A 56,053-nucleotide genomic window follows, 5' to 3' on the forward strand; every position below is an offset into this window, starting at 1 on the left:
ATGCAGCCGAGTCTTGCTCTTCAAGACGATCAAGAGCATCTCCCGTCGCTTCTGGCAACAGATGCGAAGGAGTTGTCCTATCAACTTCAGCAGCATCAGGCAAAAATCTTCCCGCCGCTTTCCCAGAAGACGATCCGGACCTTCTCGCCGGCGGAAGCCGCAGCCTTCATCGGCATCGGCGAAGGCTATCTCAGGCAGGTCGCTGCGGATGGCCACGGCCCTGATCCGCTCGCAAACGGACGCCGGCTCTACAGCGCAACCGACATGGACCGGATCCGCCGGGTACTCGACGAGCGAAACGGAACGCCGAAATACGTGCCGGCCCGCAGGCCTGGAGAAAAGCTCCAGATTGTCTCCGTCATGAATTTCAAGGGCGGCTCGGGCAAGACCACCACAGCGGCACATCTGGCGCAGTTCATGGCGCTGCGCGGCTATCGCGTGCTTGCGGTCGATCTCGATCCGCAGGCCTCCTTATCCGCCTTGTTCGGCCATCAGCCGGAGTTCGACGTCGGCGAAGGCGAGACGATCTACGGATCGATCCGATACGAGGAACCACGCCCGATCGCCGATATCGTCCGCGCCACCTATACGCCCAATCTGCATCTTATTCCGGGAAATCTCGAATTGATGGAATTCGAGCACGAGACGCCGAAGGCGATGGCGTCCGGAACGGCGGAGACGATGTTCTTTGCCCGTATCGGCGAGGTGCTGACCGAGATCGAAAGCCTTTATGACGTCGTCGTCATCGATTGCCCGCCGCAGTTGGGATTCCTGACGATGTCGGCGCTCTGCGCCGCGACCTCCGTCCTGATCACCGTCCATCCGCAGATGCTCGATGTCATGTCGATGTCGCAGTTTCTGACGATGACGAGCGAACTGATGTCGGTCGTCGAGAAGGCCGGCGGGCGCACCAGCTATGACTGGATGCGTTATCTCGTGACGCGCTTCGAGCCGAATGACGGGCCGCAGAGCCAGATGACAGGCTTCATGCGGGCGATCTTCGGCAATCGAATGCTTCGCAACGCGATGGTGAAATCGACCGCGGTCGCCGACGCCGGCGTCACCAAGCAGACGCTGTACGAGGTCGAGCGGTCGCAATTCACCCGTGGAACCTACGACCGGGCGCTGGAGTCCCTCAATCTCGTGAACAGCGAGATCGAGGCGCATATTCGCTCCATCTGGGGAAGGAAATAGATAGATGGCGCGCAAGAACCTCATCGAGATTTCTGCTCCGAGTCCGGCAAGGGTGGAAGCGGTCGCACCGCGCGACAATCGTCCGATTGCAGGCTTCGTGCCACAGGAGCGTAGCGCTGCACCCGTCGGCGGCATCACCAAGACGCTCGGCAATATTACCGAAAAAATGGAGCGCGCAAGCGAGCTCGAACGGCAGCTTGCCGCCGGCCAGACCATAGTCGAACTCGATACCGGCCTGATCGACGCGTCCTTCGTCAGCGACCGGTTGGCGATCGACGCGGCTGAACTCGCGCAGCTTGTCGAGCAGATCCGTGAGCACGGACAGCAGGTTCCGATCCTCGTCCGTCCGCATCCGGAAACCAGGGGACGCTACCAGGTCGCTTACGGCCATCGCCGCCTTGCCGCCACCAAAGAGCTCGGCATCAGGGTGCGCGCGGTCGTCCGCGACCTCACCGACGGTCAGTTGGTCGTTAGCCAGGGACAGGAAAACAGCGCCCGAACCAATCTTTCCTATATCGAGCGCGCGCTCTTTGCCTCGAGGCTCGAGGAGCGCAGCTTCGGCCGCGATGTGATCATGGCGGCGCTCGGCATCGACAAGGCGGCGCTGTCGAGAATGCTGATCGTCATCCGGCAGGTTCCCCTCGATCTCATCAACGTCATCGGCGCGGCGCCTGATATCGGCCGCCGGCGATGGCTGGAGCTCGGCGAGAGGCTTGAGAAAGCCGACGTCGGGAAGATCCTCGCAGAGTTGTCCGCGGACGACGCGCGCAGAATGTCGAGCGATGAACGGTTTCAGCGGGCGCTCGTCCTGGCAACGAAGAAGACGGCGGAGCAAAGGCCGGCGGTAGCCAAAACCGAAGTCAGCGGCGTTCCCGTCATGATCAAGAAGACAGCCGCCGGTGCGACCTTCGTCTTCGACGGCAAGACGGCGCCGGGCTTCGATCAATTCGTCCAGGAACGGCTGCAAGGCCTGTTCCAGGAGTTCAAAAAGCACAGAGGAGCGTAGCGCGCAAAAGAAAAAGGCCCCCAACGACGCCGTCGTGGAAGCCCTTCTCAGATCTTAAGCACATCGAGAATCGCATTTCCACGAATCACAGTCAAGCGTCTTAGGCACCAAATTGGTGGATGGTTTTCTTTTGCCTGAACGAAGGTGAAGGCAATGGAGAGTGGATATGTGACGACGCCCTTTGGGCGGCGGCCGATGTCGCTTGGCATGCTGGCAAGCCAGCAACTGGCCGAGACCATCGAGCCGGGGATGAAGCGCAGCAAGTGGAAATTGTTTAGAGCAATCTGCGAGGCGCGGCCGGCGCTCGGCGTGACCGATCGAGCATTGACGGTGCTCGACGCGCTGCTGACCTTCTATCCCGATGACGAGATTTCCGAGGAGAAGGGCCTGATCGTCTTTCCCTCGAATGCGCAGCTATCGCTGCGCGCCCGCGGCATGACGCCGGCGACGTTGCGGCGTCATCTTGCCGTCCTGGTCGATGCCGGTCTGATCCTGCGCAAGGACAGTCCGAACGGAAAGCGCTACGCCCGCCGCGACAGGGCAGGGGCGATCGGTGAGGCCTTCGGCTTCAGCGTCGCGCCGCTTCTGGCCCGCGCAGTGGAAATTGAAAACCTAGCGGCTCAGGCGATTGCCGACCGGGAACTGCTCCGGGCGACCAGGGAGCGCCTGACGGTCTGCCGGCGCGATATCTCCAAGCTGATTTCGGCGGCTATCGACGAAGCCGTTCCCGGGAACTGGGAGCAGATGACGATGATGTTTCGCGATCTTGTCGCGAGGATTCCGCGCGTGGCGGGCATCGAAGATCTCGTCTCGTTGCTCGACGAGATGGGCCTGCTGCGCGACGAAGCAATCAACCTGCTGGAAAGGCACATTAAAAGAGGAAAAATGGACGCCAATGAGTCTCAAATTGAGCGTCACAAACAGAATTCAAACCCCGACTCCAACTATGAACTTGAACCAAGCTTCGAAACGAAGCAGGACGAAAAGGCAGTAACAACCAACGACGGGATGGCCGGGCAGCCGTATGCGCAGAAACCGCCGAGGTCTTCCGCCGGACTAGGTGGCGAGATGCCGGGTGCGGCCAATCCGGCCGCCGGCCACAGCCTGAAATCCTTCCCGCTGGGCCTTGTCCTGCAGGCCTGCCCTGCCATTCTCGATTATGGGCCGGGTGGAGCGATCGGCAATTGGCGCGATCTGATGTCGGCCGCCGTCGTCGTGCGCTCGATGCTCGGCGTCAGCCCTTCGGCCTATGAGGAGGCCTGCGCCGGCATGGGGCCGGAAAACGCCGCGACCGTGATCGCCTGCATCCTGGAAAAGGGAGGGCACATCAATTCGCCCGGCGGTTATCTCCGCGATCTCACCCGCAGGACCGAAAGAGGCGAATTTGCGATCGGCCCGATGCTGATGGCGCTCGTGCGGGCCAATGGCGGGGTAAGACGATATGCCGGGTGATGGATTTCAGCTGCAACGCGGCTGTGCCGTTGCCTCATCCGGTAAACTCACCTGCTTCCAGTTCGATTGACGGGCGGGACGAAAGGTTTTTGGCGAGAGGCGCCGCCCAGTCAGCGCGGCGGCGCAGTACTTTCTCGCAGGATCAGCTCGACCGGCCACAATTCGTGGATCTCCTCGGCGGCGCGCCCCGCGATTAGCTGCAGTGTTAGCTCGGCGCAGCGCGTGCCCGCCGCACGCATGGAGGATCGGGTTGTCGAGAGTGACGGCACCATGTTTTCGGCCGTCAGATAAGGGAAGACGTCGTCATGGGCGATGACGGAAACATCCTGTCCTATCGTCATCCCAAGCGAGCGGACGGCGCGGTAAACCCCAAGCGCCGTCATCGTGGAACCGGCGACGATAGCGGTCGGCGCATTGGCTCTCTCGAGGAAGGAGCGGGCATGGCGAAAACCGCTCTCGTCGGAAAATTTATCGCAGACCATCATGTTGGGATCGGCGATGAGCCCACGCTCCTGATGGGCGATCCGAAAACCCTGCTCGCGATGGATCGAATAGGTCTTGCCCCTGAGGCCATTGATCATGCCGATGCGCCGATGCCCGAGATCGAGCAGATGTTCGGTCACCCTGCGCACGGCATTTTCATTGTCGATATCGAGCCATGCGTGAACGTGCTCGGTCTCCGAGCGGCCGTGGACCAGAAACGGCACGCCCAAGCTGTTCAGCATCTCGATCCGCGGGTCCCTAGGGCGAGGCGAATGGATGATCACGGCGTCCACCCGGCGGCTTTCGACCAGGCGCCGGTAGGCCTGTATCTCGTCCTCGTCATTATGCGCGGTAATAGGTGTGATGAGAATATCCGTTTCGGTCGTTTCCAGGCGCTGCGCCATCCCCGACACGAATTCAGCGAAATGAATTTCTCCCGAACGCCCCATCATGACGCCGATCGCTCCGGCTCGCCCGGTCTTCAGGCGCACGGCATTGATATCGGGGCGATAGCCAAGCCGCATTGCTTCGCTTGCAACCCGGGCACGCGTGGTTTCGCTCACCTCCGGATAGCCGCTGAGTGCGCGGCTGACCGTCGTCGGAGAGAGCCCAAGCTGCTTTGCAAATTCACGAAGTTTCATCGGTGTCTTCTTTGTCCCGGAAATCAATGAACGATGCGTGGACGATGCGCAACGGGCAAGTGCCAGTTCGAAAGAAATTGAAAACGTTTTCAATTATGTGGTTTTCAGATAACAACTGCCGAAGCCAAATTTGCGTCTCTGACCCTCATCGTGGTCGTTTTAATCATACAAATACAACCGTCAGAAGGTATTTTTGATGTCTTGACGTGGCCGATGCCTTCTGCGATGGTCCATCCGCCAAATCGATTTCAATTTCTGGGAGGAGATTATGAAAAAGTTTACTCTGGCTTTGTCTGCGCTCGGCATCGCTATCGCTGCCGGTCAGCTCCATGCCGCCGAAATTTCGTTTGCCGCGAACACCACCGGGAAAAACGTCGAATTCCTTCACAAGCAACTTGCGATTTTTGAGAAGGAGACCGGCAATCAGGTGAAGCTCGTCACCATGCCGTCATCGAGCAGCGAGCAGTTCTCGCAATACCGCCTGTGGCTTGCGGCCGGAAACAAGGACATCGACGTCTATCAGACCGACGTCATCTGGGCGCCGCAGCTTGCCGACCAATTCATCGATCTGAAGGAGGCGACCAAGGACGTGGCCGGCCAGTTCTTCCCGTCGATCATCGCCTCGCAGACGGTCAATGGCCGGCTCGTGGCGCTGCCGCTGTTTACCGATGCTCCGGCGCTGTTTTATCGAAAGGACCTGCTCGAGAAATATGGCAAGCAGCCGCCGAAGACCTGGGACGAGATGGCCGCAACCGCCAAGGAGATTCAGGACAAGGAACGTCAGGCTGGCCAGAAGGACCTCTGGGGCTACGTCTTCCAGGGCAATTCCTACGAAGGGCTAACCTGCAACGCGCTGGAATGGGTGAAGTCGTCGGGCGGCGGCCAGATCGTCGAGCCGGACGGGACGATCTCGATCAACAACGATAAGGCGGCAGCAGCGCTCGAACGCGCCAATGGCTGGATCGGGACGATCTCGCCGCCCGGCGTGCTCGCCTATCAGGAAGAAGAATCGCGCGGCGTCTGGCAGACCGGCAATGCCGTCTTCATGCGCAACTGGCCCTATGCCTATTCCCTCGGCAATGGCGCCGACAGCGCCGTGAAAGGCAAGTTCGATGTCATGACGCTGCCTGTCGCGGCGGCCGGCGACAAGCCGTCCTCGACGCTTGGCGGCTGGAATCTGGCGGTTTCGAAATATTCCGAAAAGCAGGAGGCAGCCATTGCGCTGGTAAAATTCCTGGCGTCGAAGGACGTTCAGAAGGCGCGCGCCATCGAGCTGTCCAACTTGCCCACACTGGCCGACCTTTATGACGACAAGGATGTTGCCGCCGCACAGCCCTTCATGCCGAACTGGAAACCAATCTTCCAGGACGCCGTGCCGCGTCCTTCGGCGACCGCCAAGGTGAAGTACAACGAGGTGTCCTCGAAGTTCTGGACCGCGGTGCACAATACGCTGTCCGGCAGCGGCTCGGCTGCCGAGAATCTCGAGCTTCTCGAAGCCGACCTCACGACCCTCAAGGGCGACGCCTGGTAAGATTCCGGCCGGCGGCTGTGAAGCCGCCGGCCCGGTTTCGGACGAGCGAACGGGGAGAGGCGTTTCATGACTGAAGTCGTAGTTTCGCAAGCAGTTGAACCAAGGATTTCCAATCTTAGAACCTCCACCGAGCTACGATCCGAGCGCGTTCGGTCCGCCTGGATGTTTCTGGCGCCGACGCTGCTGATCCTGGCGATCGTCGCCGGATGGCCGCTGTTCAGAACGATCTATTTCAGCTTTACGAATGCGTCGCTCAACGACCTCGGCAATGCGCAATTCGTCGGCTTTTCCAATTATCTGTCGTGGGTGACGCTGAAGAGCGGCAGGACTGTCTATCGCGGGCTGCTTGTCGATCCGGTCTGGTGGAAAGCCGTTTGGAACACTGCCAAATTCACTCTCCTTTCGGTCACGGTCGAGACCGCGCTCGGGTTGATCGTCGCGCTGGTGCTGAACGCACAGTTCGTCGGCCGTGGCATCGTTCGGGCCGCAATCCTCATTCCCTGGGCGATTCCGACGATCGTCTCGGCTAAGATGTGGGCCTGGATGCTCAACGACCAGTTCGGCATTCTGAACGACATCCTGCTCGGCTTCGGCCTTATCACTGAGAAGATTGCCTGGACTGCCAATCCCGAGACAGCGATGGTCGCGGTGCTGATCGTCGACGTCTGGAAAACGACGCCCTTCATGGCGCTTCTGATCCTTGCCGGGCTGCAGATGGTTCCGGGCGACATCTATGAAGCCGCGAAGATCGATGGCGTCAATCCGATCAAAGTCTTCTGGCGCCTGACGCTGCCGCTGATCCGGCCGGCGATCATGGTTGCCGTGATCTTCCGCATGCTCGACGCGATGCGTATCTTCGATCTGATCTATGTGCTGACGCCCAACAATGCGCAGACGAAGACCATGTCGGTCATGGCGCGCGAGAACCTGTTCGACTTTGACAAATTCGCCTACGGCGCCACGGCGTCAACGGTGCTTTTCCTCATCATTGCCTCGGTCACCGTCCTTTATATCTGGCTCGGCCGCGTCAGGCTCGGCGGGGAGGAACGCTGATGGTGCTGTCAGTCACCAAAAATACGCTCTTCTACCTGCTCGTCACGGTTATCGTCATCATTGCGGTCTTTCCGTTCTACTATGCGATCCTCACGAGCCTGAAGACCGGGACGGCCCTTTTCCAAGTCGATTACTGGCCGACCTCGATCTCGTTCGGCAACTATACCTCCGTGATGGGGCAGGGCGGTTTCGTCCGCAGTCTCGCAAATTCCGCGGTGATCGCCTGCGTCGTGGTTTCAGCGTCGCTGCTGCTTTCGATCACCGCTTCCTTTGCTCTGGCCCGGGTGCATTTTCGCGGAAGGGCACTGTTGATGCTGACCATCCTTTCGGTGTCGATGTTTCCGCAGATCGCCGTCCTTGCCGGACTCTTCGAGCTCATTCGCTGGATCGGCATCTTCAACACGCCCTTCGCGCTGATCTTCTCCTACATGATCTTCACGCTGCCCTTCACCGTCTGGGTGCTGACGACCTTCATGCGTGACTTGCCGATCGAGATCGAGGAGGCGGCGATCGTCGATGGCGCCTCGCCATGGGTCATTGTCACCCAGGTGTTCATGCCGCTGATGTGGCCGGCGCTGGTGACGACGGGACTGCTCGCCTTCATCACGGCGTGGAATGAGTTCCTTTTCGCGCTGACCTTCACATCGTCGGATACGCAGCGAACCGTCCCGGTCGCGATCGCCTTGCTGTCAGGCAACAGCGAATTCGAAATTCCTTGGGGTAACATCATGGCGGCCTCGGTGATCGTCACCGTGCCGGTCGTCGTACTCGTTTTGATATTCCAGCGCCGGATCATTTCGGGGCTGACCGCCGGCGGCGTCAAGGGTTGAGGAGTAGAACATGGCAGAGATCCGACTGGAGAATATCCGCAAGAGCTTCGGCGCCTTCGAGGTGATCAAGGGCGTAACGATGGACATCCGCCGCGGGGAGTTCATGGTTTTCGTGGGGCCGTCGGGTTGCGGCAAGTCCACGCTTCTGCGGCTTATTTCCGGCCTCGAGGACATCACGTCGGGGACGCTTTCCTTCGATAAGGAGACGGTGAACCGGCATGAGCCGTCGAAGAGAGGGATCGCCATGGTGTTTCAGTCCTACGCGCTCTACCCGCATATGACTGTGTTCGACAATATGGCGTTCGGCATGAAGCTTTCCGGGAGCGGCAGAGATGAATGCCGCCAGCGCGTCGAGCAGGCGGCCGGCATGCTGCAGCTCTCACCTTACTTGGACCGCCTGCCGCGGCAGCTTTCCGGCGGACAGCGCCAGCGCGTTGCAATTGGCCGGGCGATCGTCCGCGATCCGAAGGTCTTTCTCTTCGACGAGCCGCTGTCCAATCTCGATGCGGCGCTGCGTGTGGCGACGAGGCTGGAAATCGCCAAGCTTCATCGCAGCATGCACAATACGACGATGATCTATGTGACGCATGATCAGGTCGAGGCCATGACGCTCGCCGATCGGATCTGTGTGCTGCGGGACGGCGTCGTCGAGCAGATCGGCACGCCGTTGGAACTTTACGAAAGCCCGAATTCCCTCTTCGTTGCAGGCTTCATCGGTTCGCCGAAGATGAACTTCCTGTCGGGTGACCTTGCGGACCCCTATGACAGCCATACGATCGGTGTGCGCGCAGAGCATATTCGCGTCGCATCCGAGGCACCGGTCTGGAGCGGCACGGTCGTCCATTCGGAGGTCCTCGGTTCCGATAGCTTCGTCTATCTGGATATCGGCGCGGATGAACCGCTCATCGTGCGGGAGGCCGGCGTCTCCCGCCACGAACCGGGCCAGGTGCTTGGCCTTGCCCCGCTTGCTGGCCACGTTCACCGTTTCGACCGGTCGGGCCGAGCGCTCGAGCGACAAGCCATGCAAGCGGCCTGATCTTCAGGGATCGATGTCCTCCCAAGGCTCGATCCGTTTTAATGACAAGGAGAAAACATCATGACCATACGCACCGTTGTGTGGGGTGAAAACATCCACGAAACTACCAATGCAATCGTCCGCGGCATCTATCCGGAGGGCATGCATACGACGATCGCCAATGCGTTGAATGCCGATCCCGCCATCTCGGCGACGACGGCGACGCTGCAGGAACCGGAGCATGGGCTGAGCGAAGCCCGGCTTGCCGAAACCGATGTGCTGACCTGGTGGGGCCATAAGGATCATGGCGCGGTCTCCGACGTCGTCGTCGAGCGCGTCGCCAAGCGCGTCTGGGAAGGCATGGGCCTGCTGGTGCTGCATTCCGGGCATTTCTCGAAAATCTTCAAGCGGCTGATGGGCACGCCCTGCGCGCTGAAGTGGCGCGAGGCCGGCGAACGCGAGCGGCTGTGGACGATCAACCCGCGGCATCCGATCGCCGCCGGCATCGGCGAACATTTCGAACTGGAAAACGAGGAAATGTATGGCGAGCAGTTCTCGGTGCCGGAGCCGCTTGAGACGGTGTTCATCTCCTGGTTCCAGGGTGGAGAAGTGTTCCGTTCGGGCCTGACCTGGCGGCGCGGCGCCGGCAACATCTTCTATTTCCGCCCCGGCCATGAGACCTATCCGACCTATCACGACGCCACCGTCCAGAAGGTGCTGATCAATGGCGTCAAGTGGGCCTATAACCCCGAGGGCGCGTTGACGAGCATTACCGACGCTCCAAATGTGCCGGTAGAAAAGGCCCTGGAGCCGATCGTCGAACGCGGCCCGAAACTGCACCAGGCCGGCGAAGCCGGTTACCGATAAAAGATGAGACGCCGTGGGCGCGGGTGCCCCGGTCGGACCCGCAAGATGCCGCGATGATCTCGCGGCCGCTCACGCTTCGATGGACAACAATGAGGACAAAAGAATGCGCTTGATCATTCTCGGTACCGGAGGATGGGCAAATACCCATGCGATGCATTTTGCGGAAATCGCCGGCGTCAAAATTGTCGCCGCCGTCGATACGGACGAGGTCCGTCTGCGGGCCTTCGCGCTCAGGCATGCTATCCCGCTGACGTTCACGTCGCTCGATGACGCCCTTGCCTGGGGAGAATTTGACGCCGTCACCAATGTCACGCCGGATCGCGCGCACTATTCCACGACGATGAAATTACTTGGTGCGGGCAAGCATGTCCTCTGCGAGAAGCCGCTGGCGGTCAACTACCGCGAAGCCAAAGAGATGGCCGATGCGGCCGCGGCGTCCGGCAAGGTCACCATGGTAAATCTTACCTATCGCAATGTGGCGCCGCTGCAGGCAGCGCGAACAATGGTGCTGGACGGGCGTCTCGGCGCTATCCGCCATTTCGAAGCGTCCTATCTGCAGAGCTGGCTGGTCTCGAAGGCCTGGGGCGATTGGACCAAGGAATCGCAGTGGCTCTGGCGGCTCTCGACAAAACACGGCTCGAACGGCGTGCTGGGCGATGTCGGTATCCACATTCTCGACTTCGCGGTTTTTGCCGCCGGAAGCGACGTCAAGGCGGCGGCATCGCATCTCAAGGTGTTCGACAAAAGCCCCGGAAACCGTATCGGCGAGTATGATCTCGATGCCAATGACAGCTTCCTGATGATGGCCGAACTCGAAAACGGTGCCGCTGGCGTCATCCATGCGACTCGCTGGGCGACCGGTCATTTGAACGAACTGCGGCTGCGCCTGCACGGAGACAGGGGCGCCCTGGAGGTAGTTCACACGCCTGAAGGTTCCACCCTCAGGGCTTGCGAAGGCGCCGATGCCGACAAGGCGATCTGGCGCAAGATCGAGGTTGAACCAGTCCCCACGAATTTCCAGCGATTTGCAAATGCCGTGCAAAAGGGTCAGCCGGACGAGCCGGGCTTTGGCCACGCGGCCAAGCTGCAATATGTTCTTGATCACGCAGTCAAGACGGCCGGCGCTTTGGCGGCACTTTAGCGGGCAGCGAAAGCCCCGCGCAGGTCCTTCGGCAAGGAGAATCGCAGCGGAAACGAACAGCTTCGTCAAATGCGCGAGCGAAGCTCGTCTTCGCTGACGCCGAAGTGATCGAGGATGATGGCGACATTCCTGCGATGCGACTTGAAGTAGACGTCGAAGAGATCACCGACCAGAGGAACCGTGCCGCAGGCGGCGTCGACGCCGAGATTGACCGCCATGCGGGCGAGCTTGTGGGCGGGAAGGCCGAGTCGCCTTGCCTCATCGATGATGAAAAGGCCGATGAGGGACCCGGCGACATCGCCGACGGCCGGAATCAACCCCAGGACCGAGTCCGCGCCGATCCGGACGCCAATGAACGGCAATCTGACTGCGGTGTCCATCAGGCGCGCTATGCCGACAGCGCGCTGAATCCTGCCGAGTTCGGCAGAGGTGAGGTATGTCGTCCGGTCCGCTGGCATCAGCGACCGCCGGGCACGAACTGGATCTTCCGATGCAGCGAAGGCTTGATGTGACCGCAATACTTTTCCATGGCCGTGAAACGCGACAGATCCGATAAGGTTCGGCGGCGTTGCGGATCTGAATCTTATCTTCCATCCGGTACCACGACCAATTTGCCGACGAAGTTCTTCGCCATGAAATCGGTCTGGGCCCGATGAAATTCCGACAGCGGATAAACACCGCCGACGAGAGGTCGGATCTTGCGGCTTTCGATATAGCCGACAAGCCGGCGGAAGTCGGCGCGGCTTCCCTGGCTCGATCCATGCAGTTCCAGCTGCTTCAGATACATGGTCCTGAGGTCGAGCTGGACGACCGGTCCGGCGATGGCGCCGGCCGTCGTGTAACGGCCCTCCGGGCGCAGGATCTTCAGGAGATCGTTGAACAGCGGTCCGCCAACGAGATCGGCGACCACATCGATCGCTTGTCCGCGGCTTGCCGAATGAACGGCTTCGACTAGATCGCCCTTGCCGCGGGTGACGACTGCTTCGGCGCCGATCTCTAGCATCGCCGCCTCCTTGCCGGGACCGGCGACGGCGATCGGGATGGCGCCGCGGGCGCGGGCGAGTTGGATGATCGCTGAGCCGACGCCGCCGGAGGCGCCGGTCACCAGGACGCGTTCGCCGGCGGCAAGCCTCGCCCGTTCCAGCATGCGCTCGCCGGTCAGATAGGCGCAGCAGAAGGTGGCGAGCTCGACATCGGTCAGATCGGTTGCAACGACATGGGCATTTTCGGCTGGCAGCGTCATATATTCGGCGTAGCCACCGTCGCGGCCATGACCCATGTAGTCGATGTCGGCGAGGCTGTCGTCGTCGCGGTTGTAGATCGAGAAGTCGACCATGACGCGTTCGCCGACGCGCCTCGGATCGACGCCTGCGCCGACTCTGACGATATGACCAACCGTATCGGTGCCCTGGATGCGCGGAAAGGTCAGCGTATTGCCCTGCCTGCGCCAGGTGGAAACCGCGGACGGATCGTCCTCGGTGCCGTAGGCGCCCTGGCGCACCCAGACGTCGGTATTGTTCATGCCGCAGGCAGTGACGCGGATCAGCACTTCGCCCTCCGCCGGCGTGGGGACGGATACCTCCCTGTCATAGACGAGCTTGTCCAGTCCGCCGTGGCCGGTCAGCAATACGGCGGCCATCTTTTCCGGGATCGTCATGCGGCTTCTCCTCAGATCGCCTTGAAAACGTCTTCGATCGCGTCCGCTGCCGCCCTGACGACGACATCCGCCTCTTCGCGCGTCAGGCAAAGCGGGGGAGCGAAGCCGAGAATATCGCCCTGCGGCATGGCGCGGCCGATGACGCCGCGTTCGAGAAGAGCGGCGGCGACCTGCGGCCCGATCTTGCGGGCGGCATCGAAAAAGCGGCGGTCGTCCTTATCTTCGACGAATTCGATTGCCGCCATCAGACCGTCGCCGCGGACGTCACCGACGTTTCGATGGCCGCCCACCGCCTTCTCCAGCTCCGAGCGGAAATAGGCGCCGGTCGCGCCGGCATTTTCGACGATGCCGAGTTCGTCGATCAGTTCGAGATTGGCAATGCCGGCGGCAGCACAGATCGGGTGGGCGGAATAGGTCCAGCCGTGGCCAATTGCGCCCAATTCATCGGAGCCCTGCACCAGCACCTGCCACATCTTGTCCGAAACGATACTGCCGGAGAGCGGGGCATAGGCCGAGGTCAGGCCTTTGGCGATGGTGATCAGATCCGGCTTCATGCCGTAATGATCCGAGCCGAACATCGTGCCGAGACGGCCGAAGCCGGTGACAACCTCGTCGGCGACGAGCAGGATGTCGTACTTGTCGAGCACCGCCTGGATCTTCTGCCAATAGCCTTGCGGCGGCGGCACGATGCCGCCGGTGCCGAGGATCGGTTCGCCGATGAAGGCAGCGATGGTCTCGGGACCTTCGGCGAGGATCATCTCTTCCAGCCTGTCGGCGCAATATTGCGAAAACTGCTCCTCGTCCATCGAACGGTCGGGCCGGCGGAAATAATAGGGTGCTTCGGTGTGAAGGATCGGCGCGCGCGGCAGGTCGAAGGCATTGTGGAAGAGTGCCAAGCCCGTGAGGCTGCCGGTCATGACGCCGGAGCCGTGATAACCACGCCAGCGCGAGATGATCTTCTTCTTGTCGGGCCGGCCGAGGATGTTGTTGTAGTACCAGATGAGCTTGATGTTGGTCTCGTTGGCATCCGAGCCCGAAAGACCGAAATAGACGCGGCTCATCCCAACAGGCGCACGATCGATGATCATCTTCGAAAGCGCAATCGAGGCTTCCGTGCCGTGGCCGACATAGGCGTGATAATAGGCGAGGTTTTTCGCCTGTTCGGCGATGGCGTCGGCGATCTTCTGGCGGCCGTAGCCGACATTGACGCAATAAAGCCCGGCAAAGGCATCGAGACTTTTGCGGCCGCTCGTGTCGGTGATGTAGACCCCTTCGCCGCCGGCGACGACGCGCGTCGGCGTTTCGCCGCGCGCATGCATGCCCATGTGGGTAGAGGGATGAAAGAAGTGGTCGCGATCCCAGGCGGTGAGTTCGTTGCTTTTGTCGAGCATGTCCTATCCTCTTCTTGAAATGGGGCTCAGGCGGCGATGTCGATGCAGAGATATTTGAGCTCGGTGAAGGCTTCGAGCCCGTGGCGCGAGCCTTCGCGGCCAAGGCCCGATTGTTTCCAGCCGCCGAAGGGGATGGGGCCGCCGGTGATTTTTACACGGTTGACCGCGACCATGCCGTATTCCAGAGCGCGGCCAAGGCGCATCTGGCGGGCGCCGTTCTCGGTGACGATATAGGCGACGAGCCCGTATTCGGTGTCATTGGCGCGGGCAACGACCTCTTCTTCCGTATCGAAGGTCGCAAGTGCCGCCACGGGCCCGAAAGTCTCCTCGCGCATGATTAGCGCATCCGTCGGCACATCCGTCAGAAGCGTCGGCTCATAGAACAGCCGGCCGGCCTTGTGGCGCCTGCCGCCGATAACGAGCCGGGCGCCCTGCGCCAGAGCGTCGGCGACCTGTTCCTCGATCTTGACGACGGCGCGTTCATGCATCAGCGGCCCGACCTCGCTTCCATTGTCAAGCCCAGCCCCGACCTTCAGTTCGCCGATGCGGGCGGCAAAGGCCTTGACAAAGTCGTCGGCGATCCGTCGCTGGACGAAGATGCGGTTGGCGGCAAGGCAATCCTGGCCGGATGTGGCGAACTTGGCGTTGACGGCGATCTCGACCGCCTTCTCGATATCGGCATCGTCGAAGACGATCAGCGGCGCGTGGCCGCCGAGTTCCATCACCAGCCGTTTCATGGTCGGCGCGCATTGCGCGGCGATCAGGCGGCCGACCTCGGTGGAGCCGGTGAAGCTCATAGCCCGCAGGCGGACATCGCTGCACATCTGTCCAACGATCGTTGCTGCAGGACCGGTGACGACGTTGAAGACCCCGGCCGGAATACCGGCCCGCTCGCCGAGCTCGGCAAGCGCGAGGGCTGAAAGCGGCGTTTCCGAGGAGGGGTGGGCGACGACCGTACAGCCGGCAGCGAGCGCCGCGGCCGCCTTCCGGGTGACCATGGCGGCAGGAAAATTCCAAGGCGTGACGATGCCGACGACGCCGAGCGCCTCGCGCCGGACGAGCATTTCCGCGCCGGGCAGATGGCTGGTAATGCTTTCGGCATTCACCCGCCTGCCTTCTTCGGCATACCATTCGATGAAGGAGGCGGCGTAGTCGATCTCACCGCGCGCTTCCGCAAGCGGCTTGCCCTGTTCCAGCGTCATGATCAGTGCCAGATCTTCTTTGGCTGCAAGCATCAGCGCATGCCATTTACGCAGGATCGCCGCGCGGTTCTGCGGCAGCAGCGCGCGCCATACAGCGAGCGCCTCCGACGCCGCATCGATCGCAATTGCCGTCTCTTCGGCCCCGAGGCTCGCAACCCAGCCCAGCGTCGCCGAAGAGGCCGGATCGGTGACGGAGAAGCTCTGTCCCGTTGCGGCGGCGATCCATCGGCCGCCGACATAGGCGAGATCGCGCAGGAGATGACGATCGGCAAGCCGCGACAGCGCGTCATGATAGGCGGGGCGGGCAAAAACGGCGGTCATGTCCAGTCTCCTTGTTCAGTAAAACAAGTCTTCCACAGGAGCGGACGAGAGATTGTCCTTTGGTGATGGCAAAAACAGACAAACGGTCTGAAGCACAGCCGCCGGATAGAGAGATTGTCTAGCCGGTGCTTTGCTCGTCATTGGATGCGGCGAAGGAAGAGACTGGAAGGAGTGTTTCCTCCTTCACCGTCTTGGTGACGATGTAGGTGAAGTAGCGGTCGATGCCGAGTTCGCGGTCGAGAAGCCCGTCGACCAGCCGCTGATAGGCGTCGATATCGGGCGTCATGATCTTCAGGATATAGTCGACCCCGCCGCCGACCGACCAGCAGGCGACGATCTCGGGGATTGCCGCAACGGCGCGTTCGAAGCGCTCGAAGTCGGCCTGACGGTGGTTGGCGAGCGTCACCTCCATCATCACGCTGGCGACCGGCGCTATGCGCCGCGGGGCGAGGCGGGCGTGGTAGCCGGTGATGACGCCTGCCTTTTCGAGCTTGCGCAGCCGCATCCAGCATGGCGTCGGCGACAGCCCGGCCTTTTCGGCCAGCGCCAGCTTGGTGATGCGGCCGTCGCGCTGGACGGCGTCGAGAATGCGCAGGTCGATGGCGTCGAGTTTCATGGTGCTTTAAAAGAAATCATTCCAGACACAGGGAAAAGACAATGGGGGCGCATTTTGGCATTGTCAATTGAACTGATTTTCAGCAGTGTAAAATCATGACAAAGTGGCGCCCCGATCCTTCGCAACTCCGCCGGCCGGCCTACCTCTCGCTCGCCGAGCAGATCGCCAACGCGATCACCGACGGCAAGCTCTCCGACGGGGCGCAATTGCCGCCGCACCGCAAGCTGGCGGATGATCTGCAACTGTCCGTGCAGACGGTCAGCCGCGCCTATGATGAGCTGAGCCGCCGCGGGTTGATATCGGGCGAGATTGGCCGCGGCAGCTTCGTCCAGACCAGGCCGCGCGAGCCGGAGCCCCCTTATCTGCCGGAGCGGCTGGGCGAGGTAATTGATCTCTCGATCCTCAAGCCGGTCTGTGAGCAGATTCATCTGGAAAAACTCCGCCAGGCCTTCGGCTGGCTTTCGGAAAACCTGCCCTCCAGCTCGGCCCTGTCGTTCCGACCGAACATGGTATTTCCACGCCACCGCACCGTCGCCACGGAATGGCTGGCGCGCTGCGGGCTCGACGCATCGCCGCTGAACATCAGCCTGACGAATGGTGCGACGTCGGGCATGACGGTCGCGCTGATGAGCGTCGCCCCGCCCGGCTCGACGATTGCGACCGAGGCGATCAGCCACCATACGCTCGTGCCGCTCTGCGGCTACCTCGGCCTCCACCTCGAAGGGCTAGCGATCGACAACGAAGGCGTGATGCCGGAAGCGCTGGATGAAGCCTGCCGGACGGGGCCGATCCGGGCGATTTTCCTGCAGCCATCGGTGATCAATCCGATGGCGGCGCTGATGAGCACCGAGCGCCGGCAGGCGCTCGCCGCCGTTGCCGCCAAACACGACATCGCGATCATAGAGAACGATATTCTCGGTCCGCTGGTCGAGAACAGGCCGCCGCCGATGGCGGCCTTCGCGCCGGAGCGTACGCTCTACGTCACCAGCTTCACCAAGATCACCGTTCCCGGCCTCCGGATCGGCTATCTCGTCGCGCCCGACCGTTATGTCGCCGCTGTCGCCAACCGACATCTCGTGTCCAGCTGGATGGCGACGCCCGCCATGGCCGAGATCGCCACCCGCTGGGTCAGTGACGGCACGGCGATGGACCTCGTCAACTGGCAGCGCCGCGCCCTTGCCGGCCGCCACGCGATCGCGGCGGAGATGCTGGCCGGTCTCAGCTACCGGGCGCATCCGCAAAGCCTGCATGTATGGCTGCCGCTTTCCGGCAGCCATACTGAGGAGGGTTTCGTGTCGCAGGCGAGGCTGCGCGGCGTGGCGATCGCGCCGGGCAAGTCCTTCCACACCGCCGATCACGGCTGGACGCCGGCGGTGCGTATCTCGCTCGGTTCGACGACGGAGGGCGAGTTGCGAACCGGACTCGGGATCGTCGCCTCGCTGGCGCAGGGAAATCCGGAAGAGCTGCTGCTCGCGATTTGAGGTTGTCGCCGCATTTTCCAGCAAGCGCAGAATAATTGTCATGATATTATTTTACGAATTGACATGATTTTGATGCGCCGTCATCGTTAGGTCATTGCTTGTCTCAACAAGGAGAGACATGAATGCCCGCGCCCATCATCCGCATCGCCAACATCGTCAAGAAATACGGTCCGCTGACCGTGCTCGACGGCCTGTCGATGAATGTCATGCCGGGCGAGAAGCTGGCGCTGATCGGGCCGTCCGGCTCCGGCAAGACGACGATCCTGCGCATCCTGATGACGCTGGAGACGATCAGCGGCGGTCATATCGAGGTCGACGGCGAACAACTCTATCATATGCCGAACGGCGGCGGACTTGTGCCGGCCGATGAGCGGCACCTGCATCGGATGCGCGAAAAGATCGGCATGGTCTTTCAGCACTTCAACCTGTTTCCGCATAAATGCGTGCTCGACAACGTGACGCTGGCGCCGATGCTGACCAAGGGCATCAAGAGGCCGGAAGCCGAGAAGCGGGCGATGGAGCTTCTTGAGATGGTCGGCCTGGCCGACAAGGCGAGAAGCGTCCCAGCGCAGCTTTCCGGCGGGCAGAAGCAGCGTGTCGCCATCGCACGGGCGCTGGCGCTGTCGCCGAAGATCATGCTGTTCGACGAGGTGACTTCGGCACTCGACCCGGAACTGGTCGAGGAGGTGCTGAACGTCATGCGCCGGCTCGCTTCCGAGACCGATATGACGATGCTTCTCGTCACCCATGAAATGGGCTTTGCCCACGACTTCGCCGACCGCGTGCTGTTTTTCGACCGCGGCAGGATCGTCGAGGAAGGCAAGCCCGGCGACATATTCCGCAATCCGACGCAGGAGCGGACGCAGACCTTCCTGCGCAAGATCATCGCGGCAGGGCACCGCGTCTGAACCTCCGACATTGCCCGAGAACAACAGAACTCAAAGAGAAAAGCAGAGGAGTTGGGAACGATGAAAGCAGGATATGTTTTGAGCGCCGTCAGCCTGTCGGTGCTTCTGGTGATGGCGGTCGCTCCGGTATGCGTCGCCGATGACAAGCTCGAACAGCTGAAGGAACAGGGCTTTGCCCGCATCGCCATCGCCAATGAGCCGCCATTCACCGCCGTCGGCGCCGACGGCAAGGTTTCGGGCGCCGCCCCCGATGTCGCCCGCGTGATCTTCGAAAAGCTCGGTGTCAAGGAAGTGGTCGCCTCGATCTCGGAATACGGCGCGATGATCCCCGGCCTGCAGGCCGGCCGCCATGACGCAATCACGGCGGGCCTTTTCATGAAACCCGAACGTTGCAACGCCGTTGCCTATTCCGAACCGATCCTGTGCGATGCCGAAGCCTTCGCTCTCAAGAAGGGCAATCCGCTGAAGCTGACGAGCTACAAGGACATCGCCGACAATCCCAACGCCAAGATCGGTGCGCCGGGCGGCGGCACTGAGGAAAAGCTGGCGCTGGAAGCCGGCGTGCCGCGGGACCGCGTCATTGTGGTTCCGGATGGGCAAAGCGGCATCAAGATGCTACAGGACGGTCGCATCGACGTCTATTCGCTGCCGGTCCTGTCGATCCACGATCTGATGGCCAAGGCGAAGGATCCCAACCTCGAAACCGTCGCCCCCGTCGTCAATGCACCAGTCTATTGCGATGGCGCCGCCTTCCGCAAGCAGGACGTCGCGCTGCGCGATGCCTTCGACGTCGAGCTGAAGAAGCTGAAGGAATCGGGTGAATTCGCCAAGATCATCGAACCCTACGGCTTCTCGGCCAAGGCGGCGATGTCGACGAGCCGCGAAAAGCTCTGCGCCGCGGCCAAGTAACCTGATGTGAGCGGCTGGCCATGCGCGCTGCCATGGCCAGTCTGATTCGCAGTATCTCCAAAGAAGCGAGTTGCCGATGTCGGTATGGTCCGGCTATCTGACACTGATCCTTGAGGGCGCCCTGGTGACGATCCAGCTGACGGTCATGGGCTCGGCGCTGGCGCTTGTCATGGCCTTCCTGGGCGGTCTTGGCCGTCTATCGCGCTTCTTCGCCGTCCGCGCTCTGGCGACCGCCTATATCGAATTCTTCCGCGGCACTTCAATCTTCGTCCAGCTCTTCTGGGTCTATTTCGTGCTGCCCTTCGCAGGCCTAACCCTGACGCCGCTGCAGGCGGGCGTATTGGCGCTCGGGCTGAATGTCGGCGCCTATGGTGCGGAGGTGGTGCGTGGCGCCGTCAAGGCCGTCGGACGCGAACAGTCGGAAGCCTGCGTCGCGCTCAACCTGTCGCGCTACCAGCGCATGCGCCACGTCATCCTGCCGCAGGCGCTGCCGTTGATGCTGCCGACCTTTTGCAACAATGCGATCGAGCTCTTGAAGGGTACGGCGGTCGTGTCGCTGATCTCGCTGACGGACATGACCTTCCAGGCGCAGGTCGTGCGGGCACAGACCGGCAATACGCTGGTGCCCTTCGCGACGATCCTCATTCTCTATTTTCTCATGGCCCTGGCGATTTCGGCGGCAATGCGCCGGCTGGAGCGGCGGATGGCGCGTGGCGTCGACGGCATAAGGACCTGATCGGATGGAATGGGACTGGGATTTCGTCTGGCAGATCATGCCGACCCTTCTCGAAGGGTTCAAGATTACCATCCTCGCCACCGTCCTCGGCGCTGCGGTCGCCATGGTCGTTGGCCTCGGTCTCGCGATTGCGCGACGGTCCCCGGTCGCCGCCATTTCCAGGACGGTCGGTTTTGTCTCGGAATTCATCCGCGGAACGCCGCTGCTCGTGCAGCTCTACTTCATGTTCTACGTGCTGCCAGATATCGGCATCCGGCTGTCGCCGCTCACCGCCGGCGTCATCGGCATGGGCATTCACTATGCGACCTATACCGCCGAGGTCTATCGCGCGGGGATCGAGAATGTGCCGCGCGGGCAATGGGAGGCGGCCAGGGCCACCAATTTGACGACGCGTCAGGCCTGGATCCACGTGGTCCTGCCGCAGGCCATCCCGCCGATGATCCCTGCGCTCGCCAATTACTTCATCGCCATGTTCAAGGAGACGCCGCTGCTCTCGGCGATCACCGTGCTCGAGCTGATGAACCAGGCCAAGAGCATCGCCAACAGCAACTATCGCTACATCGAACCAATGACGCTCGTCGGCGTCTTCTTCCTCATCATCAGCCTGATCTCGGTCGTGGGCTTGCGCTGGCTCGAGGAACGTTACGCCAGGATGGATGATTGATATGACCGCAGGAATCGAAATCATTCCCGCCGGCCGGCGGCCACGGCTGGACGACCGGCCGCTCGAAAAGCGCATCGGCCTCGTCATCCTGGCGACCGATCACACAAGCGAAGTCGACTTCCGGCGCATGGTGGCCAGCGACCGCATCGGCGTCTATGTCAGCCGCATCCACTATGCCAATCCGGTCACGCCTGAAAACCTTCTGAAAATGCAGCCGTCGTTAACGGAAGGCGCCGGGCTGATCCTGCCGGATGAGACGCTGGATGCGGTCATGTATTCGTGTACCTCCGCCTCGGTCGTCATCGGCGATCGAAATATCGAGGCGGCGATCCATCTGTCCAAGCCCGGCGTTCCCGTGGTGACGCCGACGGCCGCGGCCGTGAAGGGCTTGAAAGCGTTCAGCGCCCGCCGGATTTCGGTGCTGACGCCCTATACAATCGACACCAGCCGACCGATGGCGGATTATTTCGCGGATCTCGGTCTTACGATCGATCGTTTCACCTGCCTTGGCCTCAGCGACGACCGGGAGATGGCCCGGATTGCTCCGGATGAGATCGCCGTCTTGGCGCGTGAGGCGCTGGCGCCGCGGTCGGATGCGCTGTTCATTTCCTGCACTGCGCTGCGCGCCGCACAGGTCGCCGCCCGCATCGAAGCCGAGACGGGCAAGCCCGTGGTGACCAGCAACCTCGCAACCGCCTGGGCTTGCCTGAGGCTGTGCGGCGATGATCGGGCGCGGCCCGAATTCGGCCGGCTGATGGCCATGCCCTATGGGGAAGGCTGAGATGGCGAGCGCCTTGCCGGTTTCGTTGAAGGATATCCGCGCGGCAGCGCAGTGGATCGGCAGCCATGTCGTGGAAACGCCGATCGTGCCGTCGGCACTGCTCGGCGCGATCGCCGGTGTTCCGGTCTGGCTGAAGCTCGAACATCACCAGACGACGGGCAGCTTCAAGCTGCGCGGGGCGACCAATGCGGTGCTGGCATTGTCGCCCGCGGAAAAGGCGCGCGGCGTCGTTGCCGCCTCGACCGGAAATCACGGCAGGGCGCTTGCCCATGCCGCGAAGGCGCAGGGCATGGTCGCGACGATCTGCATGTCGCGGCTGGTGCCGGAAAACAAGGTTTCGGAAATCCGCCGTCTCGGCGCCGAGGTGCGCATCATCGGACGATCGCAGGACGAGGCGCAGCAGGAGGTGGACCGGCTGGTGCGCGCGGACGGGCTGGTGGTGATCCCACCCTTCGACCATCCCGATGTCGTCGCCGGGCAGGGGACGCTGGGGCTCGAGATCATCGACGCCTTGCCGGAAGCGGCGACGGTGCTGGTGCCGCTGTCTGGCGGCGGCCTTGCGGCGGGCGTCGCAGCCGCGGTCAAGGGCATCAATCCCAAAACGAAAGTGATCGGCCTGACGATGGAACGGGGGGCGGCGATGAAGGCGAGCCTCGATACCGGCTGGCCGGTGCAGGTCGAGGAAGTGTCGAGCCTTGCCGACTCGCTCGGCGGCGGCATCGGCCTCGACAACCGCGTGACCTTTGCCATGTGCCGCGACCTACTCGATGACGTCGTCCTGCTGACGGAGGCGGAGATCGCCGCCGGCATGCGCCATGCCTATGCCTCCGAGGGCGAGATTATCGAGGGAGCGGGCGCAGTCGGCATCGCAGCGTTGCTGGCGGGGAAGATCCGCTCGGGCGGCCCCATCGTTGCGATCCTTTCCGGGCGCAATGTCGACATGGAACAGCATCGTCGGGTGATGGACGGCGAGACTGCAATCTGCGCGGAGGATGGCCCATGAGCCGGATGATCATTCTGACGGAAGCGGAATTGCGAGAGGTCGTGACGCTCGACCGCGATGCGGTCGCTTGCGTCGAACAGGCTTTCGCAGCGCTCGCGACCAAGGCCGTCGCCATGCCGCCGATCCTGCGGCTCGATATTCCCGAGCATCGGGGCGAGGTCGATGTGAAGACCGCTTACGTGCCGGGGATAGAAGGCTTCGCGATCAAGATCAGCCCAGGTTTCTTCGACAATCCCAAGATCGGCCTATCGAGCACCAACGGCATGATGGTGCTGCTGTCGAGCCGGACCGGTCTGGTGCAGGCCCTGCTGCTGGACAACGGCTACCTCACTGATGTGCGCACCGCCGCAGCCGGCGCCGTCGCGGCAAAACATCTGTCGCGACAAAATTCCAACGTCGCCGCAATTTTCGGCGCCGGAATGCAGGCGCGGCTGCAGCTGGAAGCGCTGACGCTGGTGCGGCCGATCCGTGAAGCCAGGCTATGGGCGCGTGACGCGGCCAAGGCCGAGGGGGTGGCTGCGGAACTGGCGGCAAGGCTCGGCTTTCCCGTCAACGCGATATCGGATCCGAGAGAAGCAATGTCGGGCGCCGACCTTATCGTGACCACCACGCCGGCGGAAAAACCGATCATCGAAACGGGGTGGCTCAAGCCGGGGCAGCATCTGACGGCCATGGGCTCGGACGCCGAGCACAAGAACGAGATCGATCCGGCAGTCATTGCGGGCGCCGGCCTCTATGTCGCCGACAGCCTGAAGCAGACGCGCCGGCTCGGCGAGTTGCACCATGCGATCGAAGCGGGCCTCGTCGCCAACGATGCCGATTTCGCCGAACTCGGCCGGATCATCGCCGGGCGGATGCCGGGCAGAACGAGCAGCGACCAGATCACCGTCGCCGACCTCACGGGAACCGGCGTTCAGGACACCGCCATTGCCACGCTCGCCTTTGCCCGCGCCGACGCGGCGAAGGCCGGCACCACATTCGAGAGCTAACCGGCGTGGCGCCGGAGAAGAAGGGAAGAGACATGACGCAACCCCATCTGAAGTTTTCGCTCGGCGAATATGCCGCGCGGCTGGAAAAGACACGGCGTGCCATGGAAGCGAATGGCGTCGACCTGCTTATTGTCAGCGACCCGTCGAATATGGCCTGGCTGACCGGCTATGACGGCTGGTCCTTCTACGTGCATCAGGCGGTGATCGTGCCGCCGCAGGGCGAACCGATCTGGTTCGGCCGCGGCCAGGACGCCAACGGCGCCAAGCTCACCGCCTATCTCAGCCACGATAACATCGTCGGCTATCCCGATCATTACGTGCAATCGACCGAACGCCATCCGATGGACTATCTCTCCGGCATCCTGACGGAGCGCGGCTTCGGCAAGCTGACGATCGGCGTCGAGATGGACAATTACTGGTTCTCGGCGGCCGCCTTCGCCGCGTTGCAAAAGCATCTGCCGAACGCGCACTTCGTTGATGCAACCGCCCTCGTCAACTGGCAGCGCGCGGTCAAGAGCGAAACCGAAATCCAATACATGCGCAATGCCGCCCGCATCGTCGAGGCGATGCATGCCCGCATCTTCGACAAGATAGAAGTCGGCATGCGCAAGTGCGATCTCGTCGCCGAAATTTACGATGCCGGCACCCGTGGCGTCGACGGCATCGGCGGCGACTATCCGGCGATCGTGCCGCTGCTGCCGTCGGGTGTCGAAGCATCCGCGCCGCATCTGACCTGGGACGACCGGCCGTTGAAGAAGGGCGAGGGCACCTTCTTCGAAATCGCCGGCTGCTACAATCGCTATCACCTGCCATTGTCGCGTACCGTCTTCCTCGGCAAGCCGACGCAGGCTTTCCTAGATGCCGAAAAAGCGACGCTGGAGGGCATGGAGGCCGGTCTTGCTGTTGCCAGGCCCGGCAACACCTGCGAGGATATCGCCAACGCCTTCTTCGCGGTCCTGAAGAAATACGGCATCGTCAAGGACAACCGCACGGGCTATCCGATCGGCCTTTCCTATCCGCCGGATTGGGGCGAACGCACCATGAGCCTGCGGCCAGGCGACCGGACGGAATTGAAGCCCGGCATGACCTTCCATTTCATGACCGGTCTCTGGTTGGAGGACATGGGGTTCGAGACGACCGAGAGCATCCTCATCACCGAGAGCGGTGTCGAGTGCCTGGCCAATGTGCCGCGCAAGCTGATGGTCAAGGATTGATGCTATCATGACAGAGACCCGTTTGCCGCCGTCGCCGATCAGCGCGACGGTCGATTTCACCGCCGAGGGCGTTCAGCACGGTTTCCTCAGGCTGCCTTACAGTCGCGACGATTCCGCCTGGGGCTCGGTGATGATCCCGATTACGGTCGTCAGAAACGGCAAAGGGCCGACCGCCCTTCTGACTGGCGGCAATCACGGCGACGAATACGAAGGTCCGATCGCGCTTTTCGACCTCGCCTGCTGCCTGCAGGCCGAGGCGGTGAGCGGCGCCGTCATCATCATCCCGGCCATGAATTATCCTGCGTTCCTGGCAGGGACTAGGACGTCGCCGATCGACAGAGGCAATATGAACCGCAGCTTTCCCGGCCGTCCGGACGGGACGGTGACCGAGAAGATTGCGGACTATTTCCAGCGCGTGCTTCTGCCGATGGCGGATCTTGTTCTCGATTTCCATTCTGGCGGCAGGACACTCGATTTTCTGCCTTTCTGTGCGGCGCATATTCTGCCGGATAGAAGGCAGGAGGCGCAGGCGTTCGAATATGTGGCCGCATTCGGCGCGCCTTATTCGATGAAGATGCTGGAGATCGATGCGGTTGGCATGTACGACACCGCAGCCGAGGAAATGGGCAAGATCTTTGTCACCACGGAGCTCGGAGGCGGCGGGACCGCTACAGCCAGGAGCGCGGCGATTGCCAAACACGGTGTGATCAACGTGCTGCGGCATGCGGGGATCGTTGCCGGCGCCGTCGAGCCAGGTCCAACGACGTGGCTCGACATGCCGGACGACCGCTGTTTTTCTTTCGCGGACGAGGGTGGATTGATCGAACCAGCCATCGATCTGGGTGAAGAGGTCACTAAGAATGCCGTCCTTGCCCGCATCTATTCGACAGGACGAACGGGTGAGCCGCCGCGCGAGATCCGCGCCGCCATGGACGGCATTCTCTGCGCCCGGCATTTTCCGGGGCTGGTCAAACCGGGCGACTGCGTTGCGGTCTTGGCGATCGTGACCAACTAAGGGATGGAGCAAGCAGCGGCGAGCGGCGTTTCGTCCGCGATGCGACTCAGGCGGCCTTGTATGATCTCGAGCCGGCGGTAGCCGCACCAGTCTGAAAGCGGCTGACAACGCCTTCCAGCGTCTGCGTCTGACCGCCGAGGGCGCGGCAGGCAGAGACAGTTTCCGCAGCCATGGCGGCATTTTGCTGCGTGACTTCGTCGAGCGTGCTGACGGAGGCGTCGATCTCGCCGATCGCCGTTGCCTGCTCGGAGGATAAGGACGCGATGCGGGCGATCAGGCCAGAAACCTGTTCGACCTGACCTTCGATCTCCAAAAGTGCCTTCCCGGTGCGGTTGACGAGTTCCACCCCGGTGGATACTTGGGTCGAGGAGGTGGAAATCACCGTCCTGATCTCCTTCGCTGCATTGGCCGAGCGCAAGGCGAGTTCACGCACTTCCTGGGCGACGACGGCAAAACCCTTGCCGGCCTCGCCGGCGCGTGCGGCTTCGACGCCGGCATTCAGCGCCAGAAGATTGGTCTGGAAGGCGATTTCATCAATCACGTTGACGATTTCTCCGATCTGGGCCGACGAGCCTTCGATCCTTCCCATAGCGGTGATCGCATCGCGGACGATGGCGGCGGAATGTTCGGCGCTGCTGCGGGTCTCGGCCATAAGTCCGGTTGCGAGGCCGGCATGATGGGAAGCGTCCTTGGCTTTGGTGTTCATCTCCTTGAGCGCGGCAGTCGCCTCTTCAAGCATTGCGGCCTGCTGCTCAGTGCGGGAGGCGAGACTGTCGGCCGCAACGGTGATGCCCGTGGAGGAGCTGCCGACCTGCCTGGAAGTGTGGGCGATTTCGGCCATTGAGGCGGAAAGCGCGTTCATGCTGTCATTGAATTTCGCGCGCAACGCCTCGTAGGCCGCGGCAAAGGGTGTCGTGATCCGGCAATCCAGATTGCCGTGCGACAACTGGTCCAAACCATATGACAGCTGATCGATAACCGTATCCCGTGTCTGCTGCTCGGCGGCTTTTTCGGCCATCTGGCCGCGTTCTCGTGCGATTTCGGCATCACGACGTGCCGTTTCGCGCGTCTGTGCGTCTTGTCGCTCCAGCGCGTTAAGGCGGAACACCGCAACGGCCTTCGACATCGCGCCGATCTCGTCGGAGCGGTTGGCGTAGGGAACCTCCGATGAAAAATCGCCTTCGGCGAGGCCGCCCATATAGGCCTTCATGCCCGCCAGCGGCACGATGGCCCGGCGGCGCAGAAGATAAAGCCCAGCCAGCAGCAGGGCGAAGGAACCGATACCTGCGGCGCCCGCATATATCGTCCAGGTGACGATTTCCGAAGCCGCGTTGGTCTCCTGGCCCTTTAGGAAGGCGTCCGAATTTGCGACAAGCTTTTCAACTGCGTCCTGATGTGCATGGAAGGCGGCGCGCAGTTGCTCGATCGCACCATGCGCCTTGTTTTCGTCATTGGCGTTCAGGGCAGGGATGATCGCGCGGTTCATCACCTGCCAAAATGCGTCGCCTTTGGCGAGCACATCGTTCTCAAGCTCGTCCTTTAGAGCCTGCGGCAGTTGCGTCGATTTCCAATAGGCGCGCCGGTCGTCGTAAGCGGTTTTGAGATTTGCGATCTTGGCAAGATTGATCTCGGTCAGTTCGGGAAATTTACTGGCCTCGAAAGACAGCATGTAGGATTCGACCACGAACAGCGGCGGCGGCAGGATATCTGCAATCAGATCCTTGCCGTAAACCACCTGCTCATAAACCGGGCCGTTGACCTTCAGCCGTTCGAGCGCCGATTGCTGCAAGCCGATCGACATGAAAATACCGGTCGAAACGGCTACGCCGAAGACCACCAAACTGCGGGCAATAGTAAATGCCAAGGCTGTCTCCAAATAAATTGTGGCACCGTTTCTTTGGGGCGCCTGATTTACGTGGGTCATTATTTCGCAAGATCACTGAAAATATAGTTAATTCTTTGAGCGTCGAGCGCTGGCCCGGTATTGTGCCAGACGGTTGCAGACTCACTGACAGAAGCGGCGGTAGAGCACCTTCATGATTTCGATGACCGTCGGATCCCGAATGAAGTAATAGAGCGTCCGGTGCTCGCGACGGAAATCGACGATACCTTCCTTCTTCAGTTTCGCCAGATGCTGCGACATCGAAGTTTGCGGAATATCCGTCGCGTCGATCAGGGCCGTGACGTGTCGTTCTCCCTCAAGCAACTGGCAGAGCACGAGCAACCGATGCTCATTGGCCAAGCCGCTGAGAAAGTTGGCGGCATCGCCGGCCTTCTTTTCCATTGCCTGGGCGATTTCCATCTTATCCTCTTTACGTTTCATATTTTTATGATATCAAGATATTATAAAGTGAGAATTTGATCAATGACATGACCCGTGCCTGACGCAAATAGCACAGCACGCACGGGGTTGAACCACAAATGCGCACGTCGATCCCCGACCGTCATTGTTCGGCACGCGGCAAGCCGCCCCGACAGTGACTGGTGACGGCGACCGAGAGCATCGCCGTGCCCGACGCGCTTTGCGTGCCAAAGTTGGGGTGAGACCCGCCGGACAAAGCTCATCGAGATTGATCGACGTCAAGGGGTGGCCGGGCGCGCTGCGATACGCTTAAGAAACGGGATGGAGGAAGCCATGGCACATGTGGTCGTCTTGGGGGCAGGATTGGGTGGAACGATTGCAGCTTTTCAGCTGCGAGATCAGCTTGGTGCGGAGCACGAGGTTTCGGTCGTTGGGAAAGGCGAAACGTTCAGCTTCGTCCCGTCCAACCCATGGGTGGCCGTTGGCTGGCGTGACCGATCTTCAGTCGAGGTTAACCTCAGGCCGGTGTTCCAGAGCCGGCATATCGGCTTTCATTCGCAGGGGGCAGCGCGTCTGCATCCTTGCGAACGTCGGATTGAGCTGACCGATGGCACCTCGCTTTCCTATGACTACCTCGTTATCGCGACCGGTCCCGAGCTTGCGTTTGACGAGATAGAGGGGACGGGTCCGACTGCCGTCAGTCATTCGATCTGCCGGATCGACCACGCACTTCAGACGAAGGCAGCTGTTCAGAAATTGATCAGCAATCCCGGTCCCGTGGTGGTGGGCGCTGTTCAGGGCGCTTCCTGTTTCGGTCCGGCCTACGAATTCGCCTTTATTCTGGAAAAGGCGTTGCGAGACGCCAAGGTTCGCGATCGCGTACCGATGGCCTTCGTGACTTCCGAGCCCTACATTGGCCATCTCGGCGTTGACGGCGTGGGCGATACGAAAGGACTTCTCGAAAGCCAGCTGCGTCAGAACCACATCAAGTGGCTCTGCAATGCACGCGTGGACAAGGTTGCGGGCGGCTTGGTTCACGTCTCGGAATTTGCTGAAGACGGCGTCGTGAAGCGCACGCATGAACTGCCGAGCAGCTTTACGATGCTGCTGCCGGCTTTCCGCGGCGTCGCGGCGATATCGGGAATAGCCGGCCTCACCAATCCACGCGGCTTCGTCCTTATCGATAAGCACCAGCGCAATCCGGCTTTTCCGGAAATCTTCGCCGTCGGGGTCTGCGTCGCAATTCCGCCGCTGGCCACGACGGTTGTGCCCGTCGGCGTACCAAAGACCGGTTTCATGATCGAATCGATGGTTACCGCGACGGTACGAAACATCAAACGGCTGGTGAATAACGAAGCGCCCGACGCCCAAGCCACTTGGAACGCCGTCTGTCTTGCCGACTTCGGCGATTCCGGCGTCGCCTTCGTAGCCCAACCGCAGATCCCGCCGCGCAATGTCAACTGGTCGGCGAGTGGCGCCTGGGTTCATGCTGCGAAGGTTGGCTTCGAGAAGTACTACCTGCACAAGATGCGCACCGGCAAAGCCGAACCCATTTACGAGCGACTGGCTCTCCAGGCGCTCGGAATAGAGAAGCTCAAGGAAATCAAGATTGAAGACCCCGGTGCAACTGCGGCCCAATAGCGGGGGCAGTGCCGTTAAAGGAGTTTAGGAAATGACATTGGATCGATCGGTTCTCGCCTTCGCGGGTTTCATGGTGCTGCTGTCAGTGGCGCTGACTGTATGGGTATCGGGTTATTTCGTTTGGCTGACCGTCTTCGTCGGCGCCAACCTGCTTCAATCGGCCTATACCGGTTTCTGTCCGGCCGCAAAGCTCTTCCGGATGTTGGGCGTCAAATCAGGCCCGGCCTTCTAAGAAAGCGGTTTCCATGCGTCTGATTTTTCTGTTGACCGGGCTCACGCTTGCTGGATCGGCCGCTGCCGAAACCCTGAAGCTGCAACCGATCAGCATCACGGAGTGGAAGGCTGTCTACGGCAGCATCGAGGCGCGCAATACAGTGGCCGCACGCGCCCGCATCGGCGGCACGATCATCGAGCTCGATGTCACTGAAGGCGAAAGTGTAAAGGCAGGACAGAAAATCGCCGTCGTCCGTGACGAAAAACTTGCCTTTCAGATTGCCGCGCTTGACGCTCAGATCAACGCACTGCAATCGCAATTGACGACCGCACAGGCCGATCTCGCCCGCGCTGAGACGCTGGTCTCAAGGGGCGCGGTAACAGTCCAGCAATCCGATGCATTGCGCACGCAGGTCGCGGTCACTCGAAACCAAATTACCGCGACGCAAGCGCAACGCGCAGTCATCGTCCAGCAGCAGTCCGAAGGCGAGGTTGATGCTCCGACCGACGGCAAGGTGTTGACGGTACCGACTACGAAGGGTGCGGTCATCATGGCTGGCGAGACTGTCTCAACCGTCGGAGGCGGCGGCCTGTTCCTCCGTCTCGCCATTCCGGAGCGCCACGCCGCCTTTCTGAAGCAGGATGCGACGATTAGGATCAGCGTCAACGGCAGGCAATCATCCGGCAAGCTGGTGAAGATCTATCCCGAGATCGACAATGGCCGCGTGATCGCCGATGTCGAGGCAGACCAACTCGAAACCTCCTTTGTCGAGGCCCGTGTTCTCGTGGAGGTTCCCGTCGGCGAAAGGTCGGTGCTGCTGGTGCCTGTGAATGCGCTCATCACGCATTCCGGGTTGGATTTCGTGAAGGTTGCCGAGGGAGCGGCTGTGGTTGAACGGACGGTAATCACTGGGGAACATATCGACAGACCCGGGGGCCGCTTCATTGAAATCCTGACCGGACTTGCCGCCGGCGACGAGGTTGTCCTCCCATGACAGAGGCTAGTCACGGCCTTGACATTGCGGGGCGCTTCACCCGTGCCTTCATCACTTCGCCCTTGACGCCCTTGCTCTTGCTGGCGGCCCTGGCCTTCGGGCTCATCGCTCTTTTCACGCTGCCGAGGGAGGAGGAGCCGCAAATTTCGGTTCCGATGGTCGACATTCATGTGAAGGGTGATGGATTAAAGGCCGAGGACGCCGCCAAGTTGATCACGGAGCCGCTCGAGACCATCGTCAAGAGTATAGACGGGGTCGAACATGTCTACTCCCAGACATATGACGATAAAGTTCTTGTCACCGCCCGCTTCGTCGTTGGGACCTCGTCCGATTCCGCTGTCTTGCGGGTCGACGAGAAGGTCCAGGCGAATATGGGCAGGATCCCGGTCGGCGTTCCCGCGCCGCTTATCGTCGGCCGTGGCATTGATGACGTTGCTATCCTGACGCTGACCTTGACCCCGACGCATGATGGGGCAGGGCATGTGACGGGCGGGGAACTGACGCGCGTCGCGCGTGAACTGAGAACCAGCTTGGCGAAGGTCGACAATGTTGGCCTGACCTACCTTGTCGGGGAGACGGACGAGGTTCTGCGCGTCGCACCGGATCCAGCCAAGCTTGCTCTCTACGGCATTACCCTGCAGCAATTGGCCGCCAAGGTGTCCGGCGCAAACCGGGCCTTTCCGGTGGGGGAGGTTCGCGACAAGGGCGAACAGATCGGTCTCGTCGCCGGTGAAACGTTGAGAGCGGCCTCGGACATCGGCAATTTGCTCCTGACGTCGCGCGACGGACGCCCTGTCTATGTCCGGGACGTGGCGAACATTGGCCTCACCGCCGATTCACAGGAGACGATCTCCGCAAGTCTGGTGCACGCAGACAAAGGCGTGGTGCGACTTCCGTCGATCACGATCGCCATCGCCAAGCGACCGGGCTCGAACGCCGTCGTCGTCGCGCAATCGGTGCTGGCGCGCGTCGATGCGCTGAAGGGAACGCTCATCCCCAATGACATGAGCGTCGATGTCACACGCAATTACGGCGAAACGGCCAACGACAAAGCCAATGAGCTGCTGCTTCATCTCGGCCTTGCAACCGTCTCGATCATCGTCCTTGTCGGCTTTTCGATCGGCTGGCGCGAGGCGGCGGTTGTCGCCGTCGTCATTCCGGTGACGATCCTGCTGACGCTCTTCGCCTCGAAGCTCATGGGCTACACGCTTAACCGCGTTTCGCTGTTCGCATTGATATTCTCCATCGGCATTCTGGTGGATGACGCGATCGTCGTTATCGAAAATATCGCCCGTCACTGGAGCATGGAGGACGACCGTAGCCGACGGGAGGCTGCTATCGAAGCAGTCGCGGAAGTGGGAAATCCGACGATCATCGCCACATTGACGGTGGTCACCGCTCTGCTTCCTATGCTCTTCGTCTCCGGTATGATGGGACCCTATATGAGCCCCATCCCGGCGAACGCCTCCGCCGCCATGATCTTCTCCTTTTTCATAGCCGTTACGGTGACCCCCTGGCTGATGCTGCGGACTGCCGGCCGCGGCAAAGGGCATTCGGGGCAGTCACAAGCGCAAGGCGGTGTGGTCGGCAGCATTTACAGGCTGGCGGCGCGCCCATTGCTCGCATCGAAGGCATCGAGCTGGATATTCCTGGTCGTGGTCGGTCTCCTGACCCTCGGCTCGCTCGCGCTCTTTTATACGGAGAATGTGACGGTCAAGCTTCTGCCATTCGATAACAAGTCCGAACTGTCGGTGATGGTCGACCTGCCCGAAGGATCCTCGGTCGAACAGACTGACGCGGCGGCACAATCCATTGCGCGAATGGTAATGCAGTTTCCCGAGGTGAGGTCGGCGCAGACCTATGCGGGCACTGCAGCACCCTTCAATTTCAACGGGCTCGTGCGGCACTACTATCTGCGGGCGAGTGCCGAACGGGGGGAGGTCGCCATCGAACTGCTCGCGAAGGGCGAACGGTCCCGTAGCAGCCATGAGATGGCCGTGGCAATTCGTCGCCGCTTAGATGAGCTCCCAGTCCCGCCGGGAACCAGCCTGAAGGTTGTCGAGCCCCCGCCCGGGCCACCGGTGATCGCGACGCTGCTTGCCGAAATTTACGGTCCGGATGGCGATACACGCAGGCGCACGGCAGAAGAGGTGGAGGCGGCATTCCGTGCCGTGCCGTTCATCGTCGACACCGACAATACATACGGACATCCGGCGCGGCGCGTGCGGGCCACGATCTCGACCGATGCGGCAGAATTCTTTCATGTGGAAGAGAGCGACGTGTTCGATACCCTGGCAATTCTCAATGACGGTGAGACGGTGGGTTATTCACACAGAGGCGGCGGGCGGCAACCGATTCCGATCCGGTTGGAATTGCCGAAGAGTGACCGCGTGCTGAACGAACGCTTCCTGACCACGCCCATTCCGGCAAATGTTCTTCCAGGAGATCGCAGTGTCGTCGAATTGGGCGACGTCGTTCACGTCGCCGAGGAGCAGGCGTCATTTCCCATTTTCCGTCACAATGGACGCGCTGCCGAAATGATCACAGGCGAACTCGCCGGCGCATATGAAGCTCCGCTCTACGGTATGCTTGCCGTCCGTGACGCACTTGGTGGTCAGGACTGGTCCACCCTTTCCAAGCCACGCATCGCGTTACATGGTCAGCCGGATGACGAAAGCATCTCGACCCTTCTCTGGGATGGCGAATGGGAAGTGACGTGGGTGACTTTCCGCGACATGGGGGCGGCCTTCATCGCCGCCCTCCTTGGCATATACATTCTCGTCGTCGCTCAGTTTGGATCGTTCAAGCTGCCGCTGGTCATCCTGACGCCGATTCCGCTGACCTTCATCGGCATCCTCGGTGGGCACTGGCTGTTCGGCGCACCGTTCTCGGCAACCTCGATGATCGGATTCATCGCGCTTGCGGGCATTATCGTCCGCAATTCGATCCTGCTGGTGGATTTCATTCGTCATAATGCGGCGCCGAACCGGCCGCTCAGCGAGATCCTGATTAAGGCCGGAGCGGTGCGTTCGAAGCCGATATTGTTGACAGCCCTTGCAGCGATGATCGGAGCAATCGTCATCCTCACCGATCCGATTTTCCAGGGCCTCGCGATTTCGCTCTTGTTCGGTCTCGCGTCATCGACCTTGCTGACAGTTCTCGTCATTCCGGCAATCTACCGCGTTTTAAGGACGTAGGGGACAAGGGGGCCGCGCGTTGTCCGTAACGGATTGTCGACGTGTCTCAGGCAAATTTCATCAGCATTTCATTCGACGAACAGCGCTCGGGCATGTTCCTCCGTGACATCGGACGGCAGGGCCGCGACAAGTTCGGCCTTACTGACATAGCCGTCGCCGTCGGTATCCAATTGGGAGACATTTATGCCTTCGCCGCCATCCCGCTCCCCGCCGGAGGTGGATTAGACTAATCTGCGAAGCGGTTCATCGACATGGTCATCAGCTGGGACAAGAGCTTGTCGGCGCTGCTGGTCGAGTATTCGTCGGACTGCTGGGTGGTTGTTGATTTTATTGCTGAAACCGTATTACACGAAAGATGTCCTCGGATGCGGACGTCGAGCTCCTGCTAAAAGAATAGGAAGAGATTGATGTTGCAGCAGAAATGGTCTTCACAAGCGCTCCATCGCTAGGGGCGGGGATGCAACGCATTGCAGAACTTATGAGTTCTATAAATCGAAATCGCTAATGCTGCAACCGAAGAAATATCCCACAGAAATCGTAGTGCGTTTTCTCAGGTCGTCGGCATGCGCTTCGGCAGGGCGGCTTAGACGATCATGATGAAAGCTATCGATGAGCCCGCGGAAGAGCCGCGCAAACGCGGCCGGCCGAAAGTCTCTACCGACGAAGACAAGCGCGTGCAGATCGTCGAAGCAGCCCGCCGGGTTTTTGTGAAATACGGATATGCCGGAAGCACGACCGCGGTCGTCGCCTCCGAAGCGGGCGTTTCCAAACAGACGCTCTATCGCCTGTTTGAGAGCAAGGAAGAGCTGTTCGCCGCCGTTGTCGCTGCGCATCGGCGGCTGATGCTTGATCTGCCGCGGCCCGCCGAAGATTGTTCGATCGCCGAAAGCCTTGCACGGATCTTCATGCTCGACATGGACGAGGACAGAGATGCGGACCGTGCCGGTTTCCTCCAGCTCGTCTTCCGTGAAGCAGCACAGTTTCCTGAACTTGTCGAGATCCTGCAACGGGAAGGTATGCTTGCCAGCCGACAGGAGCTGGCCGACTGGCTGAGCGATCGCCGGGCCGAAGGCCGGCTCACCCTGGACGATCCGCTGAGCGGCGCCCGGATGCTGATGGATATGATCTTCGGAGGCATGGGACCGCCGGAGGGCCGTGCCCAGGCTTGGCCCGATCGGGCCGCGCTGCTTGCCCATCTTCGCCGCTCAATCGCAATCTTTGCCGCCGGCATCGGCGCCGCCTGAGCGAACCAGAGACATTTCTGACTCTTGGCTTCCAATTCACCGTCGGGCAAATTATAGAACTTCCCTGTCGGATCCTGACAAAGTCGACGATCTGATCAAGCGCTTCACCGCCATGTACGACATGGCCAACGGCACCGGCACCGCGTCGACCGCGCTTTCAATTCTGACCGGTTCAGCGGCGATCAGCGCCAATACGCTGCGAGCAGTGGCGCAATTGAAAAGCGGGTAAGTGATCCAACTCTGTTCCTGAGGCCGTCTACCGCCATCCAACGTCGTTCTGCAGACGCCACTCCCGGAACTAGCCGGGAAAACTTCCTGTAGGAAAGTCCTCCAGAAGCCGCTGGGCGACCTCTTTGGCTTCCGCAAAATCGCCGCGCCCTTTGCTTCGACTATCTTGAGCAAGCCGAGCGGTCAGAACGCAACCAGTGGTTCGCCCGGAACCAATCGAAAATGCTGCGCCGCCAAAAGAATCACCGCGCGCACGGCTGCGCGTTTTTTCGGCATGACCCATTGACAATTCATCCTTGATGGCACTTGATACATTATTCCAGTAAAACAGACATGATTCTATTATATTGGAATAATAGGAAAGCATCCATAAGGGGAACGCCATGACCATTTCCTTTCGCACCGGTGTGATATCGCTGGTCGCCGCCGCTTTGTTGTCCTCGCCTGTGCTCGCCGAGGGCAGCAAGCTCGATGAAGTGCTGGCCCGCGGCCATCTCGTACTTGGCACGGGCAGCACCAATGCGCCCTGGCACTTCAAGAGCGCGGACGACAAGTTTCAGGGCTTCGACGTAGACATGGGCCATATCATCGCCAAGGCCCTGTTCGGCGATCCGGAGAAGATCGAATATGTCAACCAGTCGTCGGACGCCCGCATCCCGAACATCACCACCGATAAGGTCGACATCACCTGCCAGTTCATGACCGTTACGGGCGAACGCGCCCAGCAGGTCGCCTTCACCATTCCATATTATCGTGAGGGCGTCGGCCTGATGCTCAAGGCAGATGGAAAATATGCTGATTATGCCGCCCTGAAGGCTGCCGGCTCCTCGGTCACTATCTCGGTTCTCCAGAACGTATACGCCGAAGCTATGGTGCACGCCGCATTGCCGGAGGCGACCGTCGACCAGTATGAATCCGTCGACCTGATCTATCAGGCGCTGGAGTCGGGGCGTGCCGATGCCGCCGCCACGGACCAGTCGTCGCTCGCTTGGTACATGACGCAGAACCAGGGCCGCTACAAGGACGCCGGCTACGGCTGGAATCCGCAGACCTATGCCTGCGCCGTCAAGCGCGGCGATCAGGATTGGCTGAACTTCGTCAACACCGCTCTTCACGAAGCGATGACGGGTGTCGAATTCGACTTTTACGCCAAATCCTACAAGACCTGGTTCGGCAAGGATCTGGCGCCACCGCAGATCGGCTTCCCCGTCGAATTCAAGTGACCGTCGATGCGGGGCGGGAGTTCGCTCCCGCTCCGCTAGAACAGGATGATCTTGGTCTAGGTCGGGCTAAGATCTCAGTCCGCTTCTGAATCGAATGATTGGAGATGACGTCGTCGGGCCCGCTCACAGGCTCGGCGGCATGCTCTGGTCTGAAAGGGCCCGCATGGGTTATACGCTGAATTTCGCGGCCGTCTGGCGCAATTTCGACTTTCTCTTAAGCGGACTTGCGCTCAGCCTCGGCCTTGCAGTGATCTCGATCCTGATCGGGGCCGCGATCGGTCTTGTCGTGGCCTTTGCGCTGACATCCAGGAGCCGCTTCGCACGCGTGCCGGCGCGGGTCTATGTCACCGTCATTCGCAACCTGCCGATACTCGTGCTGGTGCTTTTCGCCTTTTTCGCGCTGCCGCAGATGGGCTTGCGCCTCGACAAGATAAAAAGCTTCGTGCTGGTTCTCTCCCTCTATTCCGGCGCCTATCTGGCTGAAGTGTTCCGTGCCGGCCTGCTGTCGATCCCGAGAGGACTGACCGAAGCGGGCCTCGCCATCGGCCTGACCGGGATGCAGATCCGCAGTTCCATCATTGCACCGCTAATGCTGCGCAACGTGCTGCCGTCGCTCTCCTCGACGATCATCTCGCTCTTCAAGGACACCTCGCTCGCCGCCGCCATCGCCGTGCCTGAACTGACCTTTGCCGCCCGCAAGATCAATGTCGAAAGCTTCCGCGTCATAGAAACCTGGATGGTCACATCAGCCCTCTACGTCGCGACCTGTTTCCTCATCGCCGCCCTGATGCGCCTCGTCGAGCGCCGTCTGGCACTGCCGAGATAGTCCCGATGTCCCACACTTTTCTCGAACAACTCTGGATCGCCCGCCACGTCATCATGAACGGCATCGCCATGACGGTATCGATCTCGCTGCTGGCCATTCTCGCTGGCTCCGTCCTCGGCGTTTTCGTCGGCCTGGCGCTCGTCTATGGCGGCATGATTTTACGCCTGATCGTGCGCGCTTATACGGATATCGTCCGCGGCACGCCGGTGCTCGTGCTGGTGCTGGCAAGCTACTACGTTTCCGCAGCAGTCGGTCTCGACCTTGGGCCGTTCTCCGCCGGCGTGCTCGCCCTTGCCATCTTCTGCTCCTCCCATGTCGGCGAGATCGTGCGCGGCGCGCTTCAGGCGATCCCGAAGGGGCAAACGGAGGCCGCCAAGGCGATCGGCCTGACCTTTATCCAGACCTTTACCTCGGTGCTGTGGCCGCAGGCCATGCGCCAGTGCCTGCCGGCCTGGGTGAATACAGCGGCCGAAATGGTGAAGGCTTCAACGCTGCTCTCGGTCATCGGCGTCGCGGAGCTTCTCCTGCGCACACAGGAGATCATTTCCCGCAATTTCATGAGCCTCCAGTTCTATTTTCTGGCCGGTGGTCTCTATTTCATCGTCAACTACGGCATCGAGCACTTCGGCAAATATGTCGAGCGCAAGACCGCCCTGCCGTCCTGAGGAGACTTCCCGATGGCCAAGACCATTCTCGACATCAAGGGTCTGCGCAAGACTTACGGTATCCACGAGGTTCTCAAAGGTGTCGATTGCGCTGTGCAGGAAGGCGAGGTCATCTCGATCATCGGCTCGTCCGGTTCCGGCAAGACCACCCTGCTGCGCTGCGTCAACATGCTCGAGGAATTCCAGGGCGGCACGATCCGCCTCGACGGCGAAGAGATCGGCTACCGCGTCGACGGTGCGACACGGCGCCGCAAGAGCGAAAAGGAGATTGCCCGCCAGCGCGCGTTGACCGGCATGGCCTTCCAGCAGTTCAATCTCTTTCCGCATTTGAGTGCCGCCGAAAACGTCATGCTCGGCCTTATCAAGGTGAAGAAGATGACGAAGCCCGAGGCCCGCATCATCGCTGAAAAATGGCTCGACCGCGTCGGCCTCGCCGCCCGCATCAACCATTATCCCGGTCAGCTCTCCGGCGGCCAGCAGCAGCGCGTCGCTATCGCCCGCGCCATCGCCATGTCGCCGCGGCTGATGCTGTTCGACGAGGTGACCTCGGCGCTCGACCCCGAACTGGTGGGCGAGGTGCTGCAGGTGATCAAGGGGCTTGCTGCCGACGGCATGACCATGCTGCTCGTCACCCATGAAATGCGTTTCGCGTACGAGGTTTCGTCCCGCGTCATCTTCATGAACCAGGGCGTCATCTGCGAGGAGGGCGATCCGAAGGAAATGTTCGTGCGTCCGAAGACCGAACGGCTGGCGGAATTCCTTAAAACCTCGAGCTTCAACTAAGACGGCGCAAGGTGCGCGGCGTCGTCGGGCGCCGGCGCCGCTGGTAGAATCGGAAAACCAGAGATCGATATCGGCGATCGCTGAAATTACGTTCAGTCTGCATCCCCGGCAGGCATATTTTGCGCAAAGCATCCGTGTCATGCGGAATATCCTGAGCACGGGATTTTGGCATGCGCTTTGCTTTCTGTCTTGTATGCAAGATAGCCACACATCCGAGACCAACCAGAAATCCATCGAAGCAACGATCGTCTCCGGCATTCTGTCTGCCAGAATTCGGCCGGGTACGCGGCTTGGCGAAAATCAGCTGGCTGCGCTCTTCGATGTGTCCCGAACCCGCGTCCGTGAAGCCATGATGCGCCTGGAGACCCGCGGCATCGTGCATGTCAGCCCCCGGCGGGGCTGGTTTGTCGTCGAGCCGTCCGCTGAAGATGCGATCGCGGTTTACGAAGCGCGGCGTATCGTAGAGGCTGGCTTGCTGCGCAGCATGCGCGTTCTGACGGAGGAGGGCCGCAAGGCTCTCGAGGCGCATCTGAACGAGGAAAGAAATGCAATGGCGGCCGGCGACCGCCAACGACTGACCTATCTGATGGGTGATTTCCATATCCGCATCGCGGAACTGAGCGGGAACGCCATCATCGTCGATATCCTGCGCGACCTGACCGCAAGGACCATCCTCATCTCGATTCTCTATCAGTCCGAATTTCATGCGGCGCAATCCCACGAGGGGCACTGCCGCATTTTCGAGGCCATGCAGGCAGGCGACTTCGCCAAGGCTGCGACGCTCGCCGTCGAACATCTTGATGAAGTCGAAATGGGCCTCGACCTCACGGCGCGCCCGGATCCGCTTTCGGATCTGCGCAATTCCCTGTCGCTGCCGCCCAAAGCCGCGTCCGCCGTCTCCCGACAGTCAGACCTAAAAACCGCAACCTCAAAGGAGCAATGAACACATGCTGACAAGACGAGTCTTTTTCGCAATCGTGACCCTGGCAGCGACCTTCGGCTTCAACGCGCCGTCACACGCCGATGCCCTCGCCGATATCACGGCGCGCGGGACGCTACGCGTCGCTGTCCCACAGGATTTCCCGCCCTTTGGCAGCGTCGGCACCGACATGGCGCCGATGGGCTATGATATCGACATGGCCAATCTCATTGCCGAAAAGCTGGGCGTCAAAGCCGAGCTGGTGCCGGTCACGAGTGCCAACCGCATCCCCTATCTGCAGACGAACAAGGTCGATCTCGTCATATCAAGCCTCGGCAAGAATCCGGAGCGCGAAAAGGTGATTGATTTCTCGGTCGCCTACGCGCCCTTCTTCAACGGCGTGTTCGGACCGGCCGATCTTGCGGTCGCCAAGGCGGAAGATCTCGCGGGCAAGAGCATCGGTGTCACGCGCGGCGCCGTCGAGGATCTCGAGCTGACGAAGATCGCGCCTACCGATGCCACGATCAAGCGTTACGAGGACAATAACGGCACCATCTCGGCATTCCTGTCCGGCCAGGTCGACATCATTGCCACCGGCAACGTCGTGGCGGCTGCGATCCTCGCCAAGAATCCTCCCAAGCGCCCTGAGCTGAAGTTCCTCATCAAAAACTCGCCCTGCTATATCGGCCTCAACAAGGAACAGTCCGCCCTGCTGGAGAAGGTGAACGGCATTATCGCCGCCGCCAAGACCGACGGCACGTTGAACGCGATATCGCAGAAGTGGCTCGGCGCCGATCTGCCGTCCGACCTGTGAACAAACCTGGGTCTTGTGCATGTCTCCTGCGCGCGCCGCGGGATGACATGCGCTCCGCCACCGCAAAAGGGGAGATTCCTTGAGCTACCATTTCGAATTCGGCTGGCTGCTTCAATATTACCCTGACATCATCAAGGGCATCCTGATCACCTTGGAGCTTATCGCGGTCGGCGGGGTGCTCGGTATTTCGCTCGGCATTTTCTGCGCCTGGGTACGGGCACTCGGGCCGGCCTCGCTGAAGCCGGTCGTCGCGGCCTATGTCGAGCTGATCCGCAACACGCCTTTCCTGATCCAGCTTTTTTTCATCTTTTTCGGTCTGCCGTCGCTCGGGCTCCACCTCTCCGAACTGACGGCGGCCAACCTTGCAATGGTCGTCAACCTCGGCGCCTATAGTTGCGAGATTATCCGTGCCGGTATTCAGGCAACGCCGAAGGGCCAGTTCGAGGCGGGCGAGAGCCTTGCCATGACCCGCTTCGAGACCTTCCGGCACGTGGTTCTCGTGCCTTCGCTGCAGCGCATTTGGCCGGCGCTGTCGTCGCAAGTCGTCATCGTCATGCTCGGCTCATCGGTCGTGTCGCAGATCGCCGCCGAGGATCTGACCTTCGCCGCAAACTTCATCCAGTCGCGAACCTTCCGCGCCTTCGAGGCCTACATCGCCTCGACGGCCATCTATCTCGCGCTGGCGATCCTGCTCCGGCAGGTACTGGCTGTCATCGGCGGTTTGATTTTTCCAAGGAGAGCGGCGCGATGATAGAGTTCACCCTTTGGGATATACTGCGCAACCTGCTGCTCGCCACTCGCTGGACGATCCTTCTTTCGCTCGTCTCCTTCATCGGCGGCGGCGCTGTCGGGCTGGGGTTGCTGTTCCTGCGCATCAGCAAGAACAAGGCGTTCAGGACCTTCGCGAAATATTATATCGAGCTCTTCCAGGGCACGCCGCTGCTGATGCAGCTCTTCATCGCTTTTTTCGGTCTCGGTCTTTTCGGCATCGATGTGCCGGCCTGGCTTGCCGCGGGCATGGCGCTCATCCTGTGGACCGCAGCCTTTCTCGCCGAAATATGGCGAGGCTGCGTCGAGTCGGTCGCCAGAGGTCAATGGGAAGCCTCCGCCAGCCTTGGCATGGGGCGGTTGCAGCAGATGCGCTACGTCATCCTCCCGCAGGCGCTGAGGGTGGCCATACCGCCCACGGTCGGCTTTTCCGTCCAGATCATCAAGGGAACGGCGCTCACCTCGATCATCGGTTTCGTCGAATTGTCGAAAGCCGGCACCGTGGTCACCAACGCTACTTTCCAGCCCTTTACCGTCTATGGGCTCGTCGCCCTTATCTACTTCGCCCTTTGCTGGCCCTTGTCAAAAAGCAGCCAGATCCTGGAGAGGAAGCTCAATGTCGCTCATCGAAATCACTGAAGTCCGCAAAAGTTTTGGCGCCACCGAGGTGCTGAAAGGCATCAATCTCGATGTAGAGCCGGGGGAAGTCATCGCCATTATCGGCAAGAGCGGTTCGGGCAAATCGACCCTGCTTCGCTGCATCAACGGCCTGGAGACCATTACCAGCGGTTCCATCTCCGTGGCCGGTGCGCAACTCCTCGACGACGAGGTGCATCTGAAGGCGCTGCGTCTCAAGGTCGGCATGATCTTTCAGCAATTCAACCTTTTCCCGCACTTGAGCGCCGGCGGCAATGTCATGCTGTCGCAAACCGTGGTCAAGAAGACCCCGAAGGCCGAGGCAGAAGCCGTCGCCCGCAAGATGCTGGAGCGGGTGGGGCTGGGTCACAAGTTCGACGCCTATCCGGACGAACTCTCGGGCGGCCAGCAACAGCGAGTCGCCATCGCCCGCGCGCTTGCCATGCAGCCGACTGCGCTTCTCTGCGACGAGATTACCTCGGCGCTCGATCCGGAACTGGTCGCCGAAGTTCTGGCCGTCGTACGCGAGCTTGCCGCCGAGGGAATGACTCTCCTGATGGTCACGCATGAGATGAAGTTTGCCCGCGACGTCTGCAGCCGCGTCGTCTTCATGCATCAGGGCAGGGTCCACGAAGCAGGCCGGCCGGAGGATGTCTTCGCCAATCCGCAAACTGCCGAGCTCAGGCAGTTCTTAGGTGTCGGCTAGGGGCGTCGCGGGTGAAACGAACGTAAGGCTTTTCGAACGGCCGTGTGGCCGCAGATCACGTGCGAACGGCTATTGCCATGTCTTGGTGAGAAATCCCAACGGCCCTTCAACGGGGTCGCTGTGGGGGAGGGGTACTGACGCGATTTTTGCCAGCATTTCGTTCGATGCAGCCGAAGTCTGAATATCGGCATGCTGTCCCTTGGGATAAGCGCCGACGACTTGGAAGTCCGACGTGCAGCCGAGATTTTGGTGCCCTGTCCCGGCTGGAAGCACCAAACAGTCCCCCGCCGTGACCTTGATTGCCTGACCGCTGGGACCGCCGATCAGAAGTCTGGCGCTGCCACGCGCCACGCCAAGCACCTCATGTGCGCCGGCATGGTAGTGCTGGTAATCGAAGACACCGTTTGTCCAGATGCCTGTCCAACTGTTTTCTGCGAAGCGACCTTCAAAATCAAAAGGCCCGTCGCCAAAAAGCCCTTTGTAGAGCAAAACAGGAAGGCGCTGATTGTTGGGGACCCAGTCGCTTGGCTCGAAAATGGTCGTTTCGACGTGCATGTTGGATGCCTAAGGTTATCGTCGATTACCGGGTGCGAGGGGCGGAGCCGTTGAAGCTGTTCAACCTTTCGGAGGCGCTCGTCACCGAAGTCACCCGCGCTGGCGGCTTCAAAAAACTAAACTTTGGTGTCTGTCAAAGGTTCCTCGACGCGTCGTCGCTACGGGGAGGATGCTGGGCACGCGGGAGGAAGCCGCCTCATTCTTCGGCAGCCTGGACGACGCTCAGGCGTTCGGCACGGATCTCCTGAATGACTTCGAGGCGATTCAACTCTTTCTGCGACATGGTGATCAAACAGGACATCACGACTCCGAACGCTGATGGTCTTCACCAGGCTGAAAGTCGTTATTCTTGCTCCTGACGTTGGCATTGACCAGCACGTCGAGAGGCGAGACTGTCGCATCTCTAACTGGCCCAACTGTCGCATTACCAAATAGCCGTGGAGAAGCTAACCCAAGTGCATCATGCCTGTCTTCAAGGGTAGGGGATCACGCCTGATCCTGCAAATGCTCCATGAACACCTCGGCCGGCGTCTTGTAGCCAAGGCATTTACGGGGTTGGTCGTTCAGATGACGTGCGAGTTGGATCAGGTCGCGTTGTGACACGGCGACGAGATCTGTAGCTCCAGGCATGAAGCGGCGAATGCGCTTGTTGGCGTTTTCCACGGCGCCCTTTTGCCAAGGCGCACTTGGGTCGCAGAACCAGCTATGCGCGCCGATCCCTTCTTCCAAAGCCCGGAATCCGGCAAACTCGGTACCGCGATCAAACGTGAAGCTCTGACGCGCAAAGGCCGGCAAAGGCGAAAAAGTTCTGATGATCTTGTCCATGATCGGGCGAGAATGCCGGCTTGGATTCTTGATGAGAACGGTGTAGCGGCTCTTGCGCTCGACGAGGGACGTGACATTGGCATGGCCGAGTGGACGCTCAAAGATGAGGAGGTCGCCCTCCCAATGCCCAAACTGCGATCTATCTCCAATAAAATCAGGACGTTGGGATATGCGGTGCGAGGCTGGAAACACACCGTCGCGCGGCTTCCTGGAGCGCAGTGGACGACGTTTGCGACGCGCTTCCGGTAGATACTGATAGAGGCCAAGCCCGTAATCTTCCTTGCTGTAAATGAAGCGGTAGATTGTCTCTTTACAGACGCGGACGAGGCTGCGCCCCTCCAACAACAGGCGCCCGGCAATCTGCTCCGGAGACCAGCGTGCCTCCAACTGGGTGATGATCTCCGTGCGTAAATTCGGGTGCCGCCGCAGCTTTCTCAGCCGGCGTCGCCGGTCCTTGGAGATATCGTGAGCTACCGTGCTGTAGTAGCCGTCGTAGTCCGGCAGTTCACGATCGCGGAACGTGTTGCGCTTGATCTCGCGGTAAATCGTCGAACGATGGCGGCCAAGCTGACGGGCCATTTCGTTGATGGGAACTTTTGCCGCCACCAGCTGATGTAGGCGTCGCCGGTCGGCGAGAGCAAGCTGCGTATAGCATCGGGACATGCCAAAATCTCCAAAGTGAAGCCGTTGAAATCATTGGCATGTCGCACTTGGAAATAGAATGTACCCCGCTACAACCCGTGTCAAAGCTGATTAGATGCGCAACGCTGTCAGCCATTTAGAAATGCGACACTCGGCATGTCCACTTGCGCTGAGGCAAGCCCCCGACCGGACCGGCTGGGCCGGGTTGCAAGGGAAGGGAGGGGCGGGTGAGGAGCACCCCTTCGGCTTTAGCTTTGAGACTATGAGTGCCCGATTTATTCCGCTGCCTCCAGCCGTGCCAGCGCCTTCTGCCTTTTTGCGATGACCTCCGGATCATTCATGAAGTCCGTCCGCCGGCCAGGCTTGCGGCCACGCTTCTGATAACCATTGCCCTGGCTGCCATCGGGAATACCGAACATATGATCCGTCTGGCCGGTGCGGCGAGGGCCGCTCTTGCTGCGTTGCTGTTCCCGCCCAGCCTGCAGCTCGGCGACGATGGAAAGCATGTCGTCGAGACGCTTGTTCTCGACAACCTCTGCCCGGTGGACCGACCGCAATGTATCGAAGGTTCTGTAGGGCAGGGTGAAGCTCTCGTGCATGATCTCGAGGCGGCCGTCCGGGTAGTCGCAGACAACGACCTTCTTACCCGCCAATGGCCTGGAAATCTCGGTCGGATCGAGAATGAACAAGACCTTGTCGTAACGGAGCGTCAGCGACTGCGACAGTGTGCGGACTTCCTTCCGGCACATGGCGCCATCGAGATTCTCATGGTCGGCCAGCGGTCGGTGCATGTCCTTCGGATTGCGCGGTTGCTTGCCGAACCGCGAATTGAAATCCGCAATGAACTCAGGCGCATAGGCATTGGCAGCTTCGATCGTATCGATGCCGCGAAGCCGCATCTCCTTGACCAGCCGATCCTGCAATGTCTGGTTGGCGCGTTCCACACGGCCCTTGGCTTGCGGAGTGTTGGCACAGATAATGTCGATGTTCAGCTCATAAAGCGCACGACCAAACTGCGTCAGGCCGCTCGTCCGGTCCTTCTCCGACGCATGGGTCGAACGAAAAACACCATGCTTGTCGCTATAGAAAGCCAGCGGTTTGCCCCATTGCTGCAGATAGGCTTTCGTCGCATGCAGATAATCGAACGTGTTCTCCGATCCGGCAAAGCGAAGATGTAACAGCTTGCCAGTGGCGTCATCGATATAGACGAGCAGGGCGCATTTGGGGCCGCGGTTCTCGAACCACCAGTGATGCGAACCATCGATCTGCACCAGTTCGCCAAAGCAGTCGCGCCGGCCGCGTGGCTGGAAAACCCGCTTCTTGCGCTCGCGACGCGAGATCCAGATGCCGGCCTCGGTCATCCATTGCCGCAGCGTCTCCTTGGCGACCGAAATATGATGCAGTTCGATCAGCTTCTCGCGAGCCAGCGTCGGACCGAAATCCAGATAGCGCTCCCGGATGAGATCCAGCGCCGCATTGCGAAACTCCTCGCTGTGGCGCCGGTTGCTCGGTTGTGATCGCTTCTTGGAAACAAGGCCGGCTGGACCATTCCGGTCATAAGCCTGCAGCAGCCGATGGACCTGACTTCGACTGAGGTCGAGCAGTTCGGCAGCCTGGACAACGCTCAGGCGTTCGTCACGGATCTTCTGGATGACTTCGAGGCGATGCAACTCTTTCTGCGACATGGTGATCATAAAGGACATGACGACTCCGACCGCTCATGGTCTCGACCAGGCTGAAGATCGTCATCCTTGCTCCCAACATTGGCTTTGACCAGTGCGTCGAGAGGCGAGACTGTCGCATCTCTAACTGGCCCAACTGTCGCATTACTAAATAGCCCTGGAGAAGCTAACCCAAGTGCATCATGCCTGTCTTCAAGGGTAGGGGATCACGCCTGATCCTGCAAATGCTCCATGAACACCTCGGCCGGCGTCTTGTAGCCAAGGCATTTACGGGGTTGGTCGTTCAGATGACGTGCGAGTTGGATCAGGTCGCGTTGTGACACGGCGACGAGATCTGTAGCTCCAGGCATGAAGCGGCGAATGCGCTTGTTGGCGTTTTCCACGGCGCCCTTTTGCCAAGGCGCACTTGGGTCGCAGAACCAGCTATGCGCGCCGATCCCTTCTTCCAAAGCCCGGAATCCGGCAAACTCGGTACCGCGATCAAACGTGAAGCTCTGACGCGCAAAGGCCGGCAAAGGCGAAAAAGTTCTGATGATCTTGTCCATGATCGGGCGAGAATGCCGGCTTGGATTCTTGATGAGAACGGTGTAGCGGCTCTTGCGCTCGACGAGGGACGTGACATTGGCATGGCCGAGTGGACGCTCAAAGATGAGGAGGTCGCCCTCCCAATGCCCAAACTGCGATCTATCTCCAATAAAATCAGGACGTTGGGATATGCGGTGCGAGGCTGGAAACACACCGTCGCGCGGCTTCCTGGAGCGCAGTGGACGACGTTTGCGACGCGCTTCCGGTAGATACTGATAGAGGCCAAGCCCGTAATCTTCCTTGCTGTAAATGAAGCGGTAGATTGTCTCTTTACAGACGCGGACGAGGCTGCGCCCCTCCAACAACAGGCGCCCGGCAATCTGCTCCGGAGACCAGCGTGCCTCCAACTGGGTGATGATCTCCGTGCGTAAATTCGGGTGCCGCCGCAGCTTTCTCAGCCGGCGTCGCCGGTCCTTGGAGATATCGTGAGCTACCGTGCTGTAGTAGCCGTCGTAGTCCGGCAGTTCACGATCGCGGAACGTGTTGCGCTTGATCTCGCGGTAAATCGTCGAACGATGGCGGCCAAGCTGACGGGCCATTTCGTTGATGGGAACTTTTGCCGCCACCAGCTGATGTAGGCGTCGCCGGTCGGCGAGAGCAAGCTGCGTATAGCATCGGGACATGCCAAAATCTCCAAAGTGAAGCCGTTGAAATCATTGGCATGTCGCACTTGGAAATAGAATGTACCCCCCTACAACCCGATGCGGCGTAATATGATTTATGGAACTGCCATGTGGGTTAGGATCTGGTAGTGGCCTATCTCATGCAACCCACCGTCCCCCCTGGCCAGATGGGCCTGCCACTCGAACCGACGCTGTCGCGCATCGGCCGCGAGAACTGGGCGCGCTCGTACGCTTGGCGCGCCATTCGCGACGCCGGCATCGACCTGATCTTTTCGACAGATTGGCCGGTTTCTCCAGTGTCGCCGATGCTGTCAATTCATTCCGCCATGACGCGTAAGCCCTGGACCGACGATCAGCCGGACAATCGGCAGACTCTTATGGAGGCGCTGGACGCCTATACTGTCCGGGGTGCCTATGCCGAATTCGCCGAATCCTGGAAGGGCCAGCTGAAACCGGGCTTCGTCGCCGACCTTGTCGTCTGGGATCACGATCTTCAAGCCATTGAGCCCGACGAAATGGTCAATGTTGCGTCGCGCTACACGATCTGTGGGGGGCGGCTCACCTACGCAGCGTGAGCCAAAGATGCAGGTCGAGACGAACTCGGTCAGGAAGCTTGACGAAGGGGAAGGCTCGTGATTGGATAAGTGGATACAAAAATACGGAACGATCCTTCGATGTCTTCCTCCATTGCCTCATTTGGACAGCATAGCTCGACGGCAGAGGAAGAAGCGTATCGACATATCCAGCAGGCCCTTCGGCTCGGCCGCTACAAACCGGGCGAACGGCTGATCCCTGAAGACATCGCAGCCGAGATCGGCATGAGCCGCATGCCGGTGCGGGAGGCGTTCCGGCGCCTTGCATCCGAAGGGTTGGTGGTTCTGCGTCCCAATCGCGGCTGCATCGTCGCCGGGCTCACGGTTGATGAACTCTACGAGATTTTCGAAATGCGGTCCGTGTTGGAGGGGCTTGCCGTCAGGTTGTCGATGCCGCGGATCGACGACGACGAACTCGATGACTTGGAACGCCTGCTTGACCGCATGGAGCGCGCTGGCCAGAGCGGAAGCAATGATTGGGTGGTCCGGCACCAGGAATTTCACGGCAAGATATGTGCGCTGAGTCATAGGCCCAAGCTTGTCCACCAGATCTCGGCACTGCACGTGGTGATCGAACCCTATATGCGCATCTGGTTCGACTATATCGAGAAGCCGCTTTCCGCTCGGGAAGAGCATGCCGCACTGATTGCGGCTTTGCGTTCCGGCGACGCGCCCCACGCCGAACAGGTGATGCGGGATCATATTCTCGGCACGGCGCCAATGCTGGCCGAGTTCGTGACTCCGGGCGAGTGATCAACGCCGACCGGAGAGAATGGCCCTAGACCGGCAATCAGATCGGTATGGGCGACGGGAACAGCTAGATAAGAGTTAAAATAGGGGAACTGACATGAAAATTCATCGACTGGCCGCGGTCGCGGCAGTACTCGGCATGCTCGGCTTTGGCCAGACCGCCCTCGCCCAGGACGCTCCAAAGGCCATAACCATCGCGACGGAGGGTGCCTATGCGCCCTGGAATTTCACCAATGCCGACGGCAAACTGGACGGGCTCGAAATCGAACTGGCCAATGATCTCTGCGCGCGCATGAAGATCACATGCACGATCATCGCGCAGAACTGGGACGGACTTATTCCATCGCTGAAGGTCGGCAAGTTCGATGTGATCATGGCCGGCATGTTCATCACGCCAAAGCGGCTTGAGACCATAGACTTCACCCAGCCCTACGCGGTCGACCCGGGTGGGTTCGCGGTCGCCAAGGACAGCGAGCTCGGCAAGCTCGGCCTGTCCGCGGAAAAGTTCAATCTGGACGACGAGGCCGCATCCATGGCCGCGATCGAGAAGCTGAAGCCGCTGCTGAAGGGTAAGGTGGTCGGCGTACAGTCGGCCACTATGATGGGGGAGTTCGTAAAGAAATATTTCGGCGACACCGTGGAAATCCGTGAATACAAGACGACTGAGCAACATGACCTCGACCTCGCCGCGGGGCGGATCGACGCTATTTTTGCGCAGCAGACGGCGCTCACCGCGACACTCTCGAAACCCGAATTTGCCGATTACACCTTGGCCGGACCCGGCTTTGTAGGAGGCATATTCGGACTGGGAACAGGCGCTGGCCTGCGCAAGGAAGATACGAAGCTCAAGGAGATGCTGAATACCGCAATAGACGAGGCGATCGCCGACGGCACCATCAAGCGGATCTCGGAGAAATGGGTGAAGACAGATGTGACACCGGTCAAGTAGGCGCGGGCGGACCTGCCCGGCGGAGCGGCGCCGGCCGTTTGCGCCGGGCAGCGCGCTGAAAGGCTAGGACTCACATGATCAACCTTATGCATCTTTTGGGCTTGGAAAAGGGAGGCTGGGGGGCTGCTCTGCTTCTCGCATCCAGTGTTACGCTTGCGCTTTCCGTTCTGGGCTTTCTGCTCGGCGCGGTGTTTGGTGCCGCGGCAGCTGCAGGCCGGCTCTCTTCTCGCGGCGTCCCCGCTTGGCTCGCCCATGTCTACGGCACCGTATTTCGCGGTGTGCCCGACTTGCTGACGATATACCTGCTCTACTACGGCGGCAGTATTGCACTGACGCAGATTGGCAAGTTTTTGGGCGCTGCCGGCTTCGTCGGGCTCCCGACTTTTGCGACGGGCGTCCTCGCGATCGGCGTCATATCGGGCGCTTACCAGGGGGAGGTCTATCGCGGCGCCTACCAGGCCGTGGACCGCGGCCAGTCCGACGCCTGCAAGGCGCTTGGCCTGTCCCGATCTCAATCGCTGCGCCTCGTCATCGTACCGCAACTGATGCGCCACGCCCTGCCGGGGCTCGGCAATGTCTGGCAGTTGGTGCTCAAAGACTCGGCGCTGATCTCCGTCATCGGCCTCGTCGAACTGATGCGCCAGGCGCAGATCGGAGCCGGCTCGACGCGGGAACCTTTCATCTTCTATGTCGCCGCCGCCGCGCTCTACTTCGTTATCGCCGCCGTAACCGCTTCCGTCTTCCGGTATGGCGAGGCGCGGGCCTGGAGAGGCATGGTCCACGCATGATCGACGTCGCCTTCTTTCTGCAGATCATTCCCGTCCTGCTTGCTGGCCTGCCTTTGACTCTGCAGCTGACTGCAGCCTCGATGGGCATCGGTTTCCTAATGGCCCTGCTGCTCGCACTCGCCCAACAGGGAAATCGCCGGATCGTGGTCTTGCCCATCCGTGCCTTCGTTGCAGTCTTTCGCGGAACACCCCTGCTGGTGCAGATCTTCCTCATCTATTATGGTCTCGGTCAGTTCCGGCCGTGGCTTCAAGCGCTTGGAACCTGGTCATTGTTCCGCGAGCCTTACTGGTGCGCCATCATCGCGCTCAGTCTGAATGAAGCTGCCTATGGAAGCGAAATTCTGCGCGGCGCGATAAAGGCTGTGCCGCGCGGCCTGGTCGAGGCCGCTACGGCCTCAGGCATGTCGAAGCTTCTGACGCTGCGCCTGATTGTGCTGCCTCTGGCCCTGCGCCAGGCGATCCCGAATTACAGCAACGAGATCATCCTCATGGTCAAGGGCACGTCGCTGGCCTCGATCATCACCCTCATGGAGGTCACCGGCATCGCTCAAGACCTGATCTCGCAAACCTATCGCGCCGTCGAGGTCTTCGTCGCAGCCGGCGCCATCTATCTCACCCTCAACTTTGCAATCATCTCGGCGCTCAATGCGCTCGAAATCCGGCTCACGCCCTATCGGGCGCGAGCCTGAGGCATGCCCTGCCGCCACTGACGAGGAGAATGAACCAAATGCGCAACTTTGAGAAGCCGACACGATCCGTTGCCGTGTCGCGCCACGCGATGGCGGCGACCTCGCACCCTTCAGCGACGCTTACGGCGCTGCAGGTCATGGAACGCGGCGGCAATGCCATGGATGCCGCCATTGCCGCCTGCGCGGTGCAATGCGTCGTCGAACCGGGCTCGACCGGCATCGGCGGCGACTGTTTCGCACTCTATGCGCCCGGCGGATCGGACAAGGTCATTGCCTACAATGGCTCGGGCCGCACCCCTGCCGCGCTGATGGCCGACTGGTTTGACGAGCGAAGGCTGACGGAGGTACCACGCCAGTCACCCGCTGCGGTCACCATCCCCGGGGCGATCGACGCATGGACACGCCTGCACTCCGATTACGGCCAACTCCCTTTCGCTGACGTGCTGGCGCCGGCCATCCGCCTTGCCGAAGGTGGTTATGCGATCACGCCACGCGTCCATCGCGATTGGTCGTTGGAAGAAAAACTGCTTGCCGCCGACGCGACGGCAGCGCGGATCTTCCTTCCTAGCGGGCGGGCGCCAAAGATCGGCGAGGTGCATCGTCAGCTGGAGCTGGCGGAAACCCTGAAGCGCGTCGCCGCCGAGGGGCGCGATGGCTTCTATGGTGGCCCCGTCGCCGAGGACATAGTCGCCTATCTGCGTTCCCTGGGCGGGCTTCACACGATGGAAGACTTTGCCAACGCGCGCGGGGAGTATGTAGCCCCTGTCACCACCGACTTTCGCGGCTATACGATTCACGAATGCCCGCCCAACGGCCAGGGCATCATCGCGCTCCTGATCCTCAATATCCTGAGCCGCTTCGACGCTCACGGCGACCCGCAATCGCCGGACCGGCTGCATATCGAGATCGAGGCAACACGCCTGGCGTATGCCGCCCGTGACGCCTGGATCGCCGATCCGGACAAGGCGAAAGTACCAGTCGATGAGTTGCTGTCGGATGCGCTGGCCGACAGGCTCGCGGCGATGATCGACTTGAAGAAAGCGCTGACCGACCTGCCGCCGTTCGAAATGCCGCTTCATCGCGACACCGTCTATATCTCGGTCGTCGACCGTGACCGCAATGCCGTGAGCTTCATCAATTCGATCTTCGACAGTTTCGGCACGGGCCTCGTGGCGCCAGGTTCTGGCGTTATACTGCACAATCGCGGCCAGAGCTTCTCGGTTAAACCCGGTCATCCAAACTGTGTTGGCCCCTCGAAGCGACCACTGCACACGATCATCCCGGGCATGATGACCCGCAATGGCCGGGTGGAGATGCCCTTCGGCGTGATGGGCGGCTATTATCAGGCGCTTGGCCATGCGCATTTGATCTCCAAGGTTCTCGATTACGGGATGGATATGCAGGAGGCGATCGATATGCCGCGCGTAATGCCGACATCCGATGGAACGAGAGTGGAGGCCGAGCACACGATTGATGGCGCAACCAAAGCCGAACTCGAACGGCGGGGCTTCACCTTCTCTCCCGCGGGGGACCCGATCGGCGGCGCGCAGGCGATCCAAATCGACTGGGAGAACGGCACACTGATCGGCGCATCGGAATCACGGAAAGACGGCATTGCGCTGGGAATCTGAGGATTTTGGGCCTTCACAACTATGTTGCACCAGCTCAGCGGAAGGAACGACATGGCGCGCGCAATCCTTGTGATCGACGTTCAAAAAGCCTATACCGATCCGGCTTCGCCCTTGCATTGCGTCGGCAATGCCGACGTGATCGCCAACATCAACGCTATCGTGGCCGCGGCCGAAACGGCGGGCGACCTCGTGGTTCACATCCGCCATGTCCATCGTGCGGATAGCTCGGATGCCGGCCGAATGTTCGATTTCAGTGGCAAGGTGGGCGAACTCGGATTTGTCGCGGGGACCGAAGAAGTCGATGATGACCCGAGACTCAGGATTTCCACTGGCGCCCTGACGATCAGCAAGCAGCGCTATTCCAGCTTCGTGGGTACAGGGCTCGACCGGATGCTGCGGGAAAGGTCGATAAACCGGATCGTGGTGACCGGATTCATGACCAATTTCTGCTGCGAGGCAACCGCGAGGCATGGGCACGACCTTGACTATTTCGTCGATTTCCCCGTCGACGCGACCGGGTGCCCCGACCTGTCGGAAACGGCAACGCAGGACACGATCAAGGCAGGCACAGCCGCGACCCTGGCCGCAGGCTTCGCAAGAGTCATGACGACAGCGGAATGGCTGACAGTATTCCAAGCCCGATGAGTGGACACTAAGCACCTCCGGTTCCACACTTTGAACGGATGATAGAACTGGGCCATTCCGGCCTCTCCATCGCTCCCTTGATACGGGGCGACAATGTCCTCGGCTGGACGTCGACGAACAGACGGGTTTTCCGCCTACTCGACGCCTTCGTCGATCACGGCTTCGCCGCGCTGCGGCTAACTGCCGAGGATCTTACGCAACTTCCGCCTGATGCACCAATCGCACCTGGCGAGAATTACGTCCAACCAGAAGGGATGCACATTCCTTTGAGGGCCTAAAAAATAGGCGCGACCACCAAACGGGGGAGGATAGAGAGCGATAATCCGACAATGCTACCAGAGCAATTTATTTGATCCGCTGTTTCGCCCAAGCTGCGATCAGAAGGCCATCGTGTGGAGCGTAAGAATGAGCGATTTGGAACTCTGTTATTTGCCGGCCACCGAAGCCCTCGCCGCCTTTCGAAACGGAAGTTTGTCACCCGTCGAGCTTCTGAAGGCACAGTTGGCGCGCATTGCTGAGATCGGCTCTGACATTAACGCGTTTTCATTCCTCTATGCGGACGAGGCCATTGCCGCGGCAAGAGAGGCTGAGCGGCGATACCGCAGCGGCGAACAGGTGCGGCCACTGGAGGGTATTCCGGTGGCCATCAAAGATGAGAGCCTGATTGCCGGCAAGATCACGACATTTGGTTCGTTGATCTTCAGAGAGGAGGTCGCTTCTGTCACATCACCGGTGAACGAGCATCTGATCAACGCCGGGGCGGTCATCATTGGCCGAACCACAACACCTGAGTTTTCATGCGCCGGCTTTACTCATTCGCGCCTGTGGGGCGTTACACGCAATCCCTGGAACCGTGAGTTCACCACCGGCGGCTCCTCCGGCGGTTCCGCGGCGGCGCTGGCAGCGGGGTTCACGACGCTCGCTTCCGGTTCAGACATCGGTGGATCTATTCGCATTCCTGCGTCGGCTTGCGGATTGGTCGGCTACAAGCCGCCCTATGGCCGGAATGCCGATCTTGCTCCCTTCGGCTTCGATTTTTACAACCATCCCGGCCCGCTTGCTCGCACCGTTGCCGACTGCATCCTGATGCAAAACGTTATGAGTGGGCCTCACCCCCTCGACGTGGTCTCTCTCCGGCCGAAAATCGAAATAGCGAACCAACCTGCAGACCTGAAATCGAAGCGGATCGCCTACTCTATCGATCTCGGCTTCAAACAGGTGAGCGAGGATGTGCGGAAGAATACCCTAGACGCAATTGGCCGTCTCAGAGACATGGGCGCCGAAGTCGTCGAGGTCGATCTCGGCTGGACCCTCAGCGCGGAGGAAGCGGCGCGAGATTATCTCGCGTCAATCTTCGGGACATGGGTCGCGCAATATCTCGACACGCATGGCGACGAGCTAAGTGGCTATACCCGCTCCTTCGCCCAAAGTGCTCGTACTAAGGGAATGAGAGAGTACCTGAGATCTCTCGAAGTCGCCGGCGAGATGTACGGGACTTTCGGCCCGATGATGGAGAACTTTGACGCCTTCATTTGCCCAACCCTGGCGCTCCCGGCCGTCAGCGCGGATTTCGAGCCTTCGAACGGACTTCAGATCAACGGTCAGGATGTCGAGCCGATGCTCGGATGGTTGATGACCCATCCCTTCAACACGCTCAGCCGTTGCCCGGTCGTCAGCGTGCCCTCGGGGCGCGCTCCAAGCGGAGTGCCCACGGGAATTCAGATCGTTGGCAAGACCTATTGCGATCAGGACGTATTGAGCATCGCGCTTGCTTATGAAGCCGAAATCGGAGCATGGTACGGGAGCAACGAGCGACGTCCGATACTTGGCTAGTCG

54 protein-coding genes and 2 pseudogenes are annotated in these 56,053 nt (G+C 60.6%); 42 read left to right on the forward strand and 14 right to left on the reverse strand.

Annotation, left to right across the window (positions count from 1 at the left end; translation table 11 throughout):
* The 3 genes from repA (at position 1) to repC (ending at position 3,652) form a co-directional block, all read left to right on the forward strand.
* On the forward strand, positions 1-1,194 hold the full coding sequence (gene repA, locus J2J99_RS21975) for a plasmid partitioning protein RepA (RefSeq protein ID WP_168300824.1): 1,194 nt from the start codon (positions 1-3) through the stop codon (positions 1,192-1,194).
* Between the two features lie 4 nt (positions 1,195-1,198).
* On the forward strand, positions 1,199-2,200 hold the full coding sequence (gene repB, locus J2J99_RS21980) for a plasmid partitioning protein RepB (RefSeq protein ID WP_168300823.1): 1,002 nt from the start codon (positions 1,199-1,201) through the stop codon (positions 2,198-2,200).
* Positions 2,201-2,353: 153 nt separating this feature from the next.
* The gene (gene repC / locus J2J99_RS21985; protein WP_168300822.1) at positions 2,354-3,652 is read left to right on the forward strand and encodes a plasmid replication protein RepC; all 1,299 of its coding nucleotides are present in this window, start codon (positions 2,354-2,356) and stop codon (positions 3,650-3,652) included.
* Positions 3,653-3,762: 110 nt separating this feature from the next.
* On the opposite strand, the gene J2J99_RS21990 is transcribed toward repC, so the two are convergent.
* Positions 3,763-4,776: a substrate-binding domain-containing protein gene (locus J2J99_RS21990; protein WP_168300821.1), complete on the reverse strand. Its 1,014-nt coding sequence runs from the start codon at positions 4,774-4,776 to the stop codon at positions 3,763-3,765.
* A 268-nt stretch (positions 4,777-5,044) separates the two neighbouring features.
* Between J2J99_RS21990 and J2J99_RS21995 the strand changes: the two genes are divergently transcribed.
* From J2J99_RS21995 to J2J99_RS22020, 6 genes are all read left to right on the forward strand, one after another.
* Positions 5,045-6,307 carry an ABC transporter substrate-binding protein gene (locus tag J2J99_RS21995; protein WP_168300820.1) on the forward strand — a complete coding sequence of 421 codons (1,263 nt, stop codon included), beginning with the start codon at positions 5,045-5,047 and terminating at the stop codon, positions 6,305-6,307.
* A 66-nt stretch (positions 6,308-6,373) separates the two neighbouring features.
* A complete protein-coding gene (locus J2J99_RS22000) occupies positions 6,374-7,360 on the forward strand; it encodes a carbohydrate ABC transporter permease (protein WP_168300819.1) in 987 nt (328 codons plus the stop codon).
* On the forward strand, positions 7,360-8,190 hold the full coding sequence (locus J2J99_RS22005) for a carbohydrate ABC transporter permease (RefSeq protein ID WP_168300818.1): 831 nt from the start codon (positions 7,360-7,362) through the stop codon (positions 8,188-8,190). Before J2J99_RS22000 ends, J2J99_RS22005 begins: the two co-directional genes overlap by 1 nt.
* 10 nt (positions 8,191-8,200) lie before the next feature.
* Positions 8,201-9,226, forward strand: coding sequence for an ABC transporter ATP-binding protein (locus J2J99_RS22010; RefSeq protein ID WP_168300817.1), 1,026 nt, complete (start codon positions 8,201-8,203; stop codon positions 9,224-9,226).
* Positions 9,227-9,286: 60 nt separating this feature from the next.
* On the forward strand, positions 9,287-10,072 hold the full coding sequence (locus tag J2J99_RS22015; protein WP_207600930.1) for a ThuA domain-containing protein: 786 nt from the start codon (positions 9,287-9,289) through the stop codon (positions 10,070-10,072).
* A 103-nt stretch (positions 10,073-10,175) separates the two neighbouring features.
* Complete coding sequence (locus tag J2J99_RS22020) at positions 10,176-11,213, forward strand: Gfo/Idh/MocA family protein (protein ID WP_168301875.1); 1,038 nt, start codon at positions 10,176-10,178, stop codon at positions 11,211-11,213.
* Between the two features lie 65 nt (positions 11,214-11,278).
* Here J2J99_RS22020 and J2J99_RS22025 read toward each other — a convergent pair whose 3' ends face one another.
* The 5 genes from J2J99_RS22025 to J2J99_RS22045 all read right to left on the reverse strand — a co-directional run bounded on the left by J2J99_RS22025 (position 11,279) and on the right by J2J99_RS22045 (position 16,400).
* Positions 11,279-11,671: a DUF4112 domain-containing protein gene (locus J2J99_RS22025; protein WP_168301876.1), complete on the reverse strand. Its 393-nt coding sequence runs from the start codon at positions 11,669-11,671 to the stop codon at positions 11,279-11,281.
* Between the two features lie 125 nt (positions 11,672-11,796).
* On the reverse strand, positions 11,797-12,870 hold the full coding sequence (locus J2J99_RS22030; RefSeq protein WP_168301877.1) for an alcohol dehydrogenase family protein: 1,074 nt from the start codon (positions 12,868-12,870) through the stop codon (positions 11,797-11,799).
* Between the two features lie 11 nt (positions 12,871-12,881).
* Positions 12,882-14,261 carry an aspartate aminotransferase family protein gene (locus J2J99_RS22035; protein WP_168301878.1) on the reverse strand — a complete coding sequence of 460 codons (1,380 nt, stop codon included), beginning with the start codon at positions 14,259-14,261 and terminating at the stop codon, positions 12,882-12,884.
* A 26-nt stretch (positions 14,262-14,287) separates the two neighbouring features.
* Positions 14,288-15,784: an NAD-dependent succinate-semialdehyde dehydrogenase gene (locus J2J99_RS22040; protein WP_168301879.1), complete on the reverse strand. Its 1,497-nt coding sequence runs from the start codon at positions 15,782-15,784 to the stop codon at positions 14,288-14,290.
* 118 nt (positions 15,785-15,902) lie between these two features.
* Positions 15,903-16,400, reverse strand: coding sequence for an Lrp/AsnC family transcriptional regulator (locus J2J99_RS22045; RefSeq protein ID WP_168301880.1), 498 nt, complete (start codon positions 16,398-16,400; stop codon positions 15,903-15,905).
* A 95-nt stretch (positions 16,401-16,495) separates the two neighbouring features.
* On the opposite strand from J2J99_RS22045, the gene ehuR reads away from it, so the two are divergent.
* From ehuR to doeB, 10 genes are all read left to right on the forward strand, one after another.
* Entirely contained in the window at positions 16,496-17,881 is a 1,386-nt protein-coding gene (gene ehuR / locus J2J99_RS22050) for a MocR-like ectoine utilization transcription factor EhuR (RefSeq protein WP_168301881.1), read from the forward strand.
* 122 nt (positions 17,882-18,003) lie between these two features.
* Entirely contained in the window at positions 18,004-18,789 is a 786-nt protein-coding gene (ehuA, locus tag J2J99_RS22055) for an ectoine/hydroxyectoine ABC transporter ATP-binding protein EhuA (protein WP_168301882.1), read from the forward strand.
* A gap of 60 nt (positions 18,790-18,849) precedes the next feature.
* Positions 18,850-19,698 (forward strand): ectoine/hydroxyectoine ABC transporter substrate-binding protein EhuB, encoded by an 849-nt coding sequence (gene ehuB / locus J2J99_RS22060; RefSeq protein WP_168301883.1) that lies wholly within the window; start codon positions 18,850-18,852, stop codon positions 19,696-19,698.
* A gap of 76 nt (positions 19,699-19,774) precedes the next feature.
* Positions 19,775-20,434: an ectoine/hydroxyectoine ABC transporter permease subunit EhuC gene (gene ehuC / locus J2J99_RS22065; RefSeq protein ID WP_168301884.1), complete on the forward strand. Its 660-nt coding sequence runs from the start codon at positions 19,775-19,777 to the stop codon at positions 20,432-20,434.
* 4 nt (positions 20,435-20,438) lie between these two features.
* On the forward strand, positions 20,439-21,098 hold the full coding sequence (gene ehuD, locus J2J99_RS22070) for an ectoine/hydroxyectoine ABC transporter permease subunit EhuD (RefSeq protein ID WP_168301885.1): 660 nt from the start codon (positions 20,439-20,441) through the stop codon (positions 21,096-21,098).
* 1 nt (position 21,099) lies between these two features.
* Complete coding sequence (gene eutA, locus J2J99_RS22075) at positions 21,100-21,879, forward strand: ectoine utilization protein EutA (protein ID WP_168301886.1); 780 nt, start codon at positions 21,100-21,102, stop codon at positions 21,877-21,879.
* Between the two features lies 1 nt (position 21,880).
* Positions 21,881-22,882, forward strand: a complete 1,002-nt coding sequence (gene eutB, locus J2J99_RS22080) for a hydroxyectoine utilization dehydratase EutB (RefSeq protein ID WP_168301887.1) — start codon at positions 21,881-21,883, stop codon at positions 22,880-22,882.
* Positions 22,879-23,871, forward strand: coding sequence for an ectoine utilization protein EutC (gene eutC, locus J2J99_RS22085; protein ID WP_168301888.1), 993 nt, complete (start codon positions 22,879-22,881; stop codon positions 23,869-23,871). Before eutB ends, eutC begins: the two co-directional genes overlap by 4 nt.
* Positions 23,872-23,903: 32 nt before the next feature.
* Positions 23,904-25,085, forward strand: coding sequence for an ectoine hydrolase DoeA (gene doeA / locus J2J99_RS22090; protein ID WP_168301889.1), 1,182 nt, complete (start codon positions 23,904-23,906; stop codon positions 25,083-25,085).
* Between the two features lie 7 nt (positions 25,086-25,092).
* Complete coding sequence (gene doeB, locus J2J99_RS22095; protein ID WP_168301890.1) at positions 25,093-26,100, forward strand: N(2)-acetyl-L-2,4-diaminobutanoate deacetylase DoeB; 1,008 nt, start codon at positions 25,093-25,095, stop codon at positions 26,098-26,100.
* Between the two features lie 46 nt (positions 26,101-26,146).
* Here the strand turns inward: doeB and J2J99_RS22100 are convergent, their stop codons facing one another.
* Together J2J99_RS22100 and J2J99_RS22105 are read right to left on the reverse strand one after the other, a co-directional pair.
* On the reverse strand, positions 26,147-27,964 hold the full coding sequence (locus tag J2J99_RS22100) for a methyl-accepting chemotaxis protein (RefSeq protein WP_168301891.1): 1,818 nt from the start codon (positions 27,962-27,964) through the stop codon (positions 26,147-26,149).
* 141 nt (positions 27,965-28,105) lie between these two features.
* Positions 28,106-28,402, reverse strand: coding sequence for an ArsR/SmtB family transcription factor (locus J2J99_RS22105; protein WP_168301892.1), 297 nt, complete (start codon positions 28,400-28,402; stop codon positions 28,106-28,108).
* Between the two features lie 333 nt (positions 28,403-28,735).
* Between J2J99_RS22105 and J2J99_RS22110 the strand changes: the two genes are divergently transcribed.
* Genes J2J99_RS22110 through J2J99_RS22125 form a run of 4 tightly spaced genes read left to right on the forward strand, consistent with a single transcriptional unit; the run spans position 28,736 to position 34,448 of the window.
* A complete protein-coding gene (locus tag J2J99_RS22110; RefSeq protein ID WP_168301893.1) occupies positions 28,736-30,043 on the forward strand; it encodes an NAD(P)/FAD-dependent oxidoreductase in 1,308 nt (435 codons plus the stop codon).
* Between the two features lie 31 nt (positions 30,044-30,074).
* On the forward strand, positions 30,075-30,275 hold the full coding sequence (locus J2J99_RS22115) for a YgaP family membrane protein (protein WP_168301894.1): 201 nt from the start codon (positions 30,075-30,077) through the stop codon (positions 30,273-30,275).
* 13 nt (positions 30,276-30,288) lie between these two features.
* The gene (locus J2J99_RS22120) at positions 30,289-31,251 is read left to right on the forward strand and encodes an efflux RND transporter periplasmic adaptor subunit (RefSeq protein WP_168301895.1); all 963 of its coding nucleotides are present in this window, start codon (positions 30,289-30,291) and stop codon (positions 31,249-31,251) included.
* Positions 31,248-34,448 (forward strand): efflux RND transporter permease subunit, encoded by a 3,201-nt coding sequence (locus J2J99_RS22125; protein WP_168301896.1) that lies wholly within the window; start codon positions 31,248-31,250, stop codon positions 34,446-34,448. The genes J2J99_RS22120 and J2J99_RS22125 overlap by 4 nt, the downstream gene beginning before the upstream one ends.
* Positions 34,449-34,525: 77 nt before the next feature.
* Here J2J99_RS22125 and J2J99_RS34080 read toward each other — a convergent pair.
* A pseudogene (locus tag J2J99_RS34080) lies at positions 34,526-34,880 on the reverse strand (EF-hand domain-containing protein); the annotation flags it as partial.
* Positions 34,881-35,044: 164 nt separating this feature from the next.
* Between J2J99_RS34080 and J2J99_RS22135 the strand changes: the two are divergent.
* Positions 35,045-35,692, forward strand: a complete 648-nt coding sequence (locus J2J99_RS22135) for a TetR/AcrR family transcriptional regulator (RefSeq protein ID WP_168301908.1) — start codon at positions 35,045-35,047, stop codon at positions 35,690-35,692.
* A 298-nt stretch (positions 35,693-35,990) separates the two neighbouring features.
* Here the strand turns inward: J2J99_RS22135 and J2J99_RS22140 are convergent, their stop codons facing one another.
* Positions 35,991-36,305 (reverse strand): hypothetical protein, encoded by a 315-nt coding sequence (locus tag J2J99_RS22140; protein ID WP_168301898.1) that lies wholly within the window; start codon positions 36,303-36,305, stop codon positions 35,991-35,993.
* On the opposite strand from J2J99_RS22140, the gene J2J99_RS22145 reads away from it, so the two are divergent.
* The 9 genes from J2J99_RS22145 to J2J99_RS22185 all read left to right on the forward strand — a co-directional run bounded on the left by J2J99_RS22145 (position 36,304) and on the right by J2J99_RS22185 (position 43,260).
* Entirely contained in the window at positions 36,304-37,143 is an 840-nt protein-coding gene (locus J2J99_RS22145; protein WP_168301899.1) for a transporter substrate-binding protein, read from the forward strand. The genes J2J99_RS22140 and J2J99_RS22145 overlap by 2 nt on opposite strands.
* A gap of 163 nt (positions 37,144-37,306) precedes the next feature.
* A complete protein-coding gene (locus tag J2J99_RS22150) occupies positions 37,307-37,969 on the forward strand; it encodes an amino acid ABC transporter permease (protein ID WP_168301909.1) in 663 nt (220 codons plus the stop codon).
* Positions 37,970-37,974: 5 nt separating this feature from the next.
* Complete coding sequence (locus J2J99_RS22155) at positions 37,975-38,634, forward strand: amino acid ABC transporter permease (RefSeq protein ID WP_168301900.1); 660 nt, start codon at positions 37,975-37,977, stop codon at positions 38,632-38,634.
* 12 nt (positions 38,635-38,646) lie between these two features.
* On the forward strand, positions 38,647-39,417 hold the full coding sequence (locus tag J2J99_RS22160) for an amino acid ABC transporter ATP-binding protein (RefSeq protein ID WP_168301901.1): 771 nt from the start codon (positions 38,647-38,649) through the stop codon (positions 39,415-39,417).
* 193 nt (positions 39,418-39,610) lie between these two features.
* Positions 39,611-40,360 (forward strand): GntR family transcriptional regulator, encoded by a 750-nt coding sequence (locus tag J2J99_RS22165; RefSeq protein ID WP_168301902.1) that lies wholly within the window; start codon positions 39,611-39,613, stop codon positions 40,358-40,360.
* A gap of 4 nt (positions 40,361-40,364) precedes the next feature.
* Positions 40,365-41,150, forward strand: a complete 786-nt coding sequence (locus J2J99_RS22170) for a transporter substrate-binding domain-containing protein (RefSeq protein WP_168301903.1) — start codon at positions 40,365-40,367, stop codon at positions 41,148-41,150.
* Between the two features lie 79 nt (positions 41,151-41,229).
* A complete protein-coding gene (locus J2J99_RS22175) occupies positions 41,230-41,901 on the forward strand; it encodes an amino acid ABC transporter permease (RefSeq protein ID WP_168301904.1) in 672 nt (223 codons plus the stop codon).
* On the forward strand, positions 41,898-42,557 hold the full coding sequence (locus J2J99_RS22180; protein ID WP_168301905.1) for an amino acid ABC transporter permease: 660 nt from the start codon (positions 41,898-41,900) through the stop codon (positions 42,555-42,557). Before J2J99_RS22175 ends, J2J99_RS22180 begins: the two co-directional genes overlap by 4 nt.
* Entirely contained in the window at positions 42,535-43,260 is a 726-nt protein-coding gene (locus J2J99_RS22185) for an amino acid ABC transporter ATP-binding protein (RefSeq protein ID WP_168301906.1), read from the forward strand. Before J2J99_RS22180 ends, J2J99_RS22185 begins: the two co-directional genes overlap by 23 nt.
* A gap of 69 nt (positions 43,261-43,329) precedes the next feature.
* Here J2J99_RS22185 and J2J99_RS22190 read toward each other — a convergent pair whose 3' ends face one another.
* The 4 genes from J2J99_RS22190 to J2J99_RS22205 form a co-directional block, all read right to left on the reverse strand.
* A complete protein-coding gene (locus J2J99_RS22190; protein WP_168301907.1) occupies positions 43,330-43,815 on the reverse strand; it encodes a cupin in 486 nt (161 codons plus the stop codon).
* A 486-nt stretch (positions 43,816-44,301) separates the two neighbouring features.
* A complete protein-coding gene (locus J2J99_RS22195; RefSeq protein WP_168297903.1) occupies positions 44,302-45,303 on the reverse strand; it encodes an IS30 family transposase in 1,002 nt (333 codons plus the stop codon).
* A 254-nt stretch (positions 45,304-45,557) separates the two neighbouring features.
* The gene (locus J2J99_RS22200) at positions 45,558-46,985 is read right to left on the reverse strand and encodes an ISNCY family transposase (RefSeq protein WP_168312671.1); all 1,428 of its coding nucleotides are present in this window, start codon (positions 46,983-46,985) and stop codon (positions 45,558-45,560) included.
* Between the two features lie 185 nt (positions 46,986-47,170).
* On the reverse strand, positions 47,171-48,172 hold the full coding sequence (locus tag J2J99_RS22205; protein ID WP_168297903.1) for an IS30 family transposase: 1,002 nt from the start codon (positions 48,170-48,172) through the stop codon (positions 47,171-47,173).
* A 128-nt stretch (positions 48,173-48,300) separates the two neighbouring features.
* Here J2J99_RS22205 and J2J99_RS22210 point away from each other — a divergent pair, with 128 nt between their 5' ends.
* The 9 genes and pseudogenes from J2J99_RS22210 (at position 48,301) to J2J99_RS22245 (ending at position 56,050) form a co-directional block, all read left to right on the forward strand.
* On the forward strand, positions 48,301-48,747 hold the full coding sequence (locus tag J2J99_RS22210; protein ID WP_168297905.1) for an amidohydrolase family protein: 447 nt from the start codon (positions 48,301-48,303) through the stop codon (positions 48,745-48,747).
* A gap of 99 nt (positions 48,748-48,846) precedes the next feature.
* On the forward strand, positions 48,847-49,518 hold the full coding sequence (locus J2J99_RS22215; protein ID WP_168297906.1) for a GntR family transcriptional regulator: 672 nt from the start codon (positions 48,847-48,849) through the stop codon (positions 49,516-49,518).
* Between the two features lie 94 nt (positions 49,519-49,612).
* Positions 49,613-50,464 (forward strand): transporter substrate-binding domain-containing protein, encoded by an 852-nt coding sequence (locus tag J2J99_RS22220; protein WP_168297907.1) that lies wholly within the window; start codon positions 49,613-49,615, stop codon positions 50,462-50,464.
* A gap of 74 nt (positions 50,465-50,538) precedes the next feature.
* Positions 50,539-51,252 (forward strand): ABC transporter permease, encoded by a 714-nt coding sequence (locus J2J99_RS22225; protein WP_168297908.1) that lies wholly within the window; start codon positions 50,539-50,541, stop codon positions 51,250-51,252.
* On the forward strand, positions 51,249-51,941 hold the full coding sequence (locus J2J99_RS22230) for an ABC transporter permease (RefSeq protein WP_168297909.1): 693 nt from the start codon (positions 51,249-51,251) through the stop codon (positions 51,939-51,941). The genes J2J99_RS22225 and J2J99_RS22230 overlap by 4 nt, the downstream gene beginning before the upstream one ends.
* 38 nt (positions 51,942-51,979) lie before the next feature.
* The gene (gene ggt / locus J2J99_RS22235) at positions 51,980-53,572 is read left to right on the forward strand and encodes a gamma-glutamyltransferase (protein WP_168297910.1); all 1,593 of its coding nucleotides are present in this window, start codon (positions 51,980-51,982) and stop codon (positions 53,570-53,572) included.
* 51 nt (positions 53,573-53,623) lie between these two features.
* Positions 53,624-54,217 (forward strand): cysteine hydrolase family protein, encoded by a 594-nt coding sequence (locus J2J99_RS22240; RefSeq protein WP_168297913.1) that lies wholly within the window; start codon positions 53,624-53,626, stop codon positions 54,215-54,217.
* A gap of 38 nt (positions 54,218-54,255) precedes the next feature.
* A pseudogene (locus J2J99_RS34735) lies at positions 54,256-54,390 on the forward strand (aldo/keto reductase); the annotation flags it as partial.
* Positions 54,391-54,622: 232 nt separating this feature from the next.
* Positions 54,623-56,050 (forward strand): amidase, encoded by a 1,428-nt coding sequence (locus J2J99_RS22245; protein WP_168297915.1) that lies wholly within the window; start codon positions 54,623-54,625, stop codon positions 56,048-56,050.
* Positions 56,051-56,053 lie beyond the last annotated feature (3 nt).

It is taken from the genome of Rhizobium binae (genome assembly GCF_017357225.1).
GTDB classification, from domain to species: domain Bacteria; phylum Pseudomonadota; class Alphaproteobacteria; order Rhizobiales; family Rhizobiaceae; genus Rhizobium; species Rhizobium binae.

Excerpts from the sequence above, each read along its gene's own strand:
- doeA (WP_168301889.1), top strand. The coding sequence starts at position 23,904 with ATGACGCAACCCCATCTGAAGTTTTCGCTCGGCGAATATGCCGCGCGG.
- ehuA (WP_168301882.1), top strand. The coding sequence starts at position 18,004 with ATGCCCGCGCCCATCATCCGCATCGCCAACATCGTCAAGAAATACGGT.
- J2J99_RS21990 (WP_168300821.1), bottom strand. The coding sequence starts at position 4,776 with ATGAAACTTCGTGAATTTGCAAAGCAGCTTGGGCTCTCTCCGACGACG.
- J2J99_RS22035 (WP_168301878.1), bottom strand. The coding sequence starts at position 14,261 with ATGCTCGACAAAAGCAACGAACTCACCGCCTGGGATCGCGACCACTTC.
- eutA (WP_168301886.1), top strand. The coding sequence starts at position 21,100 with ATGACCGCAGGAATCGAAATCATTCCCGCCGGCCGGCGGCCACGGCTG.
- J2J99_RS22205 (WP_168297903.1), bottom strand. The coding sequence starts at position 48,172 with ATGTCCCGATGCTATACGCAGCTTGCTCTCGCCGACCGGCGACGCCTA.
- J2J99_RS22155 (WP_168301900.1), top strand. The coding sequence starts at position 37,975 with ATGTCCCACACTTTTCTCGAACAACTCTGGATCGCCCGCCACGTCATC.
- J2J99_RS22020 (WP_168301875.1), top strand. The coding sequence starts at position 10,176 with ATGCGCTTGATCATTCTCGGTACCGGAGGATGGGCAAATACCCATGCG.
- J2J99_RS22025 (WP_168301876.1), bottom strand. The coding sequence starts at position 11,671 with ATGCCAGCGGACCGGACGACATACCTCACCTCTGCCGAACTCGGCAGG.
- J2J99_RS22200 (WP_168312671.1), bottom strand. The coding sequence starts at position 46,985 with ATGTCCTTTATGATCACCATGTCGCAGAAAGAGTTGCATCGCCTCGAA.
- J2J99_RS22140 (WP_168301898.1), bottom strand. The coding sequence starts at position 36,305 with ATGGCGTTCCCCTTATGGATGCTTTCCTATTATTCCAATATAATAGAA.
- repA (WP_168300824.1), top strand. The coding sequence starts at position 1 with ATGCAGCCGAGTCTTGCTCTTCAAGACGATCAAGAGCATCTCCCGTCG.
- J2J99_RS22165 (WP_168301902.1), top strand. The coding sequence starts at position 39,611 with ATGCAAGATAGCCACACATCCGAGACCAACCAGAAATCCATCGAAGCA.
- J2J99_RS22185 (WP_168301906.1), top strand. The coding sequence starts at position 42,535 with ATGTCGCTCATCGAAATCACTGAAGTCCGCAAAAGTTTTGGCGCCACC.
- J2J99_RS22000 (WP_168300819.1), top strand. The coding sequence starts at position 6,374 with ATGACTGAAGTCGTAGTTTCGCAAGCAGTTGAACCAAGGATTTCCAAT.
- J2J99_RS22045 (WP_168301880.1), bottom strand. The coding sequence starts at position 16,400 with ATGAAACTCGACGCCATCGACCTGCGCATTCTCGACGCCGTCCAGCGC.
- J2J99_RS22220 (WP_168297907.1), top strand. The coding sequence starts at position 49,613 with ATGAAAATTCATCGACTGGCCGCGGTCGCGGCAGTACTCGGCATGCTC.
- J2J99_RS21995 (WP_168300820.1), top strand. The coding sequence starts at position 5,045 with ATGAAAAAGTTTACTCTGGCTTTGTCTGCGCTCGGCATCGCTATCGCT.
- ehuC (WP_168301884.1), top strand. The coding sequence starts at position 19,775 with ATGTCGGTATGGTCCGGCTATCTGACACTGATCCTTGAGGGCGCCCTG.
- ehuB (WP_168301883.1), top strand. The coding sequence starts at position 18,850 with ATGAAAGCAGGATATGTTTTGAGCGCCGTCAGCCTGTCGGTGCTTCTG.
- J2J99_RS22115 (WP_168301894.1), top strand. The coding sequence starts at position 30,075 with ATGACATTGGATCGATCGGTTCTCGCCTTCGCGGGTTTCATGGTGCTG.
- J2J99_RS22150 (WP_168301909.1), top strand. The coding sequence starts at position 37,307 with ATGGGTTATACGCTGAATTTCGCGGCCGTCTGGCGCAATTTCGACTTT.
- J2J99_RS22225 (WP_168297908.1), top strand. The coding sequence starts at position 50,539 with ATGATCAACCTTATGCATCTTTTGGGCTTGGAAAAGGGAGGCTGGGGG.
- ehuR (WP_168301881.1), top strand. The coding sequence starts at position 16,496 with ATGACAAAGTGGCGCCCCGATCCTTCGCAACTCCGCCGGCCGGCCTAC.
- repC (WP_168300822.1), top strand. The coding sequence starts at position 2,354 with ATGGAGAGTGGATATGTGACGACGCCCTTTGGGCGGCGGCCGATGTCG.
- J2J99_RS22125 (WP_168301896.1), top strand. The coding sequence starts at position 31,248 with ATGACAGAGGCTAGTCACGGCCTTGACATTGCGGGGCGCTTCACCCGT.
- J2J99_RS22180 (WP_168301905.1), top strand. The coding sequence starts at position 41,898 with ATGATAGAGTTCACCCTTTGGGATATACTGCGCAACCTGCTGCTCGCC.
- J2J99_RS22120 (WP_168301895.1), top strand. The coding sequence starts at position 30,289 with ATGCGTCTGATTTTTCTGTTGACCGGGCTCACGCTTGCTGGATCGGCC.
- ehuD (WP_168301885.1), top strand. The coding sequence starts at position 20,439 with ATGGAATGGGACTGGGATTTCGTCTGGCAGATCATGCCGACCCTTCTC.
- J2J99_RS22215 (WP_168297906.1), top strand. The coding sequence starts at position 48,847 with ATGTCTTCCTCCATTGCCTCATTTGGACAGCATAGCTCGACGGCAGAG.
- J2J99_RS22110 (WP_168301893.1), top strand. The coding sequence starts at position 28,736 with ATGGCACATGTGGTCGTCTTGGGGGCAGGATTGGGTGGAACGATTGCA.
- J2J99_RS22240 (WP_168297913.1), top strand. The coding sequence starts at position 53,624 with ATGGCGCGCGCAATCCTTGTGATCGACGTTCAAAAAGCCTATACCGAT.
- J2J99_RS22040 (WP_168301879.1), bottom strand. The coding sequence starts at position 15,784 with ATGACCGCCGTTTTTGCCCGCCCCGCCTATCATGACGCGCTGTCGCGG.
- J2J99_RS22005 (WP_168300818.1), top strand. The coding sequence starts at position 7,360 with ATGGTGCTGTCAGTCACCAAAAATACGCTCTTCTACCTGCTCGTCACG.
- doeB (WP_168301890.1), top strand. The coding sequence starts at position 25,093 with ATGACAGAGACCCGTTTGCCGCCGTCGCCGATCAGCGCGACGGTCGAT.
- J2J99_RS22190 (WP_168301907.1), bottom strand. The coding sequence starts at position 43,815 with ATGCACGTCGAAACGACCATTTTCGAGCCAAGCGACTGGGTCCCCAAC.
- J2J99_RS22195 (WP_168297903.1), bottom strand. The coding sequence starts at position 45,303 with ATGTCCCGATGCTATACGCAGCTTGCTCTCGCCGACCGGCGACGCCTA.
- repB (WP_168300823.1), top strand. The coding sequence starts at position 1,199 with ATGGCGCGCAAGAACCTCATCGAGATTTCTGCTCCGAGTCCGGCAAGG.
- J2J99_RS22170 (WP_168301903.1), top strand. The coding sequence starts at position 40,365 with ATGCTGACAAGACGAGTCTTTTTCGCAATCGTGACCCTGGCAGCGACC.
- J2J99_RS22145 (WP_168301899.1), top strand. The coding sequence starts at position 36,304 with ATGACCATTTCCTTTCGCACCGGTGTGATATCGCTGGTCGCCGCCGCT.
- eutB (WP_168301887.1), top strand. The coding sequence starts at position 21,881 with ATGGCGAGCGCCTTGCCGGTTTCGTTGAAGGATATCCGCGCGGCAGCG.
- J2J99_RS22105 (WP_168301892.1), bottom strand. The coding sequence starts at position 28,402 with ATGGAAATCGCCCAGGCAATGGAAAAGAAGGCCGGCGATGCCGCCAAC.
- J2J99_RS22010 (WP_168300817.1), top strand. The coding sequence starts at position 8,201 with ATGGCAGAGATCCGACTGGAGAATATCCGCAAGAGCTTCGGCGCCTTC.
- J2J99_RS22030 (WP_168301877.1), bottom strand. The coding sequence starts at position 12,870 with ATGACGATCCCGGAAAAGATGGCCGCCGTATTGCTGACCGGCCACGGC.
- J2J99_RS22230 (WP_168297909.1), top strand. The coding sequence starts at position 51,249 with ATGATCGACGTCGCCTTCTTTCTGCAGATCATTCCCGTCCTGCTTGCT.
- J2J99_RS22015 (WP_207600930.1), top strand. The coding sequence starts at position 9,287 with ATGACCATACGCACCGTTGTGTGGGGTGAAAACATCCACGAAACTACC.
- J2J99_RS22135 (WP_168301908.1), top strand. The coding sequence starts at position 35,045 with ATGAAAGCTATCGATGAGCCCGCGGAAGAGCCGCGCAAACGCGGCCGG.
- eutC (WP_168301888.1), top strand. The coding sequence starts at position 22,879 with ATGAGCCGGATGATCATTCTGACGGAAGCGGAATTGCGAGAGGTCGTG.
- ggt (WP_168297910.1), top strand. The coding sequence starts at position 51,980 with ATGCGCAACTTTGAGAAGCCGACACGATCCGTTGCCGTGTCGCGCCAC.
- J2J99_RS22160 (WP_168301901.1), top strand. The coding sequence starts at position 38,647 with ATGGCCAAGACCATTCTCGACATCAAGGGTCTGCGCAAGACTTACGGT.
- J2J99_RS22245 (WP_168297915.1), top strand. The coding sequence starts at position 54,623 with ATGAGCGATTTGGAACTCTGTTATTTGCCGGCCACCGAAGCCCTCGCC.